The sequence below is a fragment of the Pseudomonas sp. ENNP23 genome, assembly GCF_001728945.1.
In the GTDB taxonomy this organism is placed as follows: Bacteria; Pseudomonadota; Gammaproteobacteria; order Pseudomonadales; family Pseudomonadaceae; genus Metapseudomonas; species Metapseudomonas otitidis.
The window spans coordinates 56,539-107,608 of sequence record NZ_LYSP01000010.1 but is presented as its reverse complement, the minus strand read 5'-3'; the positions used below and the strand labels follow the sequence as shown (position 1 = coordinate 107,608).

Sequence of the window (51,070 nt, the reverse complement as noted above, 5' to 3'; positions counted from 1 at the left end):
CATCAGACGCCGGGCGATGCCCAGTTCGGCCTTGAAGATGGCGCCCATCAGGGCAGTGTTGCCGCGCTGGTCCTGCAGGCAGGGGTTGGCGCCGGCGGCCAGCAGGGTGTCCACGGCCTCGGTGTGGCCGTGGTAGGCGGCGAGGATCAGGGCGCTGTAGCCCTTGGCGTCCTGGGTGTCGAGGTCGTAGCCGGCCTCGATGAAGGTGGTGAGCATGTCGGTGCGGCCGTTGCGCGCGGCCTCGAAGAAGTAGTCGGCCAATTGGGCCTTGATGGCGGCCTCGTCCGGTTGCGCGGCGACCGCCAGGCTGCTGGCCAGCAGCAGGGTGCAGAGTAGGGTTTTCATCGGGCTATGTCCCAGTACCGTGTTGGGAAGGCAAGTTGGTTATCGAGTTCTGCTGATGTCTCCTGTTTCGCCTTGCCAGGCGAGTTTCTTTTTTCAATCGCCAAAAAAGAAACCAAAAAGGCTCGCCCCTGCATCCGGGTCCCGCTTCGCGGGACTCCCCTCGCTCCATCGTTGCTTCGGGGGGCGGCGCGATGGGCCATCCATGGCCTGGCGCGCCTCTCGCGGCATCCATGCCGCTCGCTCCCCTGCACAACGACTGCACTCGGCCTCCTGAAGGGGCAGCTTCCCTGCCTCAGCTTCACGACCAGGCGTGAGCCCGGTGTGCGCTCAAGGCCTGCCCGCTCTTCCATCAAAGGAAGAGGTTGGCTGAACGACCTTGGAGCGTTGCAATACAAGGAAGAAGTACGGCAGTTCATCGCGGACTCCAGGGGCCGGCCCGCATGAAGCGGGCCGGCGGTTGGGTCAGTCGGAGAGTTTCGCGGCCAGGGCTTTCACCTTGGCCAGGTCGCCACCGGCCACCTGGGTGACGCGGGTGCCGTAGTCAGCATCGGCCTTGTAGAGGAAGGACAGCATGATGTGCTTGCTCTCGCTGTCGGTGCCGGCCAGGGACTGGCCGAAGCTGTTCACCAGGTCCTGCTTCTCCTTGCGGCTGTAGGAGCGGTACAGGTCACCGGCCTGCTTGAAGTTCTGCTCGCGCTGGATGCGGCGCTGCTGGGTGGTGCCTTGCAGCGGGGTTTCCACGTAGCGGGCGGCAGTCGTCTCTTCACGCGGCTCCAGGCGGCTCGGCTGGTAGTTCACGCCGCTCAGGCTGTGGCCGGCGTTCATCGCGCCGTCCTGGTTGCCGTTGTTGACTGGGACCTTCGGGCGGTTGACCGGCAGCGACAGGCCGTTGGCGCCGACGCGGTAGAGCTGGGTGTCGGCGTATGCGAACACGCGGCCCTGCAGCAGGCGGTCTTCGGAGGGCTCGATGCCGGGCACCAGGTTGGACGGTGCCATGGCCACCTGCTCGGTCTCCTGGAAGAAGTTGTCGACGTTGCGGTTCAGCACCATCTGGCCGACCTTGCGCTCCGGCACGTCAGGCCAGACCTTGGTGGCGTCCAGCGGGTCGAACTCGAAGCGCGCCAGGTCCTCGGGCTTGAGCACCTGCACGTAGAGGTCCCACTTCGGGTAGTCGCCCTTGGCGATGGCGTTCACCAGGTCGTTGGTCATGTGGCTGTAGTCCTTGCCCTGGACGGCTTCCACTTCCTTCGGGTCGAGGTTGCGGATGCCCTGCAGGCTCTTCCAGTGGAACTTCACGTAGCTGACCTCGCCCTTGGCGTTGACCAGCTTGTAGGCGTGCACGCCGTTGCCGTCCATGAAGCGGTAGCCGGCCGGGGTGCCCTCGTTGGAGTAGAGCAGGGTCAGGGTGCGGATGGCCTCGGGGTGGTGGGAGAAGAAGTCGAAGCGGCGCGAGTCATCGTCCAGGTTGGTGCGCGGGTCCGGCTTGAAGGCGTGGACCATGTCCGGGAACTTGATGGCGTCGCGGATGAAGAAGGTGGGGAAGTTGTTGCCCACCAGGTCCCAGTTGCCGTCGGCGGTGTAGAACTTGGTGGCGAAGCCGCGCGGGTCACGCAGGGTTTCCGGCGAGTGGTTGCCATGTACCACCGAGGAGAAGCGCACGAACACCGGGGTGCGCTCGCCGTTGCGGAACAGCTTGGCGACGGTCAGGTCGGCGAGGTCCGCCGTGGCGGTGAACTCACCGTGGGCGCCGGTGCCACGGGCATGCACCACGCGCTCGGGGATGCGTTCGCGGTCGAAGCGCTGCAGTTTCTGGATCAGTTGCACGTCCTGCAGCAGCACGGAGCCGTTGGGGCCGGCTGTCTGAGAATTCTGGTTGTCACCCACGGGGGCGCCGTTGTCGCGGGTCAGCGGGGCGCCCACGGCCATGGAAAGATTGAACAGGCATGCCGCCGCCAGCAGGCCGGGGGCGGTGCGTTGAAATCTGGACATTTGCGTCTCCTGATGTCTCTGGTTCGGGTGTTGCGGTCTGAACCATAGGGAGCGCGGAAGGGTTTGGATAATAGGATTTCGTCAGCCTGGCGATTAGGAAATATCAAGGGTCCTACGCGCGCCGCCTCCCTAGAGTTTCCGGGTACAAGTCGCAACCCGGATTCACAGGAGGCCGCCATGGCGGCCCGCACACAGGAAGACCGATGACCCTGACCGAATTGCGTTACGCCGTTGCCCTGGCGCAGGAACAACACTTCGGCCGCGCCGCCGAGCGCTGCCACGTCAGCCAGCCCACCCTCTCGGTGGGCATGAAGCGACTGGAGGACTATCTGGGCGTGCTGCTCTTCGAGCGCAGCAAGGGCGCCGTCTACCTCACGCCCATCGGCGAGAGCATCATCGAGCAGGCGCAGAAGGTGCTGGCCGAAGCCAACGCGGTGCTGGAGATGGCCCACGCCGGACGCAACCAGTTGTCCTCGCCGCTGCGGGTCGGCGCCATCTACACCATCGGGCCCTATCTGTTCCCGCACCTGATCCCCCAGTTGCACACCGTGGCGCCGCAGATGCCGTTGTACATCGAGGAGAACTTCACCCACGTGCTGCGCGAGCGGCTGCGTGAGGGCGAGCTGGACGCCATCATCGTCGCCTTGCCATTCACCGAGCCCGACGTGCTGACCAAGGTGCTCTACGACGAAGCCTTGTGCGTGCTGCTGCCCGCCGACCACCCCCTGGCGGCGGAGCAGCGCCTGTCGGCGGATGCGCTGGAGGATGCCGAACTGCTGATCCTCGGCGAGGGGCATTGCTTCCGCGAGCGCGTGCTGGAGGTGTGCCCGGCCACCCAGCGAGCAAGCGTGGAATCCAGCTCCCTGGAAACCATCCGCCACATGGTCGCCTCCGGCCTCGGCGTCTCCGTGCTGCCGCACTCGGCGGTCTCCGGCCACCACTATTCGCCGGGCAGCGTGGCCATCCGCCATTTCAGCGCGCCGGTGCCGTTCCGCCAGGTGGCCATCGCCTGGCGCGCGAGCTTCCCGCGTCCCCGTGCGATCGACGTGCTGGCCGACTCGGTCAGGCTCTGCTCGGTTTCCCGTGGGCCGAACGGGGAGGTTTGAGAGGCACTAGGGCCGCCACCTCTCCATGGCCGCGTGGCAGTCTTCCACCAGCGCCGGCATGTGCTTCGAACTCGTGCCAGTCCAGCAGTGCCAGGGCCTCCTGCGCCGCTGTGCGCAGCGGCGCCCATTGCGGGTGCTCGAAGTGGTTGCCTTCCAGGTTGACGTAGGCCTCGTGGATCAGGGCCTCGCAGGCGGCCATCAGCGCCTGCAGGTGCTCATGCGCCCGGGGCAGAAGGTGCGGCGGGACGCCGTTGACGCAGGCGTGGAGGTACTCGAGGTGATAGGGCCCGAGGTTGCAGTCGGCGCAGCAGCCGATGTTCGCCTGCTGCCAATCGGCGTCCCGGGCGAGGAACTGCAGCACCGGCCCCAGTTCGTCCAGCAGGATGAGCCGGCGATATTACTCCTCGCCGTACCCGCGCCAGATCAGTAGCGCGAGGCTTTCCGCTGGCGCGTCATGGTGGTCAGTCATGGACTGCTCCGGCATGCCACCAGGCGGGGCGCCCATCCTCGAAGGCGTCATGGGGCGGCCTCAACGGTTCCACGCGTCATGACCCTGTACCGCCAGGGGGCGCGACCGCCCTTGTGATACGCCTTCTTGTAGCTGACCAGGCCTTCGAATTCGGCCCCCTTGCCTGCCCAGAAGTCCTTCCACCAGATACGGATCGATGCCTGTGTCTCATCGATGAGTTCCCACTCGCCCATGTTGGGGGCGAAGAACAGGACATGGTTCATGTCGATCCTGTCGAGAGCGAAGGCATCGAAGGTTTCGCCGGAGTTCACGTCGCTGCGCGCTATCCATTTGGCGAAGCATTCCTAGGGCTGGTTGGTGTGGCTGTTTACGCCCGGCACCACGAGACGCAGGCACTTTTCGTGCGGTCGCTGCGGGTCGAGCTCGATGAACTCGGCGCTGGATGGCCATGCCACGGGCAACCTGGCTATCCGGCCTTTCGCCCCGCCGGCGCCGTTCCGCCAGGTGGCCATCGCCTGGCGCGCGAGCTTCTCTCGCTCGCGCGCCATCGATGTGCTGGCCGATTCGGTGCGGCTGTGCTCGGTGCGGCATGCCTAGGCCGGGCTCACCAGCCGCAGGCCGCCTCGAAGCTGTCGGCGCGGGCCATGGCCCACATGCGCGCATAGAAGTCGGCTTCGAGGTCGTCCCGCAGCAGGTCGCCCGGTTTGAGAAAGACGTGGAGCTGCGAGAACAGGCGGATTTCACGGTCGGACACGCGCCGCACCAGGTGGCGCGGTTCGAGCTGGGAGGGGTGCTCCAGGCCGGCGGCGGCGAGCATCTCGGCCAGGGCCTTGAGGGTGTTGCGGTGGAAGTTGAACACCCGCTCGGCCTTGTCCGGCACCACCAGGGCGCGCTGGCGCAGTGGGTCCTGGGTGGCCACGCCGGTGGGGCATTTGTTGGTGTGGCAGCTCTGGCTCTGGATGCAGCCGATGGCGAACATGAAGCCCCGTGCGGAGTTGGCCCAGTCGGCGCCGATGGCCAGCACGCTGGCGATGTCGAAGGCGCTGACGATCTTGCCGCTGGCGCCCAGGCGGATCTTGTCCCGCAGGTTCAGCCCCACCAGCACGTTGTGCACGAACAGCAGCCCTTCGCGCAGCGGCACGCCGATGTGGTCGGTGAATTCCAGGGGCGCTGCGCCAGTGCCGCCTTCAGTGCCGTCGACGACGATGAAGTCGGGCAGGATGCCGGTCTCCAGCATGGCCTTGGCGATGCCCATGAACTCCCAGGGGTGGCCGATGCACAGCTTGAAGCCCACCGGCTTGCCACCGGAGAGCTCTCGCAGGCGTTCGATGAACTGCAGCATCTCGATGGGGGTGGAGAAGGCGCTGTGGCGGGACGGGGAGATGCAGTCCTCGCCCATGGGCACGCCGCGGGTGAGGGCGATTTCCTCAGTGACCTTGTGCTTGGGCAGGATGCCGCCGTGGCCGGGCTTGGCACCCTGGCTGAGCTTGATTTCGATCATCCGCACCTGCGGGCTGGCGGCCTGGGCGGCGAAGCGCTCCGGGTCGAACTGGCCGGTGGCGGTGCGGCAGCCGAAGTAGCCACTGCCCAGTTCCCACACCAGTTCGCCGCCGTGCTCGCGGTGATAGGGGCTGATGCTGCCCTCGCCGGTGTCGTGGTAGAAGTTGCCGCGCCGGGCACCCTGGTTGAGCGCGCGGATGGCGTTGGCACTGAGGGAGCCGAAGCTCATGGCGGAGATGTTGAACACCGAGGCGGAGTAGGGGTGCTTGCACTGCGGGCCGCCGATCACCACGCGGAAACTGGACGGGTCGCTCAGCGGCGCCGGGCGCATGGAGTGGCCGATGAATTCGAAACCGGCCTGGTACACGTCGATCAGCGTGCCGAAGGGCTTGTCGGCGCCCTCGTTCTTGGCGCGGGCGTAGACCAGCGAGCGCTGGGCGCGGGAGAAGGGCAGTTGTTCGCTGTCACCCTCCAGCAGGTACTGGCGAATCTCCGGGCGGATGCCTTCCACCAGGTAGCGGATGTTGCCCAGGATCGGGTAGTTGCGCCGCACGGCGTGGCGGTCCTGCAGCAGGTCGACGATGCCCAGCAGGCTGAGCAGGGCGGTGAGCAGGGTCAGCGGCCACAGCCACTCGTGCTGGATGAAGGGCAGGGTGACCAGGGTGAAGAGCACGCAGAAGGCGAAGAACGCATAGCGGCTGAGAAGCGACAGGTTCATGCGGGTTCCTTGTGGGGGGAGTGCGCGGCACAGCTTAGCGGAACGCAGCGGCACCGGGTCCGCAGTCGCTCAGGGAAGCGGATGGGATCGGGCTTCGAGTGGCCGCCACCGGGTTTCATGTTCGCCTTGCTCGGCTGTGCCAGGCCCGTGCGCGGCCTGGCCTTTCAGCAGCGGGCCACCGGCGACTGGCCGCACGGCTCGGTGGGCATCCGTTGGGTTCGCCTGGACTCAGGAATGGGGCAGGGACGGGGGCATGCTGAGCCTGGTTTCAGGGTGGGGTTGCCGGTTTTGCGCCGCCCCGGGCAAGCCCCCTGCGTTTTTTGCATGGGCCTCGGAGTAAACTGCGCGCCTCTTCAAGGCCGGGGTGATGCGGTGAACTGGGACATCTTCTGCAGCGTGGTGGACAACTACGGCGACATCGGCGTGACCTGGCGCCTGGCCCGCCAACTGGTGGCCGAGCACGGGGCGGCGGTGCGCCTGTGGGTCGACGAGCCGGCAGCCTTCCAGCGCCTGCATCCGGCGGCTGATCCCCTGGTTGACCGGCAGGTCTGTGCCGGGGTGGAGGTGTGCCGCTGGTACCGTGAATGGCCCGAGGTAGAGCCGGCCGATGGGGTGATCGAGGCCTTCGCCTGCGAACTGCCGGCGGCCTACGTGGCGGCCATGCAGGCCCGTGAGCGGCCGCCGCTGTGGTTGAACCTGGAGTACCTGAGCGCCGAGGACTGGGTCGGCGGCTGCCACGGGCTGCCGTCGCTGCAGGCCAATGGTCTGAGCAAGTTCTTCTTCTTCCCCGGGTTCCGTGCCGACACCGGCGGCCTGCTGCGCGAGGCCGGCCTGCTGGTGCGGCGCGAGGCCTGGCAGGCGGACCGGGTGGCCCAAGACGCCTTCCTGGCTTCCCTGGGCGTGGTGCGCGAAGCCGGTGCGCGGCTGGTCTCGCTGTTCGCCTACGAGAACCCGGCGCTGGCGAGCTGGCTGCAGGCCCTGGCAGAGGATGCCCGGCCGACCTGCCTGCTGGTGCCGGAGGGGCGCATCCTCGGTGACTTGGCGGCCTGGGCGGGACAGGACGGGCTGGTGGCGGGGGATCGGCTGCAGCGCGGCAACCTGTCGCTGGTGGTGCTGCCCTTCGTGCCCCAGGACGACTATGACCGCCTGCTGTGGTGCTGCGACTTCAACGCCGTGCGCGGCGAGGATTCCTTCGTGCGGGCGCAATGGGCGGGGCGTCCGCTGCTGTGGCACATCTACCAGCAGGCCGAGGACGCCCACCTGGAGAAGCTGGAAGCCTTCCTGGCGCTGTATGGCGAGGGGTTGTCGAGCGAGGCGGCGCAGGCATTGCGTGGTAGCTGGCTGGCCTGGAACCGGGGAGGCGACATGGGCGAGGCATGGCGTGCGCTGGTCCGCCACGAGGCCGAGCTGCAGGTCTGGGCCCAGCGCTGGTGCGGTCTGCAGGGCTCGCGGCAGGACCTGGCCGCGGGGATGGTGCATTTTTATACAAATTGGATATGATACGCGGCCTGTTTTTAGTCACCCATCCAAATCGGATATTCGTATGAAAACCGCTCAAGAGTTCCGCGCCGGCCAAGTCGCCAACATCAATGGCGCTCCCTGGGTCATCCAAAAGGCCGAATTCAACAAGTCCGGCCGCAACAGCGCCGTCGTCAAGATGAAGCTGAAGAACCTGCTGACCGGCGCCGGTACCGAGACCGTGTTCAAGGCCGACGACAAGCTGGAGCCGATCATCCTTGAACGCAAGGAAGTGACCTACTCCTACTTCGCCGACCCGCTGTACGTGTTCATGGACACCGAGTTCAACCAGTACGAGATCGAGAAAGCCGATCTGGAAGGCGTCATGACCTTCATCGAAGACGGCATGACCGACGTTTGCGAAGCCGTTTTCTACAACGACCGCGTGATCTCCGTTGAACTGCCGACCACCATCGTTCGCCAGATCGCCTACACCGAGCCGTCCGTCCGTGGCGACACCTCCGGCAAGGTGATGAAGACTGCCCGCCTGCACAACGGTGCTGAGCTGCAGGTTTCCGCCTTCTGCGAAATCGGTGATTCCATCGAGATCGATACCCGCACCGGCGAGTACAAGTCCCGCGTCAAGGCCTGAGCCTGAACCGCGAGTGACAGAAAAGCCCGGCATTGCCGGGCTTTTTCGTTTCTGCTGTTTCGCTCAGAGCGCCTTCTGCAGGTTCTGGCGCAGGGCGACGAGTTCCTCCTTCAGCGTGCCGAGGTCGCCCAGGGTCATCTCGCTGGCAGCGAGGATGCAGCCGGGGATGCGCTGTGCTTCCCGATGCAGGGCGCGGCCCTTGTCGGTCAGGCGCAGCTCGACCACGCGCTCGTCGGCGCTGCTGCGGGTGCGGGTGATCAGGCCTTCGGCCTCCAGGCGCTTGAGTAGCGGGGTGAGGGAGCCGGGGTCGGTGAGCAAGCGGGCGCTGATCTCGCCGACGGTGATGCCATCGCCCTCCCAGAGCACCAGCATGGCCAGGTACTGCGGGTAGGTGAGGCCCAGCTCCTGCAGCAGGGGCTTGTAGACCTTGGTCATCAGCAGCGAGGTGGAATACAGGGCGAAACACAGTTGGTTATCCAGCTTGAGGGCTTCGCAGGGCTCGACGGGTTCGCTCATGGCCACCTCCGGGTTTGGCAAGGGCGCAATTTAGCGCACAAGCCTTTCGCGGGCAAAACAGGGCACGGGCTGTTTGCAGCCTGGCAGGAAGCGGCCACACTTGGCGTTTTCCCTCGTGCGCCAAGGAGTGCGACATGACCGACCCGCAGAACAACCCCTACCAGGCGCCCCAGGCTCCGCTCACCCAGGAAACCGTCGGCGGCCTGCCGCTGGCGCCCCGTGGCACCCGCCTGGGCGCTGCGATCATCGACAGCCTCATCCTGATCCTCGTTTGCCTGCCCCTGGGCTTCGTCTTCGGGGTCTATGACGGCATCACCTCGGGCGTGCAGCCCGGTTTCGGGCAGCAGGCCGTGGGCGCCGTGCTGGGGATCGCTGCCTTCCTTGCGGTCAACGGGGTGTTCCTCAGTCGCTACGGCCAGACCGTGGGCAAGCGCCTGCTGAAGATCGCCATCGTCGACCAGGACGGCCACAAGCCGGACTGGGTCCCGATGTACCTCAAGCGCTACCTGCTCTGGGGGCTGATCGCCTACATCCCGCTGCTCGGTGGGTTGGTGTTGCTGGTGAACTACCTGTTCATCTTCCGTAGCGACCGCCGCTGCCTGCACGACCTGACCGCCGGCACCCGCGTGGTCCAGTTGGCGGCCTGAGTCAGCCGCGACCGAGGCCGCCCCGCAGGGCCAGGTCCCAGGGCGGTTCCGGGCCGAAACGGTTCTTGAGGAACTCCAGCAACAGCCGGCTCCGCGAGCTGGCTTCCCCTTCCAGTCGCAACGCGTAGATGCCGCTGGGCTCCGGTGGCGGCAGACCCTCGTCGCAGAACAGCGGCACCAGTTCGCCGCGTACCAGGTAGTCGCTGATCAGCCAGGTGGGCAGGTGGGCCACACCGAGCCCGGCCACGGCGGCGAACAGCAGGGTTTCGGCATTGTTGGCGGTCATCCGCATGCGTTTGGGGCGGACGATCTGCAACCGCCCGTCCAGCTCGAAACGCCAGGCGTAGGGCGGTGCCAGGGCGTCCCAGTCGAGGCCTTCGTGCTCCTCCAGTTCACGGACGTTGCGCGGCACGCCGCGCCGCTTCAGGTACTCCGGGCTGGCGCAGAGGATGCGCACCATGGGCGCCAGTGGGGTGGCCACCAGCCGGGTGTCGGCCAGTGGGCCGATGCGCAATATCAGGTCGACCTCCCCCAGGTGTGTGCCGTGCATGTCGACGAAGCTGTCGATCAGGCGCAGTTGCACGTCAAGCCCGGGGTAGGTGACCAGGAACTCGGCGATGGCCGGGGCCAGGTGGCGGCGGCCGAACGGGGCGGGGGCGTCGATGCGGATCAGCCCTTCCGGGGCACTGCTCAGGGACACGGCCTCGGCCCGGGCCAGGCGCAGCTCGGCGAGGATGCGCTTTGCCCGTTCGGCAAAGGCCAGGCCCGCGGGCGTGGCGCGCACCGCGTGGGTGCTGCGGATGAACAGGGTGCTGCCGAGGGCCTTCTCCAGCCCGTCGATGCGGCGGGCCACGGCCGAGGGTGTCAGGGGGTGGCGGCGCGAGGCGGCGGAGAAGCTGCCGGCGTCGAGTACATCGAGGAACAGCGCGAGCTGTTCGGTGAGGGCGTCGGGGTACATGGGGTTGCCTGTGCGAATTGCGCAAAGCCATTGTGCGCTGCTGTGCGTTTCCCCACCAGCCAGGGCTGCGTAGCATGCGCGCCAATTCGGATGGGAGGCTCCATGGATCTGTTGTCGATCGCGATGTATGTGGCGCTGGGTGCCTGCCTGGGCACGGTGGGCGGTGTGTTCGGCATCGGCGGCGGGCTGATCGCCATCCCCGCGCTGGGGGTGCTGTTCGGCCTGGACCAGCAACTGGCCCAGGGCACGGCGCTGGTGATGGTGGTGCCCAACGTGCTGCTGGCGCTGTGGCGCTACCACCAGCGCAACCGCATCGATCCGCGCCATGCGCTGTTGCTGGCCGCCTCCAGCGTCGGCTGCGCCTGGCTGGCCTCGCTGGTGGCGGTGCGAATGGACGCCCAGAGCATGCGCCTGGCATTCGTGGTGTTCCTGCTGGCCTTGGCGGCCTACAACTTCGCCCGCATGTTCATGGCCAAGACCACGGCCAGTGCCGAGCTGCGCCATCCCTGGCCGTGGCTGGGCGTGCTGGGTGGTGCGGCGGGCGCCATGGGCGGGATGTTCGCGGTGGGCGGGGCGGTGATCGCCACGCCGGTGCTCACCAGCGTGTTCGGCACCACTCAGGTGGTTGCCCAGGGCCTGTCGCTGACCCTGGCGGCGCCCAGCACCGCCGTGACCCTGCTCACCTACGGCCTCAATCACCACGTCGACTGGGCCATGGGCGTGCCCCTGGCCTTCGGCGGCCTGCTCAGCATCAGTTGGGGCGTGCGTCTGGCCCATGCCCTGCCCGAGCGGGTGTTGCGCACGGCGTTCTGCGTGTTCCTGCTGGTGTGTGCCGTGTTGCTGGCGATCGAGTGATCGGGCCTACAGGCGGAACCCCTCGATGATGTGTTCGGCCAGCGTATCGGTCACCGGCGAGGTGCTGCGTGGATTGCGCACCAGCACGATGCTGCAGCTGGGCAGCAGGGGCAGGCCTTCTGCCTCGCCGAGGATGCGCATGTCGGCGGTGATCAGGCTCTGCAGTTGGGCCGTGACCGCCAGGCCGGCACTGACAACGGCCATGATCGCCGACAGGCTGGGGCTGGTGTAGGCCACGCGGTAGGTCCGGCCCAGAGTGTCCAGGGCATTGCAGGCCCAGGCCCGGCAGAAGCAATCGGTGTTGAACATCGCCAGCGGCATCTGCGCCTGCTCGTGGGGGCTGTGGCCGACGGCCTCGGCCCAGACGAAGCGCTCCTGGCGCAACAGCTCGCCGATCTCGGTGCCCGGCGCGCGGGTGAGAATGGTCAAGTCCAGGTCCTGGCGCTGCATGAGCTGCGAGGACGAGTCGCAATGCACCTCCACCTGCACCAGCGGGTAGGCCTGGGCGAAGCGCGAGAGGATGCCGGGCAGGAAGCGCATCACGTAGTCATCCGGCGTGCCGATGCGCACGGCACCGACCATGTGCGGCTCGCGCAGGGTGGTCATCACCTCGCCATGCAGCTTGAGGATGCGTCGCGCATAGCTGAGCAGGATCTGCCCCTCGGCCGTCAGCCGCACATTGCGCCCCTCCCGTTCGAACACCGTGCGTTCCAGCACGTCTTCCTCCAGCCGCTTCATCTGCATGCTCACTGCCGACTGGGTGCGGTTGACGGCTTCCGCCGCGCGGGTGAAGCCGCCGTGGTCGGCAATGGCGACAAAGGTGCGCAGCAGTTCCGTGTCGATGGCGGGGTAGCTCATTCATCAATTCCCAAGATGTGATGCATAAGAAACATTCGTTGGATTGATGTTAGCCGCCACCGGAAACTGCCGCCAACCCACAAGGAGGGCCACGCGATGAAAAGTCCAACCCAGCATGTCGCCATTGTGCAGCCGTACTCACTGCGCCTGTCGGTGGCGGGGCGCACGCTGCTGGCTCGCCTCCAGCGCTGGTTCCGGCTGTACCGGCAACGCCGCGACCTGGCCCAGGCCAGCGACGCGATGCTCAAGGACCTGGGCCTGTCCCGCGCCGATGTCATGCGCGAATCCGAACGGCCTTTCTGGGATGATCCCCTGGCCAAGTAACCCACCGACGCAAACGACCATCGAACAAGGAAGCCCCATGCACATAGAAGTCAGGATCGTCAACGCCTTCACCGATGGCGCGGTGGGCGGCAACCCGGCTGGCGTGGTGCTGGACGCCGACGCGCTCAGCACCGCTCAGAAACAGGCCATCGCGGCCCGTGTCGGCCTGTCCGAGACGGCCTTCGTCTCCGCCTCCGAGGTGGCACCGTTCAAGCTGGAGTTCTTCACCCCCAACCGCCAGGTGGCCCATTGCGGCCACGCCACGGTGGCCACCTTCTCGCTGCTGCGGGAGCTGGGACGGGTCGCTCCCGGCACCTCGGCGAAGGAGACCATCGACGGCCGGCGCTCGGTGTTCGTGGAGCGCGAGCAGGTCTTCATGGAGCAGGCCGCGCCGCGTTACCAACTGCTGGATGACGGCCAGCGTGCGCAGTTGCTGCAGGCCCTGGGCCTCGTGCCGGCGCAGTTGGCCGATGGCCTGCCGGTGGAGCGGGTGAGCACCGGGCTGGGCTTCGTGATCGTGCCGCTGCGCAGCGAAGCCGATGTGGCCGGCATTCGCATCGACACGCCCGCCCTGGAGCAGCTCAGTGAAGCGCTGGACCTGGTAGGTGTGTACGCCTTCTCACAGCAGACCCGCCAGCCGGACCGGCACGCCGGAGCGCGGATGTTCGCGCCGCGCTACGGCATTGCCGAGGAGTCGGCCACCGGCATGGCGGCTGGGCCGCTGGCCTGCTACCTGCACGATCGCGTCGGGCTGAAGCAGCCGGTGCTGCGCATCGAGCAGGGCCACCTGATGCAGCCACCGGCGCCGAGCCTGATCACCGTGGAGTTCGATCTGGAGCGCGACGCCATCCTGCGGCTGATGGCCGGTGGCGCTGCCCAGGTCATGCAGACCCTGACCCTGGACCTGTGAGGGCCCGCCCATGACGCATCACCTGGCACAACTGAACATCGCCCGCATGAAGGCCCCGCTGGACTCGCCGGTGATGGCGGACTTCGTCGCCAACCTGGCCCGCATCAACGGCCTCGCGGAGGCTTCTCCCGGCTACCTCTGGCGGCTGCAGGACGAGTCGGGCGATGCCACTGCGCTGCGTCCGTTCGGCGATGACGTAGTGGTGAACCTCTCGCTCTGGCGGGACCTGGATTCGCTGAAGACCTTCACCTACCAGGGCGCCCACACCGAGATGCTCAAGCGCCGGGGCGAGTGGTTCGACCGCCTCGGCGAGGCCCACCAGGTGCTCTGGTGGGTGCCGGCGGGTCAGCGGCCGGACGTGCACGAAGCCGCCCGGCGCCTGGCCCGGCTGCGGGAGGAGGGCGCAGGGCCGGAGGCCTTCACCTTCCGTCACGCCTACCCGGTGCCGGTTGCTGCGAGCCCCGTGGCATGAGTGGAGCAACGCTGGTGCTGAGCGCCGGTGAGGCCCGGCGCCTGGTACTTGCGGCCCAGGGGTTCACCCGGGCGCCCCGTGGCGCAGTGCGGCCCCCGCACCTGGCGTCGCTGGCCGAGCGGCTGGGCGTGGTGCAGATCGATTCGGTGAACGCCCTGGTGCGTTCCCATTACCTGCCGTTCTTTTCCCGCCTGGGCGGCTACGACGCCGCGGCGCTGGATGCGCTGGCCTGGAGCAGCGGGCGTCAGCGGCGCTTCTTCGAATACTGGGGGCACGAGGCGTCGCTGTTGCCGCTGTCCTTCTACCCGCTGATGCGCTGGCGCATGGCGCGCTCGGCCGCCGGGCAGGGCATCTACGCCATGCTGGCGCGTTTCGGCCGCGAGCGGCAGGACGTGATCCAGCGGGTGCTGCAAGCCATCCGCACGGACGGCGCAAGCGGGGCCGGTGCACTCAGCACCCGCACCGAGCGGGCCGGCCCCTGGTGGGACTGGAGCGATGAGAAGAACGCGCTGGAATGGCTGTTCGCCGCTGGCGAGGTGACGGTGGCCGGCCGGCGTGGCTTCGAGCGCCTGTATGACCTGCCGGAGCGGGTGATTCCCGCGCAGTGGTTGAACACCCCGGAGCCGACGCCCGATGCGGCGATGCGCGCGCTGCTGCTGCACGCCGCACGCGCCCTGGGCGTGGCGACGGAGAAGGACCTGCGCGACTACTTCCGCCTGGAGGTGGCCGATGCCCGGCGAGCCCTGGCGGAGCTGGTGGAGGCTGGCGAGCTGCTGCCGACCCAGGTGCGTGGCTGGACACAGCCGGCCTACTGCGCCGGTGAGCCGATCATCCCCCGGCGGGTTCGCGCAGCGGCGTTGCTGTCGCCCTTCGATTCGCTGATCTGGGAGCGCAGCCGCACCGATCGGCTGTTCGGCTTCCACTACCGGCTGGAGCTCTACACCCCGGCCGATCGCCGCCGCTATGGCTACTACGTGCTGCCGTTCCTGCTGGGGGATCGCCTGGTGGCGCGGGTCGACCTGCGTGCTGATCGGCAGGGCGGCAGCCTGAAGGTGCTGGCGGTGCATGAGGAGGCCGGCGGCCTGCCGGAGCCGGCCCTGGCCGAGCTGGGCCGCTGCCTGGTGGAGATGGCGAGCTGGTTGGGGTTGGACAGGGTGGACCTGGCCTGCGTGAGGGCGGTTTCGCAAGACTTGGGGCGCTGGCTGCAGGCATAGCGGGGGCCGCGTAGCGACCCCCGCCAGGTCTCAGCGGACTTTGAGCACCAGCTTGCCGAAGTTGCCGCCGACGAACAGCTTGGACAGGGTCTCGGGGAAGGTTTCCAGGCCTTCCACCACGTCTTCCTTGCTCTTCAGTTGGCCGCTGGCCATCCAGCCGCCCATCTCGCGGGCGGCATCGGCGAACTTCGCCGCGTGATCCATCACCACGAAGCCTTCCATGCGGGCGCGGTTGACCAGCAGCGACAGGTAGTTGGCCGGGCCCTTCACCGCTTCCTTGTTGTTGTACTGGCTGATGGCGCCGCAGATGACGATGCGGGCCTTGGGTGCGAGGCGGGTCAGCACGGCGTCGAGGATGTCGCCGCCAACGTTGTCGAAGTACAGGTCCACGCCCTTGGGGCACTCGCGCTTGAGTGCTTCGGCGACGTTCTCGGCCTTGTAGTCGATGGCGGCGTCGAAGCCCAGCTCGTCCACCAGGAAGCGGCACTTGTCGGCGCCACCGGCAATGCCGACCACGCGGCAGCCCTTGATACGGGCGATCTGCCCGGCCACGCTGCCCACCGCGCCGGCAGCGCCAGAGAGCACCACGGTCTCGCCGGCCTTGGGCGCGCCGACCTCCAGCAGGGCGAAGTAGGCGGTCATGCCGGTCATACCCAGGGCGGAGAGGTACAGCGGCAGCGGCGCCTTGCTCGGGTCGACCTTGTAGAAGCCGCGCGGCTCGCCGAGGAAGTAGTCCTGCACACCCAGGGCGCCGTTGACGTGGTCGCCCACGGCGAAGTCCGGGTGGTTGGAGGCGATCACCTTGCCCACGCCGAGGGCGCGCATCACCTCGCCGATGCCCACCGGGGGGATGTAGGACCTAGCGTCGTTCATCCAGCCACGCATGGCCGGGTCGAGGGACAGGTAGAGGTTTTCCACCAGCACCTGACCGGGTCCGGGTTCGCCAACGGCCGTCTCGACGAAGTTGAACGTGTCGCGGGTGGCGGGCCCGACGGGGCGCTTGGCGAGCAGGAACTGGCGGTTGATCAGGGACATGGCAGGGGACTCCGAATGGGTGAGACCCACCGGTTTAGTCGGGCAGGCCGGCCAGGGCAAGGTTCGTTGTTGCGAGGAATGCCACGGCATGAATCCGGATGATCCATGGGGGTGGCCTTGATCATCCGTCTGGATGCTGCTCTCTACAGCGGCCTGATGATGCTGACGCCGTTCCGGTCCGACTGGCTAGACTCCCAGCGATTTCCACAGCATCCGAGGTTGCATCGATGAGCACGAGATTCTCCGGCCAGGTCGCCCTGGTCACCGGCGCCGGCAATGGCATTGGCCGCGCTACTGCACAGGCCTTTGCCGCTGAAGGCATCAAGGTGGTGGTGTCCGACGTGGATGTGGTCGGCGGCGAGACCACCGTGCAACTGATCCGCGAGGCGGGTGGCAAGGCCACCTTCATCCGTTGCGACGTGACCCGCGATGCCGAGGTGAAGGCGCTGGTGGAAGGCACGGTCGCGGCCTACGGTCGCCTCGACTACGCGTTCAACAACGCCGGCATCGAGATCGAGAAGGGCAGGCTGGCCGACGGCAACGAGGACGAGTTCGACGCGATCATGGGCGTCAACGTCAAGGGCGTGTGGCTGTGCATGAAGCACCAGATCCCGCAGATGCTGGCCCAGGGCGGCGGTGCCATCGTCAACACCGCTTCGGTGGCGGGCATTGGCGCGGCACCGAAGATGAGCATCTACGCCGCCTCCAAGCACGCGGTCATCGGTCTGACCAAGTCGGCCGCCGTGGAGTACGCGAAGAAGAAGGTGCGGGTGAACGCGGTATGCCCGGCGGTGATCGACACCGACATGTTCCGTCGCGCCTACGAGGCGGACCCGAAGAAGGGCGAATACGCCGCCGCCATGCACCCGGTAGGGCGCATCGGCAAGGTGGAGGAGATCGCCGGTGCGGTGCTCTACCTGTGCAGTGATGTGGCGGGCTTCACCACCGGGCATTCGCTGGTGGTGGACGGTGGCGCGACGGTGGTCTGAGCCATCGCGCGGTCACACGAAAAAGGCGCCCTTGGGCGCCTTTTTCATTTTGGGGCAGGTCAGTCCCGCCCGGTCCTGACGTTGAGTATCAGCAGGGTCAGCACACCGGCCACCAGGCCCCAGAAGGCCGAGCCGATGGACAGCAGCGTCATGCCGGAGGCGGTGACCATGAAGGTCACCAGTGCGGCCTCGCGCTCCCTGGGCTCCTGCATGGCCACGGTGAGGCCGTTGCTGATGGAGCCGAACAGCGCCAGGGCCGCCACCGAGAGCACCAGTTCCTTGGGGAAGGCGGCGAACAGGGCGGCCAGGGTGGCCGCGAAGGTGCCGGCGATGCCGTAGAAGACCCCGCACCACATGGCGGCGGTGTAGCGCTTGCTGCGGTCCTCATGGGCGTGGGGGCCGGTGCAGATGGCGGCGCTGATGGCGGCCAGGTTGATGCCGTGGGAGCCGAAGGGCGCCAGCAGCAGCGAGGCGAAGCCGGTGGCCGAGACCAGGGGCGAGGCCGGCACCTGGTAGCCGTCGGCACGCAGCACGGCGATGCCGGGAATGTTCTGCGAGGCCATCGCCACGATGAACAGCGGCAGGCCGATGCTGATGATGGCGGTGAAGGAGAAGGTCGGGGTGGTCCACACCGGTTGCGCCAGGTGGAAATGGAAGCCGCTGAAGTCCAGCAGGCCCAGGGCACCGGCGGTGACGCAGCCCACCAGCAGCGCGGCGAGCACCGCATAGCGCGGCTGCAGGCGCTTGAACAGCAGGTAGCTGAAGAACATCGCCAGGACCAGGGCGGTGCGGTGCTGGGCGGCGATGAAGATCTCGCTGCCGATCTTGAACAGGATGCCGGCAAGCAGGGCGGCGGCGAGGGAGCCCGGCAGGCGCCGCATCAGCCGCTCGAAGCCGCCGGTGAGCCCCACCAGGGTCAGCAGGATGGCGCAGACGACGAAGGCGCCGATGGCGTCGGAGTAGGGCACCCCGGGCAGGCTGGTGATCAGCAGCGCTGCGCCCGGGGTGGACCAGGCCACGGTGATCGGCGTGCGGTAGCGCAGCGAGAGGCTGATGCTGCAGATGGCCATGCCGATGGACAGGGCCCAGATCCAGGAGGCGATCTGCCCGCTGGAGAGGCCGGCGGCCTGGCCGGCCTGGAACATCAGCACCAGGGAGCTGGTGTAGCCGGTGAGCATCGCGATGAAGCCGGCCACCACCGCCGACGGCGAGGAGTCGGCCAGTGGGCGCAGACGGGGCAGGGCGGTGCCGGAGTCTGACATCAGTGCGTTCCCTTGAAGTCGACGAGGATGGGGTAGAGCGAGGCCACCAGCAGGACGGCCATGCCGATATTGAACGCCCGCAGCACCCGTGGCGAGGACAGCCAGTGGCGCAGCAGGCTGCCGGCGACGGTCCAGAGGCCGACGCTGGGGCAGTTGATCAGGGCGAACAGGACGGCGATCAGCAGGGCGTTGGTGACGAAGTTCTCCTGCGGGGTGTAGGTGGTGATGGCGCCGATCGCCATGACCCAGGCCTTGGGGTTGACCCACTGGAAGGCCGCCGCCTGGAGGAAGGTGAAGGGGCGCGCCTCGCCCTTGGCGTCGTCGGGGGCGCCGGAGCCGGCGATTTTCCAGGCCAGGTAGATCAGATAGGCTGCGCCGCCATAACGCAGCAGGCTGTACAGCAGGGGAACCTGCTCGAAGACCTGATGCAGCCCCAGGCCCACCGCGGCGACCATCACCATGAAGCCGATGCTGATGCCGAGCATGTGCGGCAGGCTGCGGCGGATGCCGAAATTGACCCCTGAGGCGAGCAGCATCATGTTGTTGGGGCCTGGGGTGATGGAGGTGACGAGGGCAAACAGCGCAAAGGCGAGCAGCAGTTCCAGGCTCATGGCAGGTCTCTCTTCTTGGAGGGGAAAGCCTACGGCGTGACGCGTCGCCGCGCCCCGTACAGCGATGCGCGCAAAAAGCGATACAGTCGCGTGACGTCGCCTGTGTGCACCCGCTACTGTGCCGGTCAGTTGAATCAGGAGCCCAGTGATGGACGAGAACCCCTACGCACCACCCCAGGTCGAACTGCTCCAGCCGGAGGCGCCGCGCCCGTTGCCGGAGTGGAGTGCCGGCCAGCTCAGGCTGTTGGGCTGGCTGTCCCTGGTCGGCTTCCTGGGCAACCTGATGCTGTTGTTGGGCGCGGTGTCGATCGGTTGGTTCGGCGTCGAGCTGCCGGTGGCCTTTACCGACTGGTCGGGCCTTTCCCTGGTGCTGCTGGGCAGTTATGTGTCCCTGCGCTTCAAGGCCTTTGCCGAGGCGCGTTTTGCTGCCATTGGCCTGACCTGGCCCACCTGGGTCGTGGTCGTATCCAGCGTGCTGCTGCAGGTGTGGCTCATGGCAGTGGGGGAGCGACTGGCGAGCTTCGGGTGGGAAGCGGCGCTCTACGGTGCGGGCATGGTGCTGTGCGGGGTGGGGTGTATCTGGCTCGGTGTGCGCCTGGTGAAGGTGCCGGATTCCTACCCGTCGTTCCGGGTCGTGGCCGGTTCGATCCTGGTCACGGGTGTGATGCTGGCTTCACTGCTGCTGGCCGCGTTCAGTTCGCTGCCGGCCCTGGTGTCGGTGGTGGCCACGGCGCTGGTGTTCTTCCGGGGTGCACGGGAACTGGAGGGCGGGCGCTGAGGCGCCTCAGGTGCCTTCCGACTCATCCTGGCGGGCGCCGCCCAGGGTCTGGTTGACCTTCAGCCAGCCTTCCACCGCATCGGCCCCGGCCTCGCCGAAGGCCCGCTCCAGCAGGCGGGCCTGCTCCCGGCGCAGGCTCTTCTCCAGCTTCGAGCCTTCTGCCGTCAGCCCTAGTTGGCGCTTGCGCTTGTCGTCGTCGGCGGTGCTGCTCTGCACCAGGTCCATCTCCATGAGCTGGCGCAGCGGCGTATTCAGCGCCTGCTTGCTCACGCCAAGGTAGCCGAGCATTTCCTTAACGCTCAGCCCCGGGTACTTGGCGATGAAGAACAGGATGCGGTGGTGCACCCGCGACAGCCCGCGACGGGCGAGCATCTCGTCGGGCTTGCTGGTGAAAGCCTGGTAGCCGAAGAAGAAGGCTTCCATGGCAGCGTGCTGGACGGCGGGGTTTTTAAGGTCAAGCATATTGACGTATCCATCCCGGGCATCGTAGTTTCGGTCAAGCAGTTTGACTCAATTCCCACGCCTTCGCACCCGGTGACATCCATGGCCTTCTCCGAACGCATCGCCCGCCTGAAAAGCTCCCTGATCCGTGAAATCCTCGCTGCGGCGCAGCGCCCGGAGGTGATGTCCTTCGCCGGTGGCCTGCCGGCCGAGCCGATGCTGCCGAAGGTGGAGTGGGCGGATATGCCGGCGAGCATGGGCCAGTACGGCATGAGCGAGGGCGAGCCGGCCCTGCGTGAGGCGGTGGCCGCCGAGGCGCGCGCCCTGGGTGTGCCCTGCGATGCCAGTCAGGTGCTGATCGTCAGCGGCTCCCAGCAGACCCTGGACCTGGCGTCCAAGCTGTTCATCGACCCGGGCACCGAAGTGCTGTTGGAGGCGCCGACCTACCTGGCCGCGCTGCAGGCGTTCCAACTGTTCGGAGCCGACTGTATCGCCGTGGCCCAGGAGGCCGACGGCCCCGAGCTGGCCTCCCTGCGCCAGCGCCTGGAGCAGCACAAGCCGGCCTTCGCCTACCTGATCCCGACCTTCCAGAACCCCTCGGCAGTGCGCTACAGCGAGGCCAAGCGCGACGCCGTGGCGGCGCTGCTGGACGAGTTCGGCGTGACCCTGATCGAAGACGAGCCGTACCGCGAACTGGTGTTCGATGGCGGCAGCGCCACCCCCATCGTCAGCCGCCTGAAGAAGGCCAGCTGGATCTACACCGGCACCGTCTCCAAGACCCTGCTGCCGGGCCTGCGCGTGGGCTTCCTGATCGCCAGCCCGGACCTGTTCCCCTACCTGCTGCGCCTGAAGCAGTCCGCCGACCTGCACACCAACCGCATCGGCCAATGGCAGGCCCTGCAATGGCTGGGCAGCGAGCAGTACCGGGGCCACCTGGCCGAGCTGCGTGACTTCTACCGCGTGCGCCGCGATGCCATGCAGGCGGCGCTGGAAGAACACTTCGGCGACCTGGCCACCTGGGAAGTGCCCCAGGGCGGGTTGTTCTTCTGGCTGGCCCTCAAGCAGCCGCTGGATACCCGCACCCTGCTGAAGCCGGCGCTGGACCAGAACGTCGCCTTCATGCCGGGCGAGCCGTTCTTCATCGACCCGGACAACCACCCCGGCTACCTGCGCCTGAACTTCAGTCATGTGGCGCCGGAGCGCCTGGGCGAGGGGCTGCGCCGTCTGGTCAGCGTGGTACGGGAAGCCCAGGCCGCCCAGGCCGTCTGATCGAGGAGCAGGCGATGTACAAGGTTTACGGTGATGTGATTTCCGGCAACTGCTACAAGGTCAAGCTGATCCTCGAGCTGCTCGGGCAGCCCTATCAGTGGGTGCCGGTGGACATCCTCAAGGGCGAGACCCGGAGCGAGGCCTTCCTGGCGCTCAACCCCAACGGCAAGATCCCGGTCCTGGAGCTGGAGGACGGCACCACCCTGTGGGAGTCCAACGCCATCCTCAACTTCCTGGCCGAGGGCAGCGACCTGCTGCCCACCGAGCCGCGCCTGCGCACCCAGGTGTTGCAGTGGCAGTTCTTCGAGCAGTACAGCCATGAGCCCTATGTGGCGGTGGCGCGTTTCATCAAGCGTTACCAGGGCATGCCGGCCGAGCGCGCCGAGGAGTACCAGGTGTGCCTGGTGCGCGGCTACAAGGCCCTGCGGGTGATGGAGCAGCAGCTCTCCCGCACGCCGTACCTGGTGGGGGATACCTACTCCATCGCGGACATCGCCCTGTACGCCTACACCCATGTGGCGGAAGAGGGCGGCTTCGACCTCTCCGGTGTCCCCGCCATCCAGGCCTGGATGGCACGGGTGGCGGCTCATCCGCGTCACGTCAGCATCGGTTGAGGCGGCACGTCGCCGGCATGGCGCGCAGGGCAGCCCGGGTCTAACGTCCTCCGGGTCCGTTCCGGGCCTGGAGGCATGCAGATGAAATACCGGGGAGACTGCCATTGCGGCCGTGTCGAATTCGAGGTCGAGGGCAGCCCCATCACCGAGTTGATGGCCTGCAACTGCTCGCTGTGCAGCAAGCGTGGCTACCTGCTGTGGTTCGTCCCGCGTGCCCAACTGGTGCTGGAGACGCCCGAGTCCGACCTGTCCACCTACCGCTTCAATCGCATGCAGATTGCCCATCACTTCTGCGGCACCTGCGGCTGCGCGCCGTTCGGCGAGGCTTCCGATCCCCAGGGCAACGCCATGGCGGCGGTGAACGTGCGCTGCCTGGAGGGCGTCGATCCGGATGCGCTGCAGGTGCGCAAGGTGGATGGGCGCAGCTTCTAGCGGGTCGTCTTCCGGGGCTCTAAATAAAAAAACCGGCCCTGGGCCGGTTTTTTCGTGGGCGATCCCTCAGCGGATCAGGTTGAGGAACTCGCTGCGGGTCGCGGCGTTGTTGCGGAATTCGCCGAGCATCACCGAGGTGATCATCGAGGAATTCTGCTTCTCCACGCCGCGCATCATCATGCACATGTGCTGGGCCTCGATCACCACGGCCACGCCCAGGGCGCCGGTGACCTGCTCCACCGCTTCGGCGATCTGCCGGGTGAGGTTCTCCTGGATCTGCAGGCGGCGGGCGAACATGTCGACGATGCGCGCCACCTTGGACAGGCCCAGCACCTTGCCGTTGGGCAGGTAGGCCACGTGGGCCTTGCCGATGAAGGGCAGCAGGTGGTGCTCGCACAGGGAGTACAGTTCGATGTCCTTGACCAGCACCATCTCGCTGTTGTCGGAGGTGAACAGTGCGCCGTTGATCACCTCGTCAAGGGTCTGCTCGTAGCCGCGGCAGAGGTACTGCATGGCCTTGGCAGCGCGCTTGGGGGTGTCCAGCAGGCCTTCGCGGTTCACGTCCTCACCCAGTTGGCCGAGGATCGCGGTGTAGTGGCTTGCCAGTTTGTCGGGGCTAGAGTCCATGGTGCTTCCAGAATCGAGTGGATGTAGGCGGACCATTGGCATGCCCATCGGGCCCGGTTGTTGCCGGGGCAGCCCTTACGGCTGCATCGCACGCGGTGGGGGCGGGACGCTCTGACGGCGGCTTCCGCACGGCCACCCGGCACATGGTCGCGTTTCGTTCGGCGGCGATTGTACTGCGCCTGCCCGTGCTTGCCGAACTTCTTTGGCCGTTCCACCGTCTGATGGCAGTCGGCCATCGCGGCGATAGCAATCTTCGAGTGTCCATCGCTTCAGCCCATCCTCGGGCTGCCGATACCTGTGCCGTTCTTTCTATCCTCATGCCGTTTTCGAGGTCCTTCCCGATGTTCCAGTCATCCCTCAAGCGCGAACTGGCCGAGTGCCAAGCCCAGCTCGCGCAGGCTCTGGCGCGCCGTAGCGCCGTCGAACGCTCCATGGCGGTCATCGAGTTCCTGCCGGATGGCACCATCGTGTCCGCCAACGAGAACTTCCTCTCCGCGGTCGGCTACCGCCCGGAGGAGGTGCAGGGTCGGCACCACCGCATGTTCTGCGAGCCGGCCTATGCCAACAGCACCGAGTACCGCCGCTTCTGGGAGCGTCTGGCGGCGGGCGAGTTCATCCGTGACCGTTTCCGCCGGCGTGACAAGCAGGGGCGCGAGCTATGGCTCTAGGCCAGCTACAACCCGGTGCGTGACACGGCCGGGCGGGTGATCGGGGTGTTCAAGCTGGCCACCGACATCACTGCCCAGGTGCTGCGTGAACAGCAGCAGGAGAGCCTGATCAGTGCCATTGACCGTTCCATGGCGGTGATCGAGTTCAACCTGCGGGGGGAGGTGCTCACCGCCAACGAGAATTTCCTGAGCCTGATGGGGTATCGCCTGGACGAGATCCGTGGGCGCCATCACCGGCAGTTGTGTACCCGGGAGGACGCGGCATCGCCCGAGTACACGCAGTTCTGGGAGCGCCTGAATCGCGGCGAGTTCTTCACGGGCCGTTTCAAGCGGGTCAACAAGCGCGGGGATGTGGTCTGGCTGCGCGCCACCTATAACCCGGTGTTCGACGCCAACGGCACCCTCTGCAAGGTGGTAAAGCTGGCCACGGACGTGACCGAGCAGGTGCTGCACCAGCAGGCAGAGTCCGATGCTGCGCGCCTGGCCTATGAGATATCCCTGCAGACCGACGGTGGTGCGCAGCGCGGTGCCGAGGTGGTCCGGCGCACGGTGGACGTGGTGCAGGGCATCGCTGGCGAATTGAACCGGGCGGCCAGCGGCATTTCGGCCGTGAGCCAGCAGTCCGACCAGATCAGCAGTATCGTGCAGACCATCCGTGGTATCGCCGATCAGACCAACCTGCTGGCGCTGAACGCCGCCATCGAGGCGGCACGGGCCGGCGAGCAGGGGCGCGGGTTCGCCGTGGTGGCCGAGGAGGTGCGCAACCTGGCGGCACGCACGGCTCAGGCGACGGTGGAGATCGTCGACGTTGTACGGCGCAACCATGAGCTGTCCCAGGAGGCGGTCCAGAGCATGGAAAGCAGCCGCGAGAAGGTGGAACAGGGGGTGGAACTGGCCAGTCATGCGGGCCAGGCGATCCTGGAAATCCAGGAAGGTGCCCAGCGTGTGGTGGAAGCCATCCGCCAGTTCAGTTTCACGCTGGGGCGCTGAGCCGAGGGGGCGCCCGGTGCCGGGCGGCGCTGGTCACGTCTACTCGTCGCGGCCTTCGAGCATGGTGCGGCGCAACATCACGTAGAGGGCACCGGTGCCGCCGTGGCGCGGCAGGCAGGAGGTGAAGCCGAGCACCTGGGGATGCTGGCGCAGCCAGGTGTTGACGTGGCTCTTGATCAGCGGGCGCTTGCCATCCAGGCGCGCCGCCTTGCCATGGGTGATGCGCACGCAGCGGATTTCCAGCTTGGCGGCCTCGGCGAGGAAGTCCCAGAGGGTCTCTCTGGCCTTCTCCACGGTCATGCCGTGCAGGTCGAGGCTGCCCTCGAAGGCGATCTGGCCCTGCTTGAGCTTGCGCATCTGGCCTTCCTGGACGCCGTCGCGGGCCCAGTGCAGCTCATCCTCGGCACCCACGTCGATCACGAAGAGGTCGGACAGGCCGTCCACCTTGGTGGTGGTGCCCGCCTGGGTGGCGTTCTGCCGGCGACTGACGACCTGCTGGCGGTCGGCACGCGGCTTGCCGACATCGGCGCGGTCGTGCTGGATGCGTTTGACGCCACGCATCTGCTGGCTGAACAGGGAAAAATCGTCGTCTTGCATGAGGGTCTCCACAGCGGCTGCCCAGTTTACCCGTGAGGCGGGGCGACGTCAGTGGCGTTTCTTCATCAGTCGGGGTGACAGGTCCAGGTTGCTGCGCCGGCGGAAGCGCCGCCGTGCATGGCGCCAGAGCCCAACGCCGAAGACCAGCAGCAACAGGCCGGTGACCAGCAGGGTCAGCGCGGCGCCGGTGCTGTCGTTCAGTGGGCCGAGCGCAGGCGGACGGCCGAGCAGGGTGGCCGAGCCGGCCATCGCCAGGAGGATGCCCAGGGTGGCGATCAGGGCTGCACAGCCGGCCAGCAGCCGCCAGCCCAGGTGCCGGGGCGCATGGGGGCGAAGGCGGCGGGCGTCGAATCCATCGGGTTGTTTCATCCGGTGTTCCTCGTCTTGATCGGGCGTATGACCGGAACCAGCGGGTGGGGTTCCTGCCATTCGCCCGATAGGAGAGGGCCGGCTTTGCGGTGAGGCGTTGCCTCAGGCGAGGGCGCGTGCGTTGGGTACGACGCTGGCGAAGTTATCGGCGAGGGCGATGACCTCGACGCGGTGCATCTCGTCGGCGCTGATCACGCCGCCGTCAGGGGTGGGCAGGTCACGGGTGGCGCAGGCGGCAGCGACCAGGGTGCAGCGGTAGCCGTAGTCCTTGGCGGCGCGCACGGTGGTGCTGACGCTGGAGTGGGTCATGAAGCCGCAGACGATCAGGTCCAGGTGGCCGATCTCCTGCAGGCGATCGTGCAGGTCGGTGCCGGCGAAGGCGTTGGGCAGGCGCTTCTCGACGACCACCTCGCCGGGCAGCGGGGCGGCTTCGGGCATCTGCTGACCACGCTCGCCCTGGGGGTCCAGCAGGCCACCCGGCACACCCAGGTGCTTGACGTGTACGACAGGGGTGCCGGCTGCGCGAGCGGCGGCCAGCAGGGTCGCGATCTCCTCCAGTGCCGCGTCGAGGCCGGGCAGGGCCAGGACGCCGCTGCGGTACTCCTCCTGGACGTCGATGATGACCAGCGTGGCGTTGCTCAGGGTGGTCGGCGGGTAGCCCCGGCCGCTGAGTTGGAACATGGATTTGGGAGCAGACATGCGAATCTCCGGTACGGCGTAGGCCGCTATTGTCCGCCGAGTGACGCGATAAGTGAACCATGTCGCGCAATCCTCTTGCGGGAACCCTCCCGCCGGGCGCACCATCGGAGCTCTTCGGATGGAGTCGAAGTCGCCGTGTGCAAGGAGTTGCCGCATGAATAGCCTGTCTGATCTTCCCCCCTCTTTCTGGCTGCTGTTCGCCTGCGCCGTGGCCATCGCCGTGCTGCGCGAGTTGCGTCGTGAGCGCAGGGAAGATCCCTAGGTGCGTCGCAAGCCTCGAGCGGTCGGGTGTAGAATTCGCGTCCCGTTCCTAAAGGTAGAGCGTCGTGTCCGAATCCCGCCTGCGCACCCTGCGCGACCACATCCGCTGGGCCGTTAGTCGTTTCCATGGGGAGAACCTGTTCTTCGGCCATGGCACCGATAACGCCTGGGATGAAGCCCGCCAGCTCGTCCTCGGCGCCCTGCACCTGCCCTATGAAATTGCCGACAGCTACCTGGACTGCCGCCTGGAGGATGACGAGCGCGAGCATGTCCAGGCGCTGCTGAGGCGCCGCATCCACGAGCGCGTACCGGCTGCCTACCTGCTGGGCGAGGCTTGGTTCTGCGGCCTGCCGTTCGTGGTCGACGAGCGCGTGCTGGTGCCCCGTTCGCCCATCGGCGAGCTGATCGAGCAGGGCTTCGAGCCCTGGCTGCCGCACATGCCGGCGCGCATTCTCGACCTTTGCACCGGTTCCGGCTGCATCGGCATTGCCGCCGCCCACGCCTTCCCCGAGGCGGAGGTGGTGCTGGCCGACCTGTCCTTCGATGCGCTGGAAGTGGCCAACCAGAACATCGAACGCCACGAACTGGACGACCGCGTCTACACCGTCCAGGGCGACGGCTTCGACGGCCTGCCCGGCCAGCGCTTTGACCTGATCCTGTCCAATCCGCCCTATGTCGATGCGGAAGACTTCGCCGACATGCCCGAGGAGTACCACCATGAGCCCGCCATGGGCCTGGCCTGCGGTGATGATGGGCTCGACCTGGTGCGGCGCATGTTGGCCGAGGCCGCCGACCACCTGACTGAGCAGGGCACCCTGATCGTCGAGGTGGGCAACAGCCAGGTGCATGTGGAGGTGCTGTACCCGGAAGTGGACTTCACCTGGCTGGAGTTCGCCCGGGGCGGGCATGGCGTGTTCCTGTTGAGCGCCCGCCAGTGCCGTGAGCACCAGGACCTGTTCCGCGCCCGCCTGACGGGCTGAAAGGGTCGCCCCCGGTCGCCGCGTCTCTGAAAACTGAGGCGATGCCGCATTGGCAACGCAGGTGGTTCTTGGGCATGCCCCTCAGTGGGTGGCGATCCAGATCAGCAAGCCGGCCTGGAACACGGCGAAGACCACCAGGCAGGTGATGGTGAAACGCAGGCCGCTGTCGTCGCGCTTGAGCTCGGCGACGCGGTCCTCCAGCTTGCGGACCTGGATTTCCTGCTGATGCAGGTTGTGGTCGGCCTGCTGCAGCATGTTGGCCGCGTCCAGCAGGCCGATGACCTGCACCTTCTCCTTGTTCCAGTCATCCAGCAGCTCGCTGACGCGACCGGCGCCGTAGTTGGCGTGCAGTTGCAGCGGGTCCTGGTAGGTGACTTCGAATCCCTGGGCCTTGAGCACATGGTCACGGCGCTGGCGGATGTCTTCCGAGGCGGCCAGGGTGTTCGGCAGTGCGCCCCCTTCGACCCGGTAGTGGGCCCACTGGCGTCGTGCCCAGTGGATGCCTCGGGCCAGCAGGAAGCGTCCCAGGCCGCGGTTCTGGGGCTCCAGTCGAAGGCCGTCGTCGGGGCCGAAGCGGACCTCCTTGCTGCGGTGATCGGCCCAGACCTCCAGGCGGTTCTGCTCCTTGCGCATGAGTTGCCCTGGCAGGTTCAGGCTGAGCACCAGCAGGCTGTGGTCGGGGCTGTGCCGCTCCACCTCGCCCAGCTCGATGAAGCGCAGTGGTCGGGGCCCTGTGGTGGGGTCGGCCGGCAGCGGCGCGAGCCTCAGCAGCAGGTGGTTCTCCGGCTCCAGGTCGGCCCAGGGATGCGGTGGCACCACCACGGGTGTGGGGTCCAGGGCCTCGGGGGGCGGGGTGTCGGTGTCGCTCATCGGGCTTTCCTGTTGCAGGCGCGGTGTGATCCGGTTATCGGCCGCCAGGCGGCGGGCTGGAGGGCAGGGCGGCGATGAACGCCAGCAGGTGCTGGCCGAGCTCGCGAGCCAGCGGCAGCTCGGCGGCATTATAGGAGGCCAACTGCTCCTGGATACCGGCCGGTGTGATGCGCAGGATGTGGTTCATGCCGCCGATGATTGCCAGTTCTGCGTCGGGCTTCGCCGCCTTCAGGGCCTCGGCATCGGCAACGCCGACCTGGATGTCGTGGCTGCCCTGCAGGATCAGTGCGGGGATCTTCACTGCTGCGAAAGCCTCAACCGGGTCGTGGGCCAGTAGCGAGATCAGGTAGGGCTGCACGCTGGGTCGGAACAGCACCATCAGTGGTGGCGGAACCTCGTCCATGGTCTGGCCGTTGCGCAGGGCCGTGAGGATCGCGGCGCTCCGTGCCAGGAGCGGAGGCGGCAGGCGTTGGCGCAGTTGTTCCATCAGCAACTGGTCGAAGGGCCGGCCGCTGCCGGCGATCACCACCAGGGCGGCGGCCCCGGTGCGTGGCGCGGCCAGACTGGCGATCAGCGCGCCTTCGCTGTGGCCGATCAGGATCAGCCTGGAAAACCGGGGGTCGGCTCTGAGCTGGCGTGCCCAGGTGACGGTATCGTCCACGTAGCCGTCCAGGCTCAGTTGGCGTTCGTCCGGGCCGGCGTCGTGGCTGGCGGCAATGCCGCGCTTGTCGAAGCGCAGGCTGGCGATGCCGTTTCGCGCCAGCAGCTCGGCGAGCTTCTTAAGGCTGTCGTTACGCCCGCCCATGGGGTTGTTGCCGTTGCGGTCGGTGGGGCCGGAACCGGCCACCAGTAACGCGACGGGGGGCGGCTCCTTGCCGCCTGGCAGCAGCAGGGTGCCGTGGAGCACGCCGGTACCGGTGTCCAGGTCCAGGGGGCGCTGCAGCACGGTATGGGCGGCGAAGCCGGTGGCGGGTGGGAGAAGGCTGCAGAGCAGCGGGGCGAGCAGGGTGTACAGCAGTCGGGGCATGGGGGAATCCGTGTGGGCGTGCCAGGCTTGGATGCCGGCACCGGCGCAAGGTTCGTGGATGAACTGGCCGGGCGCCGCAGGTATACTCCTCGGCCTTTCTTCGAGGCCCATTTCAGCGGAGCACTGTGCATGTCCGGCAACACCTACGGCAAGCTGTTCACCGTCACCACGGCTGGCGAAAGCCACGGCCCGGCGCTGGTCGCCATCGTCGACGGCTGCCCGCCGGGGCTGGAGCTTTCCCTGGAGGACCTGCAACGTGACCTCGACCGCCGCAAGCCGGGTACCAGCCGCCACACCACCCAGCGCCAGGAGGCCGACGAGGTGGAAATCCTCTCCGGCGTCTTCGAAGGCCGCACCACCGGCTGCTCCATCGGCCTGCTGATCCGCAACACCGACCAGAAGTCCAAGGACTACTCGGCGATCAAGGACCTGTTCCGCCCGGCCCACGCCGACTACACCTACCACCACAAGTACGGCGTCCGCGACTACCGCGGCGGCGGCCGCTCCTCGGCGCGCGAGACCGCCATGCGCGTCGCCGCCGGCGCCATCGCCAAGAAGTGGCTGGCCGGGCAGGGCATCCGCATTCGCGGCTACATGAGCCAGCTCGGCCCGATCGAGATCCCCTTCAAGACCTGGGACTCGGTGGAGCAGAACGCCTTCTTCAGCCCCGACCCGGACAAGGTGCCGGAGCTGGAGGCCTACATGGACCAGTTGCGCCGTGACCAGGATTCCGTCGGCGCCAAGATCACCGTCGTCGCCGAAGGCGTGCCGCCGGGCCTGGGCGAGCCGATCTTCGACCGCCTGGACGCGGAACTGGCCCACGCGCTGATGAGCATCAACGCGGTGAAGGGCGTGGAGATCGGCGCCGGCTTCGCGTGCGTCGCCCAGCGCGGCACCGAGCACCGCGACGAGCTGACTCCGGAAGGCTTCCTCAGCAACAACGCCGGCGGCATCCTTGGCGGCATTTCCTCGGGCCAGCCGATCGTCGCCCACCTGGCGCTCAAACCCACCTCCAGCATCACCACACCGGGCCGCTCCATCGACGTCGACGGCAACCCGGTGGACGTGATCACCAAGGGCCGCCACGACCCCTGCGTCGGCATCCGTGCCACGCCCATCGCCGAAGCCATGATGGCCATCGTGCTGATGGACCACCTGCTGCGCCATCGCGGGCAGAACGCCGATGTGCGCGTCAGCACCCCGGTGCTCGGCCAGCTGTGACCGGCGGCGCGCTGCCGTACTGGCGGCTGTCCGGCTTCTACCTGTTCTACTTCGCCCTGCTGGGTGCCACGGCGCCCTTCCTCGGGCTCTATTTCGCCCACCTGGGCTTCTCCGCCGCGCGCATCGGCGAGCTGGTGGCCATCCCCATGCTGATGCGCTGCGTGGCGCCCAACCTCTGGGGCTGGCTGGGCGACCGCAGCGGCCGGCGCCTGGCCATCGTGCGGCTGGGCGCGCTCTGCACCCTGTGCACCTTCGCGCTGATCTTCGTCGACAAGAGCTACGCCTGGCTGGCGATGATCATGGCCCTGCACGCCTTCTTCTGGCATGCGGTGCTGCCGCAGTTCGAAGTGATCACCCTCGCGCACCTCAAGGAGCAGGCGGCGCGCTACAGCCAGATCCGCCTGTGGGGCTCGATCGGCTTCATCCTCACCGTGGTCGGCCTGGGCAAGGCGTTCGAGGTGTTCAGCCTGGACGTCTACCCGGTGGCGCTGGTGGTCATCATGGCCGGCATCGTGCTCAGCAGCTGGTGGGTGCCCAATGCCACGCCGGTGGCCCGGGAGGGGGGCGCCAGCGGCGGCTTCCTCGACCAGTTGCGGCAACCCGGCGTGCTGGCGTTCTACCTGTGCGTGGGGCTGATGCAGCTTTCCCACGGCCCGTACTACACCTTCCAGACCATCTACCTGGAAAGCCTCGGCTACCCGCGCGGCTTCATCGGCCAGCTTTGGGCGCTGGGCGTGGTGGCGGAGGTCTTGATGTTCCTGGCGATGGCGCGCATCCTCTCGCGCTTCCCGGTTCGCCAGGTGCTGGCCGCGAGCTTCCTGCTCGCCGCGTTGCGCTGGCTGCTGCTGGGGCATCTCGCCGACAACCTCGCGGTGCTGCTGTTCGCCCAGGTGCTCCATGCGGCGACCTTCGGCAGCTTCCACGCGGCGGCCATCCATTTCGTGCAACGCCAGTTCGGCCCGCAGCAGCAAGGCCAGGGCCAGGCGCTCTACGCAGCCCTCGCCGGCACCGGCGGTGCGCTCGGGGCCCTGTACTCCGGTTACAGCTGGAACAGCCTGGGCGCCTCCTGGACCTTCGTCATCGCCAGCCTGGCCGCCATGGCCGCTGCCGTTATCATTGCCACTCAATTGAAAGAGGAGCGGGCATGAACCGCGAAACACTCACCCGTGAAATCATCGAGGCCGGCCGCTTCCTCTATGGCCGCGGCTGGTCGCCGGCCACCAGCAGCAACTATTCAGCGCGGCTGTCGGCCGACCAGGCGCTGCTGACCGTCTCCGGCAAGCACAAGGGCCAGCTCGGCGAGGACGACGTGCTGGCCACCGATCTCGACGGCATCAGCCTGGAGCCCGGCAAGAAGCCCTCCGCCGAGACCCTGCTGCACACCCAGCTGTACCGCTGGAAGCCCGGGATAGGCGCCGTGCTGCACACCCACTCGGTGAATGCTACCGTCCTCTCGCGGCTGACCCTGAGCGACTCGCTGGTGTTCGCCGACTATGAACTGCAGAAGGCCTTCAGCGGCGTGACCACTCACGAAAGCCCGGTGGAAGTGCCGATCTTCGACAACGATCAGGACATCGCCCGCCTGGCAGCCAAGGTCCAGCCCTGGCTGGACGCGCACCCCGAGTGCGTCGGCTACCTGATCCGTGGCCACGGCCTCTACACGTGGGGCCCACGCATGAGCGACGCGCTGCGCCAGGTCGAAGCCTTCGAGTTCCTGTTCGAGTGCGAGCTGAAGGTTCGCGCCCTGCAGGCCCGCTGACGCCACCCTCCGCCGAGGGAGCCTTGACCCAGACCGCCCGTGCGACCGGCCAGCAGAGCCGGAGCCGGCGACCAGGAGTACACCGATGAGCAGCCTTTCCGTTTACCACGAGTCCAGCCCCGACCTGCCGAACAAGGTGCTGACCCATGTCGACGACATCGCCTCCACCCTTGCGGCCGTGGGCGTGCGCTTCGAGCGCTGGCAGGCCAGCGCGCCGCTGGCCCCGGGGGCGAGCCAGGACGAGGTGATCGCCGCCTACCGCCCACAGATCGACGCGCTGATGAAGGAGCGCGGCTACGTGACGGTGGACGTGGTCAGCCTCGACCGCAGCCACCCGCAGAAGGCCGAGCTGCGTGCCAAGTTCCTCGACGAGCACCGTCACGCCGAGGACGAGGTGCGCTTCTTCGTCGCCGGGCGCGGCCTGTTCACCCTGCACATCGACGACTACGTCTACGCCGTGCGGTGCGAGAAGAACGACCTGATCTCGGTGCCGGCTGGCACCCGCCACTGGTTCGACATGGGCGAAGAGCCGCACTTCGTCGCCATCCGCCTGTTCAATAACCCCGAGGGCTGGGTTGCCCAGTTCACCGGGGACGACATCGCCAGGCGCTTTCCTCAGTTGGAGGATTGAGGTCGTAGGCGGTGCAGGGAACGTGGTGGGCTGAAGCCCACCCTACGCCCACCCGATACACCCGCCCGGTACGCCTGTCTACGTCCATCCATCCCTGCGATTGCGCCGGGTCCAGTGAATATCGAAATACCGGAGTCCGCATGCCCATCAAGGCCATCCTCACTGACATCGAAGGCACTACCAGTGCCGTGAGCTTCGTCTTCGACGTGCTGTTCCCCTATGCCGCCCGGCACCTGCCGGGCTTCGTCAGCGAGCACGCCGCCGAGCCGGCCGTGGCGGAGCAGTTGGAAGCGGTGCGTCGCGAGAGTGGCGAGCCCGAGGCCAGCGTCGAGCGCGTGGTGGCGATCCTGCTGGAATGGATTGCCGAGGACCGCAAGGCCACCCCGCTCAAGGCGCTGCAAGGCATGGTCTGGGAGCAGGGCTACCGGGCCGGGCAGCTCAAGGGTCATGTCTACCCGGATGCAGTCGAGGCGCTGCGCCGCTGGCACGCCGAGGGCTATCGGCTGTACGTCTACTCCTCGGGCTCGATCCAGGCGCAGAAGCTGATCTTCGGCTGTTCCGAGGCGGGTGACCTGAGCCTGCTGTTCTCCGGCTACTTCGACACCACCAGCGGCCCCAAGCGGGAGGCTGGGTCCTACCGCCGTATCGTCGAGGCCATCGGGCTGTCGGCAGAGGAGGTGCTGTTTCTCTCCGACGTGGTGCAGGAACTGGACGCGGCGCGCGAAGCCGGCCTCCCCACCATCGGCCTGGCCCGCGAGGGCGGCGAGCTGGCCGGGCATCCGACCGTGGCCAGCTTTGCGGTGATCGACCCGGCACACACCTGAGTCGACCCTCTCGTCAGTAGTCCAGCCACACCGCGCGGTGGTCGGAGCCTTGCCAGGGCAGGGCGCCCACCGCCTTCACCGTGCGGTCGCTGCGCAGCAGGATCAGGTCCACGCCCAGCAGCCCCGGCCACCAGGTGGGGCGCACGCGCTGGGCGGTGAGGCGCAGGCCGGCATCGGCCAGAAAGTCCTGCAGGCGCGGTGAGAACGCCGTGCTGTTGAAATCCCCCATCACCACCACTTCGCGACCTTCCAGGACGATCTGCTCGGCCAGCTGGCGCAGGCTTTCGTCCCGGGCTGCCGCCAGCTCCGGCCCCAGGGGGGGCGGCGGGTGGATGCCGTAAAGCACGGTGCCGTCATCCAGCTCGGCGCGGATGTAGGGGTAGGCGGCCAGTCCGCGCGGCTCCAACACCTGGCAGCGGCGCACCGGTTGGCGGGTGAACAGCGCCAGGCCGAACGGGCCGTCCTGGTAACGGGCGCAGGCTTCCTGGGCTTTCAGCGGCGCCAGGCGTTCGCCCCAGGCGGGAGTTGCTTCGGTGAGGAACAGGGCATCGGCCGGCAGTGCGTTGAGCCAGGCGGCCTCGGCGTCGGCGCGGGGGTTGTCCAGGCGCAGGTTGTAGGCCATCACCCGGCGCTCCTGCCCGGTGCTGCCCGGCGCGTCGTGTGGCCAGGGGGTGAGGCCCCAGCCGATCACCCCGGCGCCCGCGAGGACGAACAGCAGCGACGAGGCATTGCGCGGGTTGGCAAAGGCCCCCACCAGCATCAGGCCGGCCTGCAGTGGGGCGAAATGGCTGAACAGCTCCAGCACCCAGTGGAAGCGACCGAACTGGCCGAGCACGAGGGTGACCAGGCCAAGCCAGGCAAGCTGGTTGAGGTGGAAGCGCAGGGCCTTGAGCACGGAAACATCCTGATGACGGCAGGTGGGAGATTGTAGGGCATCCGCCGATGGACGGAACCTTGCCCGTGGTCATCTGCCAAACCCGCTGTTCACCCGGACGGCAGGGGCGCGATGCCCCCGTCACAATCCTGTGCATGGGAGGACGCCATGAGCGGAGCGGCAATTGCTTTCTACGGCGGGCTGGGCGCACTTTACCTGCGTCCCCGTGCTCGGGCTGTTCAACTGGGCCTGGAGGGGCCCGCGCAGGCGATGTCCGGGTGCCGCCTGATCCGTCTTTCCCAACAGGAGCGTTGTCATGGGTTCGCTGCTAAACAGCCTGGCCGGCCTGGTCATCCTGGCCCTGGATATCTGGGCCATCCTCAATGTCATCAAGAGCAAGGCCGAGATCGGCATGAAGGTGCTGTGGGTCCTGCTGATCGTGCTGCTGCCGGTGCTTGGCCTGATCATCTGGGCCATCGCCGGCCCCCGTGGCGAAGTGCGGTTGTGAGCCGTCGGCTACGTGCCTGGGTGGGCTCCTTGCTGGCCCTGGGCTGCCTGACGGCCCTGGCCGAGCCCCAGGATGACGCCTGGGCGGCGCTGCGCAGTGGCCAGGCCGCCCTGTTGCTGCGCAATGCAAACGCGCCGGGAGCGGGTGATCCGGCGGGCTTCCGGTTGCAGGACTGTCGGACCCAGCGCAACCTCGACGCCCAGGGCCGGCGGGAGGCCCAGCAATGGGGCCAGTTGCTGCGCCGCCACTGGATCAAGGGGCCGCGCATCTATGCCGGGCGCTGGTGCCGCACCCAGGAAACGGCTCTGGAACTGGGGCTCGGCGCGGTGGAGACCCTGGATGCGCTGGATTACTTCGATGGTGACCTGACCGCTGCGAAGCGCCTGCGTCAGCGCGTCAGCCAGCTGCCGCGTGGCATGCCGCTGGTGCTGGTGACCCACGCGGTGAGCATCGGGGCGCTGGCCGGCATCACGCCGGTTCCAGGCGAGGCGGTGATCGTGGCGATGCCGATCAGCGAGCCGCCTCGGGTGCTGGCGCGGGTGCCCGCGCCGCATTGAGTCAGATGAGTTGCAACTGGTCCTGGGCCGGCTGCAACTGGGCGCCTTCAAGACGCAGCAGGATGGCCTTGCGCTCCAGCCCGCCGGCAAAGCCGGTGAGGCTGCCGTCGCGGCCGATCACCCGGTGGCAGGGAATGATGATGGCGATGGGGTTGGCGCCATTGGCGGCGCCCACGGCGCGCACGGCCCGGGGACGGCCGATTTCCTGGGCGAGGGCGGCGTAGTGGGTAGTCTGGCCGTGGGGAATCGCCTGCAGGGCCCGCCAAACGTCCTGCTGGAAGGGCGTGCCGCGTGGCGCCAGCTTCAGTTCGAAGCGTTTGCGCTTGCCGGCGAAGTAGGCGTCCAACTGCCGGCAGGCATCGTCCAGCTCGCGTGTGGCGGGCTGCCAGGTCGGGTCCAGTTTCCAGGGCGTGGCGCTGTCCATGTGCAACATGCGCAGCCCTTCCTCGTCGCCGGCCAGCAACAGGGTTCCTATGGGGCTGGGGTGGTGGCGGAAGTACACGTCAGTTCTCCGTTGCGTAGCTGTGCCAGAGGTACACGGCGGCGTAGGCGCGCCACGGCCGCCAGCGCTCGGCGCGTTCGGCGAGCTGGCGTGGGCTGATGCCGCCGGCCCCCCAGAGGGGGGATTTGAGCAGGCCCAGGTCGGCCGTGGGGAAGGCATCCGCGTCGCCGAAGGCCCGCAGGGCAATGTACTGGGCCGTCCAGGGGCCGATGCCGGGCAGGGCGCAGAGCCGCGCCTGGAAGGCTTCGACGCCGTCCGCCAGGCTCAGTTCCAGCTCGCCCGATGCCACGGCGGCGGCCAGTCGGCGCAGGGTCTCGACCCGCTTGCCAGGCATGCCGATGCCGGGGAGGGCGTCCTCGGCGATGGCCGTCGGGGTGGGGAACAGGCGCAGGCCGTCGGGGCTTCCGGGCAGGGGCGTGCCCAGGCGTTCCACCAGGCGGCCTGCGATGGTCACGGCGGCCTTTACTGTTACCTGCTGGCCGATGATGGTGCGCACCGCCTGTTCGAACGGGTCGAAGGCGACCGGCAGGCGCAGCCCGGTGTGCCGCTCCAGGAGCGGCTTCAGCACCTCGTCCCGAGCCAAAGTGGCGGCGACGGCGAGGGGGTCGCACTCCAGGTCGAACATGCGCCGCACCCGCTGGGCGATATCCGCCTGGGCCGCTGCGGCCTCGGGCGGCAGTTCCAGCAGCAGGGCGTCGGGCGTGGGCGTGACGCGGAACCAGCTGTGCAGGCCGCCCAGGCGGATGCTGCGGGTGTAGCCGTGCTCTTCCACCCGTTCGACGCCGGGCAGGCGACGCAGGCTGAAGTGGGCGTGGAACTGGTGCCAGTGCCAGGGCGGCTGGAAGGGCAGAGCCTGGCGCAGGAGAGGGGCGGGTGTCTGCATGGCGCGACGATACCCGCTGAGGGCGTGGCCTGTCGCGGGAAAATCGGCCGTCGCTACGGTTCGACCTGAAACGGTGAGCGTCGTAGAATGCGCGCCTTTCTCCGGGCGGGCCGCTGTTCCGTCCTTCTGCAGCCACTACGGGAGACCGCTCATGAGCGATTACCAGGAAACTCTCTATGACGGCTACGGCCAGCGTTTTCGCATGGACAAGCTGCTTCATGAGGTCCGCACCGAGCACCAGCATCTGGTGATCTTCGAGAACGCGCGCATGGGTCGCGTGATGGCGCTGGACGGTGTGATCCAGACCACCGAGGCGGACGAGTTCATCTACCACGAGATGCTCACCCATGTGCCGATCCTGGCCCATGGCGCTGCCCGCCGCGTGCTGATCATCGGTGGTGGCGACGGCGGCATGCTGCGCGAGGTGCGCAAGCACAAGGCGGTCGAGAGCATCACCATGGTGGAGATCGACGGCACCGTGGTGGACATGTGCAAGGAGTTCCTGCCGAACCACTCCAAGGGCGCCTATGACGACCCGCGCCTGAACCTGGTGATCGACGACGGCATGCGCTTCGTCGCCAGCACCGAGGAGAAGTTCGACGTGATCATCTCCGACTCCACCGACCCCATCGGGCCGGGCGAGGTGCTGTTCTCCGAGAACTTCTACCAGGCCTGCCGCCGCTGCCTGAACGATGGCGGCATCCTGGTGACCCAGAACGGCACGCCCTTCATGCAACTGGCTGAAGTGCAGACCACCGCGTCGCGCATGAACGGCCTGTTCGCCGACTGGCACTTCTACCAGGCGGCGGTGCCCACCTACATCGGCGGGGCCATGACCTTCGCCTGGGGCGCGACCCAGGGCGATACCCGCAAAGTCTCCCTGGAGGTGCTGCGCCAGCGCTTCGCCGGCAGCGGCATCGTGACCCGCTACTACAACCCCGAGGTTCACCTGGGCGCCTTCGCGCTGCCGCAGTACGTGCTGCAGGCCGTGGGCAAGCCCAGCAACGACTGAGGTGCCCGGCCTCCTTTCCGGGGGCTGGCTGAATGAAAAAACCGCTGCCGGATCGCTCCGGCAGCGGTTTTTTCATGGCGGTGTGCTTCAGCCGAAGCGGTAGATGTCCATGCCCAGTGCACCGAGGGTGAAGCCGCTGTGGGTCAGGCGGAATGGGCCGCCGGCTCCGCGTGCGAAGTACAGCGGCAGCAGGTGCTCGTCGCTGGGGTGGCTGCGCACTGCATTGGGCGCCTGGGTGCGGTAGTGGTGCAGGGCGTCTTCGTCATCGCGGGCCAGGTGCTCGACCATCCAGTCGCGGAAGGCCTGGGCCCAGTCGGAGCCGTGGTCGTCCTGCGCGTGCCAGTCCAGCTCCCGCAGGTTGTGGGTGATGCTGCCGGAGCCGATCAGCAGCACGCCTTGGTCGCGCAGGGCGGCCAGGGCACGGCCGACCCGGGTCTGGAAGGCCGGACCAAGGCGACTGGGCAGGGACAGTTGCAGCACCGGGATGTCCGCTTCCGGGTACATCAGCGACAGCGGCACCCAGGCGCCATGGTCGAGGGGGCGCTGGTCATCGATGGCAGCGTCCAGGCCGGCGGCCTTCAGCAGCCCCTGGACTTCGCGCGCCAGTTCGGGTGCGCCGGGGGCGGGGTACTGGACGGCGTAGAGCGCCGGCGGGAAGCCGTAGAAGTCGTGCCAGGTCTCGGGGTGGGCGCCGCCGGTCAGGCTCAGGCCCTGGCTCTCCCAGTGCGCGGACACCACCAGGATGGCGCGCGGGCGCGGCAGCTCGGCTGCCAGGCGGGCGAGGGCGGGGCCGCTGGCGCCGGGTTCCAGTGCGAGCATCGGGGAACCGTGGGAGATGAACAGGGTGGGTAGCATCCGTGGCGTCCTCCGTTAGGATGGGCGCCATGTTCTGCGCTGGACGTATCGACTTCCAGCATAAAATTCTGCGCGTATCTATCGAATCATCAGGAGGATCAGGTGGAAGAGTCATTCTGGCAGGCACGTTGGCACAGCAATCAGATCGGGTTCCATCAGGACGAGGCGAACCCCTGGCTGCTGCGGCATTGGCACGCCCTGGCACTCCCGGCCGATGCGCAGGTGCTGGTGCCACTCTGCGGCAAGAGCCTGGACCTGCTGTGGCTCGCTGAGCAGGGCCATCGGGTGCTGGGCGTGGAGCTGGCGGAGAAGGCGGTGCTGGACTTCTTCGCTGAATGGGGCGTGGAACCGGGTGTGAGCGAGGTTGGGGCGCTGCGCCGCTTCAGTGCCGGGCGGGTGGAGATCCTTCAGGGGGACTTCTTCGCCCTGACGCCCGAGGACACCCAGGACTGTGTTGCGCTGTATGACCGCGCGGCGATCATCGCCTTGCCGCCGGCCATGCGCGAGGCTTATGTCGAACACCTCACTCGCCTGCTGGCGCCGGGCTGCCGGGGGCTGTTGGTGACCCTGGAGTACGAGCAGTCGCGGCTCGAAGGCCCACCGTTCTCGGTGCCGGAAGAGGAAGTCCGCACGCGCCTGGAAGCGGATTGGAACGTGGAGCTGCTGGAGCGGGAGAATGTGCTGGAAAACAACTGGAAGTTCGCCTCACGCGGCCTGGACGCCTTGCACGAGCCAGTATTCCGCCTGCAGCGCAGGGGCTGAGGCTCGGCGGCGCACAATGAAAAAGGGCAGCCTCAGTGGCTGCCCTTTTGGTTGGCTTCGGTCGGATCAACCGCGGCGGCGCAGGGCCTCGATGCGGTCTTCCAGGGGCGGGTGGCTCATCAGTAGGCCGGCCAGGCCGTTCTTCAGGCCACCGTTGATGCCGAAAGCGGTCAGGCTGTCAGGCATCTGCACCGGCACGCCCTGTTCGGCGCGCAGGCGCTGCAGGGCACCGATCATGGCGTTGGTGCCGGCCAGTTGGGCGCCGGCTTCGTCGGCGCGGTACTCACGTTTGCGCGAGAACCACATGACGATGATGCTGGCGAGGATGCCCAGGACCAGCTCGGCGAAGATGGTGGCGATGAAGTAGCCAATGCCGTGGCCTTCTTCGTTCTTCAGGATCACCTTGTCGACGAAGTTGCCGAAGATGCGCGCGAAGAACATCACGAAGGTGTTCACCACACCCTGGACCAGCGCCAGTGTGACCATGTCGCCGTTGGCCACGTGGCCGATCTCGTGGGCCAGCACCGCTTTCACCTCATCGGGCGAGAAGCGCTCCAGCAGGCCCTGGCTGACGGCGACGAGGGCGTCGTTGCGGTTCCAGCCGGTGGCGAAGGCGTTGGCTTCGTAGGCAGGGAAGATGCCCACCTCGGGCATCTTGATGCCGGCCTCGCGGGACAGCTCCTCGACGGTCTGCAGCAGCCACTGCTCATGGCGGGTACGGGGCTGGGTGATGATCTCGGTGCCGGTGCTCATCTTCGCCATCCACTTGGAGATGAACAGCGAGACCAGGGAGCCGGCGAAGCCGAACACGGCACAGAACACCAGCAGACTGCCGTAGTTCTGCCCGGTGAAGCGATCTACTCCCAGCAGCTTCAGCGTAATGCTGGCAATCACGAGGACTGCAAGGTTGGTGGCCAGGAACAACAGAATTCGCATCATGATTGGGACGGTCTCCTCACGGCGGGAAGCGGTTTGATATGCGGGGGTATATAAGGTTCGGGCGAGGGCGATTCAACCGAACCCTTATTTCAAACTGTGTCGCCTGCCGCGCCATCGGGGCCGCTGAACAGCAGGCGTGACAGCCGCGCGATGCGTTCGCTACTGCGGCTGGCCAGTGCTTCGCGCAGTTGGTGGGCGAGGGTGCCGTGGACCCTCCGCACACTTGGCGGCAGCGCCCCTTCGTCGCCGACCGCGTGGGGAATGCTGCGGGACAGGCGCAGGAAGCCCTTCTCCGTGAGCACGGCCTGGTCCAGCGCTTCGTAGCGGATGGTGCTCTCGTAGCGGATGTAGCCTTCTTCGGCCAGCCAGATCAGGGCGCCCAGGCAGCTCTGGTGGCGTTTGCTGGGCAGGCCGAACTCGTCCGGCTCCTCGTGGCCGATCAGGTCCTCCACGTACAGTGCGGATTTGCGCGGGAAGGCGAGGTAGAGCGTCAGCAAGCCGGCTGCGCAATCCTTGTAGAAGTCGTCGATCTGCAGGTCCATGGTCAGAGTGCTCGCGCCAGCAGCGCGTTGGGGAGCAGCGGCAGCAGGCGGCCGATCAGCGCCCAGGGCCAGCCGGGCACGTAGGCGCGGCGGGTCTGGCGCTCGATGTGCTGGGCGATCAGCCGGGCGCCGTGCTCCACGTCGATGAGGAAGGGACGCGGCCCTGCTCCCTGGTTGATGGGGGTGTCGATGTAGCCGGGCAGCAGCAGGGTGGTGCGCAGGGGGCTGCGGTACAGCTCCAGTTCGAGGGCTTCCATGTAGCTGATCAGCCCGGCCTTGCTCGCTGAATAGCCGGCGGTCGCCGGCAGGCCGCGCTTGCCAGCGACCGAGGCCACGGCCACCAGGTGGCCATGGCCCTGCTCGCGGAACAGTTGGGCGGCGGCGTCCAGGCAGGCGATGGTGCCGATCAGGTTGGTCTCCAGGGTCTGCTGGAAGCGCTCGAAACGGCCCGTGCCGACCTTGCCCGCCAGGCCGATGCCGGCGTTGGCGATGAGCCCGTCGAGCCCGCCCAGGGCGTTCTTCGCCAGGCCCACGGCGTCCTGGCAGGCGGCGTAGTCGGTGACGTCGAGGGGCAGCACGGCGATGTTCCGACCGTGGCGCGCGCGCAGCTCTTCGGCGAGTTGCTGGAGGGGTTCCTCCCGGCGTGCCGCCAGGGCCAGGTCATGTCCCCGGGCAGCCAGCTCGCGGGCCAGGGCCATGCCGATGCCGGAACTGGCGCCGGTGAGCAGGTAGCGGCGGGGCTGGCCCATGGCGGTACTCCTTTACTGGCGGTAGGTCTTGAGGAAGTTGCCGATGCGGCCGATGGCCTGCTCCAGGTCGTCGACGCGGGGCAGGGTGACCACGCGGAAGTGGTCCGGCCACGGCCAGTTGAAGGCAGTGCCCTGGACGATCAGCAGCTTCTCGGAGAGCAGCAGGTCGAGCACGAATTTCTCGTCGTTGTGGATCGGGCAGACCTTCGGATCGATGCGCGGGAAGGCATAGAGCGCGCCCATGGGCTTGACGCAGCTGACGCCGGGGATGTCGTTGAGCAGTTCCCAGGCGCGGTTGCGCTGCTCCAGCAGGCGGCCGCCGGGCAGGACCAGGTCGTTGATGCTCTGGTAGCCGCCGAGTGCGGTCTGGATGGCGTGCTGGCTCGGCACGTTGGCGCACAGGCGCATGTTGGCCAGGATGTCGAGGCCTTCGATGTAGCTCTGGGCGCGGTGCTTGGGCCCGGAGATGGCGATCCAGCCGGAGCGGAAGCCGGCCACGCGGTAGGACTTGGACAGCCCGTTGAAGGTCAGGCAGAGCACGTCCGGCGCCAGGGAGGCGGTGGAGATGTGCTGGGCCTCGTCGTAGAGAATCTTGTCGTAGATCTCGTCGGAGAAGATCACCAGGTTGTGCTGGCGGGCCAGCTCGACGATTTCCAGCAGCAGCTCGCGGGAGTACACGGCACCGGTGGGGTTGTTGGGGTTGATCAGCACCAGGGCCTTGGTGTTGGGGGTGATCTTCGCCTTCATGTCGGCGATGTCCGGGAACCAGCCGGCCTGCTCGTCGCACAGGTAGTGCACCGGCTTGCCGCCACCCAGGGCTACGGAGGCGGTCCATAGCGGGTAGTCGGGGGCGGGGATCAGCACCTCGTCGCCGTTGTTCAGCAGGGCCTGCAGGGCCATCACGATCAGCTCGGAGACGCCGTTGCCCAGGTAGATGTCCTCGATGCCGACGCCTTCCACCTGCTTCTGCTGGTAGTACTGCATGACGGCCTTGCGGGCGCTGAACAGGCCCTTGGAGTCGCTGTAGCCCTGGGCAGTGGGCAGGTTGCGGATGACGTCCTGAAGGATTTCCTCCGGGGCTTCGAAGCCGAAGGGGGCCGGGTTGCCGATGTTCAGCTTGAGGATGCGGTGGCCTTCCTCTTCCAGACGCTTGGCGTGCTTGAGCACCGGCCCGCGAATGTCGTAGCAGACGTTGGCGAGCTTGTTGGATTTGCTGAACTGCATGGTTCTGAGGGTCCCGAATGTGTTGATGTGCCGGGGGGCGGCCGCTGGGGCAATGGAAGGGGCGGATACCTTGGCAGCCGGCAGCGCCGCTGCCAGACTGGCGCCCGAAGGCACGCATGATACGTGCGGCCCGATGGCCGGAAAAGGTACGGGTCGGGCTTTTTTCCGCAACGAGGTGACCCTATGGAAAAGCTGGACAAACCCCTTGAAGCCTGGCGCGAAGAGCTGACCGACGCGCAGTTCCACGTCTGCCGCCTGGGGGGCACCGAACGGCCCTTCACCGGCGAATACAACGGCACCAAGACGCCCGGCATCTACCACTGCGCCTGCTGCGGTGCGGCGCTTTTCGATTCCGACGCCAAGTACGACTCCGGCAGCGGCTGGCCCAGCTACTTTCAGCCGGTGGACGACCAGGCCATCGCCGAGCTGGAGGACTTCAGCCACGGCATGCACCGCGTCGAGGTGCGCTGTGCCCGTTGCGAGGCCCACCTGGGGCATGTCTTCCCCGATGGACCCAGGCCGACCGGGCTGCGCTACTGCATCAATTCGGTGGCGCTGAAGCTCGTGCCTCGGGACTGAGTGCCAAGGCCCGCCGCTGGCGGGCTTTGTTTTTTCAGGTGAGTTGTGTGCAATTCAATTGAGCGCTATTTTTATCGCGGCTTTCCCTTCCTGACCTTCATCGTTTGAGGCGCGCACCATGAGCGATCGGCTTCTCGACATTTCCGTCACCACCATCAAGGGCGAACAGAAAACCCTGGCGGACTTCGGCGGCAAGGCGCTGCTGGTGGTCAACACCGCCAGCAAGTGCGGCTTCACCCCTCAATACAAGGGGTTGGAGGCGATCTGGCAGCAGTACCGCGACAAGGGCCTGGTTGTGCTGGGCTTCCCCTGCAACCAGTTCGGCAAGCAGGAGCCGGGTGACGAGGGGGCGATCTCGGAGTTCTGTGAACTGAACTTCGGCGTGACCTTCCCACTGTTCCGCAAGATCGAGGTGAACGGCGCGGGAGCCCATCCACTCTACGTGGCGCTGAAGAAGCGGGCGCCGGGCCTGCTGGGCAGCCAGGGCATCAAGTGGAACTTCACCAAGTTCCTGATCGACGGCGAGGGCCGCGAGGTCAAGCGCTTTGCGCCCACCACCAAGCCCGAGGAACTCACTGCCGAGATCGAAGCGCTGTTGAAATGAAGCCGTTTTCGTCGCCATCCGAGGCAGACCTGCTGCTGGAGAACCAGCTCTGCTTCAAGCTCTACGCCGCCTCCCGCCTGGTGATCCGGGGCTATCGGCCGTTGCTGGAGCGCCTGGGGCTGACCTACCCGCAGTACCTGGCGATGCTGGTGCTCTGGGAGTGGCAGGTGCGACCGCCCGAGCAGCCGACGGTGAAGGCCCTTGGAGAACGTCTGATGCTGGATTCCGGCACCCTGACGCCTTTGCTCAAGCGCCTGGAACAACTGGGTCATGTGCAGCGGCGCCGGGCGGCCCAGGACGAGCGCGAGGTACACCTGGCGCTTACCCCCTCGGGGCTGGCCCTGCGTGACGAGACGGCGGCGCTGCGTGCCCACCTGATCTGCGACAGCGGGCTGGATCTGGACGAGATGGTCGCGCTGCGCGCGCGACTCTCCGAATTGCTGGAACGCTTCAGCGGGTTGGCTGGGTAGCTGGCAGCCAGTTGTCCAGCAGGGTCACCAGGTCTTCCCGGCGGAACGGCTTGGCCAGGTAGTCGTCCATGCCGGCAGCGCGGCAGCGCTCGCGTTCGTCCGGCAGGGCGTTGGCCGTCAGTGCGACGATGGGCAGATCGGGCCATTGGCCGCTCTGGCGGATGCGCCGAGTGGCTTCGTAGCCGTCCATGATCGGCATGTTGCAGTCCATCAGCACCAGCTCCACCGGCTCCCTCGCCAGCACTTCCAGCGCTTCGCCGCCGTGGCTGGCCACCAGCACCTCGCAGCCGAGCTTGCTGAGCATGCCTTTGGCCACCAGTTGATTCACCGCGTTGTCTTCCACCAGCAGCACGCGCGCGGAGTGGTGCGGGCGCGGCCGTTGCTCGCTGCTGGGTTGGGCGGTGTGCTCGTGAGGGTGCAGGCTGCGATGAAGGGCCTGGTACAGGGTGGAGCGCGAGATCGGACGGGCCAACTGCTGCAACGGTGCCAGCGGCGCGGCGCGTTCGGCAGGCAGGAAGCTGCCGTAACCGGTGACCAGCAGGATCGGTGTCGACCCGGCGTCACGCAGGCGGGGCAACTGCTCCGGCGCGTCGGTGATCACCTGGTCCCACGGGCCATCATCCAGGGCGGCTTCAGGGTTGCGTCGCTCGTAATGGATGCCCCAGATCGGCAGCCAGACCTTGAGCAGGTCCGACAGGCCACTGCCTGCCGGGCAGAGGGCCAGGACGCGACCCTTGAGCGGAGGTGGCAGCATGGCGGGGGTGTCCTGGAGCAGCGGCAATTCGGCGCTGAACTGACTGCCCAGGCCTTCTTCGGAATGCACCTGGAGGCGGCCTTCCATGGCTTCGCACAGGCGGCGGGTGAGTGCCAGGCCGAGGCCGGTGCCGCCGAATTGCCGTGCGATCCCCGCGCCGCCCTGGGCGAAGGGCTGGAACAGCTTCGGCAGGGCTTCGGCAGAGATGCCGATGCCGGTGTCCCGCACGCTGATCACCACGCCCTGGTCGCCGGCCGGCGTCACCCGCAGGTCCACCCGGCCGACACGGGTGAACTTGAGGGCGTTGGAGAGCAGGTTGCTGACGATCTGCCGTACCCGCGTCGGGTCGCCCATCACCAGGGAGGGCAGGCGTGGGTCCACCTGGCAGCTCAGCTCCACGCCGGGTGCGGCGTTCTGCGAGAGCAGGCTGGCGGTGTCTTCCACCAGCACGCCGAGGTCGAATGGGATGGCCTCCAGCTCCAGTTGGCCGGCTTCGAACTTGGACAGGTCGAGGATGTCGTTGAGCAACTCCACCAGCACGCTGCCGGAGTCGTGGGCGATGGTCAGTTGCTGGCGTTGCTCGGGGCTCAGGGGGCCGTCGAGGGTGAGCGAGAGCATGCCCAGCAGGCCGTTGAGCGGCGTGCGGATCTCGTGGCTCATGTTGGCGAGGAAGGCTGCGCGAGCCTGGGCGGTTTCCAGGGCGCTGGCGCGGGCCATCTCCAGCTCGGCGTTGGACTGGCTGAGACGGCGGTTGGTGGCCTTCAGCTCGGCGGTTCGGGCCGAGACGATGTTCTCCAGTTCGGCCAGGTACTGCGTAAGGCGGTCTTCCGCGTCTCGGCGCTGGCCCATCTCGGTCATCAGGCTGGCCAGTTGGCGGTTGATCACGTCCACCAGCACGCCGATCTCGTCCTGTTCATGGCCGGGCGGGTAGGGCAGGCGGTTTTCGCCGGAGGGGCGGCTGTCCCGCTCACTGAGGCCGCGGATCAGTCCCACCAAAGGTTTGGTCAGCATGCTGTAGAACAGCACCAGCAGGATCAGCGAAAGCAGCAGGCTGCGTACGAAGCCGGACACCATGGTGAGCATCGAGCGCCGCAGGAAATGGTTGCCGAAGGCGAAGGTATCCACTTCCAGGCGCAGCAGGCCCAGGGCTTCCTCGGGGGCGTGTGCGATGAACAATGGGTCCTGGAACTCGCGGCGGGCGCCGAACAGGAAGTCGCTCAATACGCGGTAGTCGCTGCGGGCTGCCGGACGGCTGACGCTGGCGAGCACGGTGCCGCTGTTATCGATTATCTCGGCGCGGATCACTGCCGGTGAGCGCAGCAGTCCGGCTACCAGTTCCTGGGCCAGTTCCGAGTCGATGTTGTAGGTAATGCGGGCGGCGGGGTTGTGGCTGATTTCCAGCAGGGCGCGGATTTCCCGGTCCAGCGAGGCGTTCTCGCTGGTGTAGTCGATGCCGACCTGGATGACGCTGAGCAGTGTTCCGAGGATGAAGGCCACCAGCACGGTGAGACTGGCCTGCTTGAACGACAGGCGTTGGGTCAGCGGGATATCCATGGGGGGTGATTCGGCCTTGTTCCGTGGGCTTGCCAAGCATAGCCTATCCCACCTTTCGGCCATCTGGCTGTGCCTCATTACAAGGAGTTGGAACGTGGATTCCCGATTGCTCGACTTCCTCGAACGCGCCGACGCGGTGCTGGCTCGTCTGGAGCCGTTGCTGCCGGTGGAGCGCCCGGTAATCGACTGGGATCGCTGCCTGGCTGCGCGTTGGCTCCGTGACGGGCGCAGCGGCTTTCTGCAGCCGCTGGAAGTTAGTCTGGACCTGGATCTGGGCGACCTGATCGGTGTGGACCTGCAGCGGGACACCCTGGCGCGCAACACCCGTCAGTTCGTCGACGGCCTGCCGGCCAACCATGCCCTGCTGTGGGGCGCACGGGGCACGGGCAAATCCTCGCTGATCCGGGCGCTGCTTGCGGCCCATGCCGGGGAAGGGCTGCGCCTGGTGGAGATCGAGCGTGACCACCTGGCGGACCTGCCCCGCGTGGTGGAGTTGCTCGCCGGGCTGCCGCAACGCTTCGTACTGTTCTGCGACGACCTTTCGTTCGAGGCGGGCGAGGGCGACTACCGGGTACTCAAGAGCGTGCTCGATGGCTCCCTGGAACGGGCACCGGACAATGTGCTGCTCTACGCCACCTCCAACCGCCGCCACCTGGTGCCGGAGAAGCAGAGCGACAACGAGAACTGGAGGATGGTGGACGGCGAGCTCCACCCCAACGAAGCGGTGGAGGACAAGATCGCCCTGTCCGACCGCTTCGGTCTCTGGCTCTCCTTCTATCCCTTTACCCAGGAACACTTTCTGGCAGTGGTGCGCCACTGGATCAGCTCCCTGGCCGCTACCGCCGGGCTGGAGTGGGCCTGGGATGAAGCCCTGGAGAAGGAAGCCATCCGCTGGGCCCTCGGGCGCGGCAACCGTAACGGCCGTTGTGCCTATCAATTCGCCCGCCAATGGGTTGGCCGGGCGCTGCTGGAGACTGCTTGATGATCGATCTGAAAACCGCCGGTGCCGGCCTCGACGGCTACGCGCTGCTGGCGGCGCAACTGGAATCCCTGCTGGCCGACGAGCGCGACTTCATCGCCAACGCCTCGCAGTTCGCGGCGTTCCTGTTCAATGAGCTGCCCGACCTGAACTGGGCCGGCTTCTACCTCAACAAGAACGAGCAACTGGTACTCGGGCCATTCCAGGGCAAGGTGGCCTGTGTACGGATTCCCTTCGATAAGGGTGTCTGCGGGGCTGCTGCCCGTACCCGGGCGACCCAGCGTGTGGAGGATGTGCATGCCTTCCCCGGGCACATCGCCTGCGACAGCGCCTCCAATAGCGAGCTGGTGGTTCCCCTGGTGAAGAGCGGCGTGCTGATCGGGGTGCTGGACCTGGACAGTCCGAGCGTCGGGCGTTTCAGTGAGGCAGACCAGGTGGGTATCGAGAACCTGGCGTCGATCTTCCTGCGGTTGACCGACTGCTGAGGGGCGTATCCCGGCACCGTGGCGGTGCCGGGATCGCTGGAGCAGGGCTCAGGCCTTGCCGGAGAGCTTGTCGATCGTGCGCAGTTCGCCAGGCAGCACAGCCTGGACCGACTCCCGGGCACGGATGCGCTGGTAGTGGGCGGCAAGCGCCGGCCAGCGGCTGGCATCGATGGTTTCGCCACCATGCTCCATGTTGATCAACTGGCAGCACAGGGCCAGGTCCGCCATGGTCGGGCCTTCGCCGACGAAGTAGTCGGCATCGCCCAGGGTCTTCTCCAGGTAGTCGAAGTGGGGCGGCAGCTTGTCCGAGAGCGCTGCCTTTATCGCCTCCTCGTCCGACGGTTTGCCCATGGTGGGCTTGAGCACCCGGTTGCGGAATACCGTGAAGGTGGTGAGCGGGGCGAGTTCGTAATCGGCGTACTTCTCCAGCCAGCGGATGCGCGCGCTCTGTTGCGCATCGCTCCCGTACAGCGGCATCCGCTCGGGGTGCTGCTCTTCCAGGTACTGGCTGATCACGCTGGAGTCGGCAAGGGTAACGTCGCCGTCACGTAGTGCGGGAATGCGGCCCAGCGGGTTCAGCTCCCGGTACCAGGCCGGCTGGCCGAACGGAGTGATGATCTCCAGCTGGTAGTCCAGCGCCTTCTCCAGCAGGCACAGGCGAACCTTGCGCACGAAAGGGGACAGGGGCGCGCCGTACAGGGTGATGCTCATCGTTGTTGTCCTCGTCTGAGCAGGGCGGGGGGCGTATCAGTCGTAGATGTTCTTCTTCTTCCACATGTCCTCGTCGTCCAACTGGTCGAGACCGGCGGTGAGTTCGCTCGGTTCCTCCGGGGCGGGCTTCTTGTCGAGGGAGAGGGCATCGGCACGGGCCAACTGGGCTTGCAGGGCCTGCAACTGGGTCTTGTAGCGGGTCGGGTCGGGCTGCTTCTGCAGATACTGCACGCCGCGCTCGAAGGCCAGGCGGGCCTGGCGGGGCTGGCCGTCATGCAGCGCCTGGGTGCCTATGTTGGTGAAGAACTCGATGTGCAGCTGCACCAGCATGCCGCGGATGTCGTTGACCCAGCGTTTGGCATCGGCCACCGGCAGGTAGCCGTCCTTCGCCGAGCGGGTGAGCTGGCCATGCAGGGATTCCAACTGGAAGCGCACTTCCTTGGCCTGGGCTTCGTTGAGCACCTTGAGTGGCGCATTGCGGATCGGCATGCCTTCGCCCAGGTTCACCAGGCCGCGCAGCTCTTCTATCTGCACCTTCAGTTGTGCATTGCCTTTATCCAGAGGCAGGAGGCGCTCACAGAACAGCAGTTGCAGGCGGGTGAGGGTGAGCTTCAGTTCGGGTGTCATGAACTGGCCGGGCAGGGACTCGGACAGGTCGGCGCAGCGGCGCCAGCGGTCCTGGAGGTCGGCACGCTGGCGCGCCTTCTCCAGCTTGCTGTTTTCCACCATGTGATTGGCATAGCCGATGACCAGCAGCAGAACGATGCCGGCTATTACCATCAGGGTGATCAGGAGTGGGGACATCTTCTTACAGCTCCCGTGGATTGAGCGTTTCGCCGGAGTGTAGTGGCTTGGCTTGTCCCCTCATAGCTCTGCGTCATGTTTTGATCTGAAGTCTTTGATTTTGAAAAGTTTTTGATAGAGGGTTGACGACTGTCGAATGGCTCCCTAGAATGCGCGCCACTTCGACGCGATGCCCGAAAGGCAAAGCGAAAGAAGCCGGAAGAAAGCGTCAAAGCTGTTGTAAGTTCCGGGCCGCGTCCCCTTCGTCTAGTGGCCTAGGACACCGCCCTTTCACGGCGGTAACAGGGGTTCGAGTCCCCTAGGGGACGCCAATTTTTCGGTTGTATTGCGGGAATAGCTCAGTTGGTAGAGCACGACCTTGCCAAGGTCGGGGTCGCGAGTTCGAGTCTCGTTTCCCGCTCCAGTTTGTTCAGGCAGTGCTTGAAAAGCGTTGTTTGTCCCCTTCGTCTAGTGGCCTAGGACACCGCCCTTTCACGGCGGTAACAGGGGTTCGAGTCCCCTAGGGGACGCCAGTTTCACGGTTGTATGCGGGAATAGCTCAGTTGGTAGAGCACGACCTTGCCAAGGTCGGGGTCGCGAGTTCGAGTCTCGTTTCCCGCTCCAGTGTTCAAGCAGTGCTTGAAAAGCGTTGTTTGTCCCCTTCGTCTAGTGGCCTAGGACACCGCCCTTTCACGGCGGTAACAGGGGTTCGAGTCCCCTAGGGGACGCCATTTTTCGTTTGTATTGCGGGAATAGCTCAGTTGGTAGAGCACGACCTTGCCAAGGTCGGGGTCGCGAG

Annotated in this window: 60 protein-coding genes, 6 tRNA genes and 2 pseudogenes (2 of these 68 running past the window's edge); 39 read left to right on the top strand and 29 right to left on the bottom strand. The window is 67.0% G+C overall.

Translation table 11 applies throughout. The annotated features are described in order from the left end of the window. Together A9G05_RS08305 and katB are read right to left on the bottom strand one after the other, a co-directional pair. Window positions 1-345 carry the 5' portion of an ankyrin repeat domain-containing protein gene (locus tag A9G05_RS08305; RefSeq protein ID WP_069560517.1) on the bottom strand. 183 nt of this gene lie to the left of the window's left edge, so only the first 345 of its 528 coding nucleotides appear in the window; its start codon is at window positions 343-345; the stop codon falls past the left edge of the window. Between the two features lie 462 nt (window positions 346-807). Beyond that, window positions 808-2,271 carry a catalase KatB gene (gene katB, locus A9G05_RS08300; RefSeq protein WP_371850555.1) on the bottom strand — a complete coding sequence of 488 codons (1,464 nt, stop codon included), beginning with the start codon at window positions 2,269-2,271 and terminating at the stop codon, window positions 808-810. A 266-nt stretch (window positions 2,272-2,537) separates the two neighbouring features. Between katB and A9G05_RS08295 the strand changes: the two genes are divergently transcribed. Beyond that, the gene (locus A9G05_RS08295; RefSeq protein WP_069560515.1) at window positions 2,538-3,440 is read left to right on the top strand and encodes a hydrogen peroxide-inducible genes activator; all 903 of its coding nucleotides are present in this window, start codon (window positions 2,538-2,540) and stop codon (window positions 3,438-3,440) included. On the opposite strand, the gene A9G05_RS26460 is transcribed toward A9G05_RS08295, so the two are convergent. After that, window positions 3,397-3,801, bottom strand: a complete 405-nt coding sequence (locus A9G05_RS26460) for a hypothetical protein (RefSeq protein ID WP_256548316.1) — start codon at window positions 3,799-3,801, stop codon at window positions 3,397-3,399. The two genes, A9G05_RS08295 and A9G05_RS26460, sit on opposite strands and share 44 nt — an antisense overlap. Window positions 3,802-3,956: 155 nt before the next feature. After that, window positions 3,957-4,220, bottom strand: a complete 264-nt coding sequence (locus tag A9G05_RS08285) for a hypothetical protein (RefSeq protein ID WP_069560513.1) — start codon at window positions 4,218-4,220, stop codon at window positions 3,957-3,959. 121 nt (window positions 4,221-4,341) lie between these two features. On the opposite strand from A9G05_RS08285, the pseudogene A9G05_RS27085 reads away from it, so the two are divergent. After that, window positions 4,342-4,506, top strand: a pseudogene (locus A9G05_RS27085) (hydrogen peroxide-inducible genes activator); the annotation flags it as partial. Between the two features lie 7 nt (window positions 4,507-4,513). Here the strand turns inward: A9G05_RS27085 and A9G05_RS08280 are convergent. Next, window positions 4,514-6,127, bottom strand: coding sequence for an FMN-binding glutamate synthase family protein (locus tag A9G05_RS08280; protein ID WP_069560512.1), 1,614 nt, complete (start codon window positions 6,125-6,127; stop codon window positions 4,514-4,516). Between the two features lie 372 nt (window positions 6,128-6,499). Between A9G05_RS08280 and earP the strand changes: the two genes are divergently transcribed. After that, a complete protein-coding gene (gene earP, locus A9G05_RS08275; protein WP_240921116.1) occupies window positions 6,500-7,627 on the top strand; it encodes an elongation factor P maturation arginine rhamnosyltransferase EarP in 1,128 nt (375 codons plus the stop codon). A gap of 43 nt (window positions 7,628-7,670) precedes the next feature. Continuing rightward, entirely contained in the window at window positions 7,671-8,237 is a 567-nt protein-coding gene (gene efp / locus A9G05_RS08270; RefSeq protein ID WP_044399835.1) for an elongation factor P, read from the top strand. Between the two features lie 63 nt (window positions 8,238-8,300). Here the strand turns inward: efp and A9G05_RS08265 are convergent, their stop codons facing one another. Continuing rightward, entirely contained in the window at window positions 8,301-8,753 is a 453-nt protein-coding gene (locus A9G05_RS08265) for a MarR family winged helix-turn-helix transcriptional regulator (protein ID WP_069560510.1), read from the bottom strand. A 134-nt stretch (window positions 8,754-8,887) separates the two neighbouring features. Here A9G05_RS08265 and A9G05_RS08260 point away from each other — a divergent pair, with 134 nt between their 5' ends. Beyond that, window positions 8,888-9,400 (top strand): RDD family protein, encoded by a 513-nt coding sequence (locus tag A9G05_RS08260; RefSeq protein ID WP_069560509.1) that lies wholly within the window; start codon window positions 8,888-8,890, stop codon window positions 9,398-9,400. A 1-nt stretch (window position 9,401) separates the two neighbouring features. Here A9G05_RS08260 and A9G05_RS08255 read toward each other — a convergent pair whose 3' ends face one another. Further along, window positions 9,402-10,358 (bottom strand): LysR family transcriptional regulator, encoded by a 957-nt coding sequence (locus tag A9G05_RS08255; RefSeq protein WP_069560508.1) that lies wholly within the window; start codon window positions 10,356-10,358, stop codon window positions 9,402-9,404. Window positions 10,359-10,460: 102 nt separating this feature from the next. Here A9G05_RS08255 and A9G05_RS08250 point away from each other — a divergent pair, with 102 nt between their 5' ends. Continuing rightward, entirely contained in the window at window positions 10,461-11,213 is a 753-nt protein-coding gene (locus A9G05_RS08250) for a sulfite exporter TauE/SafE family protein (protein WP_069560507.1), read from the top strand. Window positions 11,214-11,219: 6 nt separating this feature from the next. On the opposite strand, the gene A9G05_RS08245 is transcribed toward A9G05_RS08250, so the two are convergent. Next, window positions 11,220-12,071, bottom strand: a complete 852-nt coding sequence (locus A9G05_RS08245) for a LysR substrate-binding domain-containing protein (RefSeq protein ID WP_069560506.1) — start codon at window positions 12,069-12,071, stop codon at window positions 11,220-11,222. 96 nt (window positions 12,072-12,167) lie between these two features. Between A9G05_RS08245 and A9G05_RS08240 the strand changes: the two genes are divergently transcribed. The 4 genes from A9G05_RS08240 to A9G05_RS08225 are packed head-to-tail and all read left to right on the top strand — an operon-like array spanning window position 12,168 to window position 14,991. Next, window positions 12,168-12,395, top strand: coding sequence for a DUF1127 domain-containing protein (locus A9G05_RS08240; protein ID WP_069560505.1), 228 nt, complete (start codon window positions 12,168-12,170; stop codon window positions 12,393-12,395). 37 nt (window positions 12,396-12,432) lie between these two features. After that, entirely contained in the window at window positions 12,433-13,305 is an 873-nt protein-coding gene (locus A9G05_RS08235; protein ID WP_069560504.1) for a PhzF family phenazine biosynthesis protein, read from the top strand. 10 nt (window positions 13,306-13,315) lie between these two features. Continuing rightward, entirely contained in the window at window positions 13,316-13,777 is a 462-nt protein-coding gene (locus tag A9G05_RS08230) for a DUF3291 domain-containing protein (protein WP_069560503.1), read from the top strand. Beyond that, on the top strand, window positions 13,774-14,991 hold the full coding sequence (locus tag A9G05_RS08225; protein WP_069560502.1) for a winged helix-turn-helix domain-containing protein: 1,218 nt from the start codon (window positions 13,774-13,776) through the stop codon (window positions 14,989-14,991). The genes A9G05_RS08230 and A9G05_RS08225 overlap by 4 nt, the downstream gene beginning before the upstream one ends. A 30-nt stretch (window positions 14,992-15,021) precedes the next feature. Here A9G05_RS08225 and A9G05_RS08220 read toward each other — a convergent pair whose 3' ends face one another. Beyond that, window positions 15,022-16,026, bottom strand: coding sequence for an NADP-dependent oxidoreductase (locus tag A9G05_RS08220; protein WP_069560501.1), 1,005 nt, complete (start codon window positions 16,024-16,026; stop codon window positions 15,022-15,024). Window positions 16,027-16,253: 227 nt separating this feature from the next. Between A9G05_RS08220 and A9G05_RS08215 the strand changes: the two genes are divergently transcribed. Beyond that, complete coding sequence (locus tag A9G05_RS08215; protein ID WP_069560500.1) at window positions 16,254-17,015, top strand: SDR family oxidoreductase; 762 nt, start codon at window positions 16,254-16,256, stop codon at window positions 17,013-17,015. A gap of 59 nt (window positions 17,016-17,074) precedes the next feature. On the opposite strand, the gene A9G05_RS08210 is transcribed toward A9G05_RS08215, so the two are convergent. Then, window positions 17,075-18,277 (bottom strand): benzoate/H(+) symporter BenE family transporter, encoded by a 1,203-nt coding sequence (locus A9G05_RS08210; RefSeq protein WP_069560499.1) that lies wholly within the window; start codon window positions 18,275-18,277, stop codon window positions 17,075-17,077. Next, entirely contained in the window at window positions 18,277-18,888 is a 612-nt protein-coding gene (locus A9G05_RS08205; protein ID WP_069560498.1) for a LysE family translocator, read from the bottom strand. Before A9G05_RS08205 ends, A9G05_RS08210 begins: the two co-directional genes overlap by 1 nt. A 148-nt stretch (window positions 18,889-19,036) precedes the next feature. Between A9G05_RS08205 and A9G05_RS08200 the strand changes: the two genes are divergently transcribed. Further along, window positions 19,037-19,666 carry a hypothetical protein gene (locus A9G05_RS08200; protein WP_083265703.1) on the top strand — a complete coding sequence of 210 codons (630 nt, stop codon included), beginning with the start codon at window positions 19,037-19,039 and terminating at the stop codon, window positions 19,664-19,666. A 6-nt stretch (window positions 19,667-19,672) separates the two neighbouring features. On the opposite strand, the gene A9G05_RS08195 is transcribed toward A9G05_RS08200, so the two are convergent. Further along, window positions 19,673-20,128: a MarR family winged helix-turn-helix transcriptional regulator gene (locus A9G05_RS08195; RefSeq protein WP_069560497.1), complete on the bottom strand. Its 456-nt coding sequence runs from the start codon at window positions 20,126-20,128 to the stop codon at window positions 19,673-19,675. Between the two features lie 81 nt (window positions 20,129-20,209). Here A9G05_RS08195 and A9G05_RS08190 point away from each other — a divergent pair, with 81 nt between their 5' ends. From A9G05_RS08190 to A9G05_RS08180, 3 genes are all read left to right on the top strand, one after another. Next, on the top strand, window positions 20,210-21,376 hold the full coding sequence (locus A9G05_RS08190; protein WP_069560496.1) for a PLP-dependent aminotransferase family protein: 1,167 nt from the start codon (window positions 20,210-20,212) through the stop codon (window positions 21,374-21,376). 14 nt (window positions 21,377-21,390) lie between these two features. Further along, complete coding sequence (locus A9G05_RS08185; protein ID WP_069560495.1) at window positions 21,391-21,990, top strand: glutathione S-transferase family protein; 600 nt, start codon at window positions 21,391-21,393, stop codon at window positions 21,988-21,990. 81 nt (window positions 21,991-22,071) lie between these two features. Next, the gene (locus tag A9G05_RS08180) at window positions 22,072-22,422 is read left to right on the top strand and encodes a GFA family protein (protein ID WP_069560494.1); all 351 of its coding nucleotides are present in this window, start codon (window positions 22,072-22,074) and stop codon (window positions 22,420-22,422) included. A 66-nt stretch (window positions 22,423-22,488) separates the two neighbouring features. Here A9G05_RS08180 and folE read toward each other — a convergent pair whose 3' ends face one another. Beyond that, on the bottom strand, window positions 22,489-23,049 hold the full coding sequence (gene folE / locus A9G05_RS08175; RefSeq protein WP_069560493.1) for a GTP cyclohydrolase I FolE: 561 nt from the start codon (window positions 23,047-23,049) through the stop codon (window positions 22,489-22,491). A gap of 341 nt (window positions 23,050-23,390) precedes the next feature. Between folE and A9G05_RS28390 the strand changes: the two genes are divergently transcribed. The 3 genes and pseudogenes from A9G05_RS28390 to A9G05_RS28380 all read left to right on the top strand — a co-directional run bounded on the left by A9G05_RS28390 (window position 23,391) and on the right by A9G05_RS28380 (window position 24,707). Continuing rightward, complete coding sequence (locus A9G05_RS28390) at window positions 23,391-23,717, top strand: PAS domain-containing protein (RefSeq protein WP_256548314.1); 327 nt, start codon at window positions 23,391-23,393, stop codon at window positions 23,715-23,717. A 15-nt stretch (window positions 23,718-23,732) separates the two neighbouring features. Next, window positions 23,733-24,164: pseudogene (locus A9G05_RS28385) on the top strand (PAS domain-containing protein); the annotation flags it as partial. Further along, window positions 24,150-24,707, top strand: coding sequence for a methyl-accepting chemotaxis protein (locus A9G05_RS28380; RefSeq protein ID WP_256548319.1), 558 nt, complete (start codon window positions 24,150-24,152; stop codon window positions 24,705-24,707). The pseudogene A9G05_RS28385 and the gene A9G05_RS28380, both read left to right, overlap by 15 nt. 39 nt (window positions 24,708-24,746) lie before the next feature. Here A9G05_RS28380 and A9G05_RS08165 read toward each other — a convergent pair whose 3' ends face one another. From A9G05_RS08165 to A9G05_RS08155, 3 genes are all read right to left on the bottom strand, one after another. Continuing rightward, entirely contained in the window at window positions 24,747-25,304 is a 558-nt protein-coding gene (locus A9G05_RS08165) for a Smr/MutS family protein (RefSeq protein WP_069560492.1), read from the bottom strand. A gap of 48 nt (window positions 25,305-25,352) precedes the next feature. Beyond that, window positions 25,353-25,673, bottom strand: coding sequence for a hypothetical protein (locus tag A9G05_RS08160; protein ID WP_069560491.1), 321 nt, complete (start codon window positions 25,671-25,673; stop codon window positions 25,353-25,355). Window positions 25,674-25,775: 102 nt separating this feature from the next. Further along, window positions 25,776-26,372 carry a cysteine hydrolase family protein gene (locus A9G05_RS08155; RefSeq protein WP_044399773.1) on the bottom strand — a complete coding sequence of 199 codons (597 nt, stop codon included), beginning with the start codon at window positions 26,370-26,372 and terminating at the stop codon, window positions 25,776-25,778. 326 nt (window positions 26,373-26,698) lie between these two features. Between A9G05_RS08155 and prmB the strand changes: the two genes are divergently transcribed. Beyond that, a complete protein-coding gene (gene prmB, locus A9G05_RS08150; RefSeq protein ID WP_069560490.1) occupies window positions 26,699-27,613 on the top strand; it encodes a 50S ribosomal protein L3 N(5)-glutamine methyltransferase in 915 nt (304 codons plus the stop codon). A gap of 81 nt (window positions 27,614-27,694) precedes the next feature. Here prmB and A9G05_RS08145 read toward each other — a convergent pair whose 3' ends face one another. Together A9G05_RS08145 and A9G05_RS08140 are read right to left on the bottom strand one after the other, a co-directional pair. Beyond that, window positions 27,695-28,483, bottom strand: a complete 789-nt coding sequence (locus A9G05_RS08145; protein WP_069560489.1) for an N-acetyltransferase — start codon at window positions 28,481-28,483, stop codon at window positions 27,695-27,697. 34 nt (window positions 28,484-28,517) lie between these two features. Next, window positions 28,518-29,510 (bottom strand): alpha/beta hydrolase, encoded by a 993-nt coding sequence (locus A9G05_RS08140; protein WP_083272518.1) that lies wholly within the window; start codon window positions 29,508-29,510, stop codon window positions 28,518-28,520. A gap of 129 nt (window positions 29,511-29,639) precedes the next feature. On the opposite strand from A9G05_RS08140, the gene aroC reads away from it, so the two are divergent. The 5 genes from aroC to mtnC all read left to right on the top strand — a co-directional run bounded on the left by aroC (window position 29,640) and on the right by mtnC (window position 33,945). Next, window positions 29,640-30,731 carry a chorismate synthase gene (gene aroC, locus A9G05_RS08135; protein ID WP_069560488.1) on the top strand — a complete coding sequence of 364 codons (1,092 nt, stop codon included), beginning with the start codon at window positions 29,640-29,642 and terminating at the stop codon, window positions 30,729-30,731. Continuing rightward, complete coding sequence (locus tag A9G05_RS08130; protein ID WP_069560487.1) at window positions 30,728-31,879, top strand: MFS transporter; 1,152 nt, start codon at window positions 30,728-30,730, stop codon at window positions 31,877-31,879. The genes aroC and A9G05_RS08130 overlap by 4 nt, the downstream gene beginning before the upstream one ends. Further along, window positions 31,876-32,490 (top strand): methylthioribulose 1-phosphate dehydratase, encoded by a 615-nt coding sequence (locus A9G05_RS08125; RefSeq protein ID WP_069560486.1) that lies wholly within the window; start codon window positions 31,876-31,878, stop codon window positions 32,488-32,490. Before A9G05_RS08130 ends, A9G05_RS08125 begins: the two co-directional genes overlap by 4 nt. A gap of 85 nt (window positions 32,491-32,575) precedes the next feature. Further along, window positions 32,576-33,121 (top strand): acireductone dioxygenase, encoded by a 546-nt coding sequence (locus A9G05_RS08120; protein WP_069560485.1) that lies wholly within the window; start codon window positions 32,576-32,578, stop codon window positions 33,119-33,121. Between the two features lie 140 nt (window positions 33,122-33,261). After that, complete coding sequence (gene mtnC / locus A9G05_RS08115; RefSeq protein ID WP_069560484.1) at window positions 33,262-33,945, top strand: acireductone synthase; 684 nt, start codon at window positions 33,262-33,264, stop codon at window positions 33,943-33,945. Window positions 33,946-33,958: 13 nt separating this feature from the next. Here mtnC and A9G05_RS08110 read toward each other — a convergent pair whose 3' ends face one another. Further along, the gene (locus A9G05_RS08110) at window positions 33,959-34,840 is read right to left on the bottom strand and encodes an endonuclease/exonuclease/phosphatase family protein (RefSeq protein WP_069560483.1); all 882 of its coding nucleotides are present in this window, start codon (window positions 34,838-34,840) and stop codon (window positions 33,959-33,961) included. A gap of 295 nt (window positions 34,841-35,135) precedes the next feature. Here A9G05_RS08110 and A9G05_RS08105 point away from each other — a divergent pair, with 295 nt between their 5' ends. Beyond that, window positions 35,136-35,327 (top strand): PLDc N-terminal domain-containing protein, encoded by a 192-nt coding sequence (locus A9G05_RS08105; RefSeq protein ID WP_069560482.1) that lies wholly within the window; start codon window positions 35,136-35,138, stop codon window positions 35,325-35,327. Further along, on the top strand, window positions 35,324-35,884 hold the full coding sequence (locus A9G05_RS08100; RefSeq protein WP_256548312.1) for a histidine phosphatase family protein: 561 nt from the start codon (window positions 35,324-35,326) through the stop codon (window positions 35,882-35,884). The genes A9G05_RS08105 and A9G05_RS08100 overlap by 4 nt, the downstream gene beginning before the upstream one ends. A gap of 1 nt (window position 35,885) precedes the next feature. Here A9G05_RS08100 and A9G05_RS08095 read toward each other — a convergent pair whose 3' ends face one another. Both A9G05_RS08095 and A9G05_RS08090 read right to left on the bottom strand, forming a co-directional pair. Continuing rightward, window positions 35,886-36,386 carry a methylated-DNA--[protein]-cysteine S-methyltransferase gene (locus A9G05_RS08095; RefSeq protein ID WP_069560481.1) on the bottom strand — a complete coding sequence of 167 codons (501 nt, stop codon included), beginning with the start codon at window positions 36,384-36,386 and terminating at the stop codon, window positions 35,886-35,888. Between the two features lies 1 nt (window position 36,387). Next, window positions 36,388-37,269 carry a DNA-3-methyladenine glycosylase gene (locus A9G05_RS08090; protein ID WP_069560480.1) on the bottom strand — a complete coding sequence of 294 codons (882 nt, stop codon included), beginning with the start codon at window positions 37,267-37,269 and terminating at the stop codon, window positions 36,388-36,390. A 151-nt stretch (window positions 37,270-37,420) separates the two neighbouring features. Here A9G05_RS08090 and speE point away from each other — a divergent pair, with 151 nt between their 5' ends. Beyond that, window positions 37,421-38,281: a polyamine aminopropyltransferase gene (gene speE, locus A9G05_RS08085; protein ID WP_069560479.1), complete on the top strand. Its 861-nt coding sequence runs from the start codon at window positions 37,421-37,423 to the stop codon at window positions 38,279-38,281. A gap of 87 nt (window positions 38,282-38,368) precedes the next feature. Here the strand turns inward: speE and A9G05_RS08080 are convergent, their stop codons facing one another. Continuing rightward, on the bottom strand, window positions 38,369-39,136 hold the full coding sequence (locus A9G05_RS08080) for a class III extradiol ring-cleavage dioxygenase (protein WP_069560478.1): 768 nt from the start codon (window positions 39,134-39,136) through the stop codon (window positions 38,369-38,371). A 102-nt stretch (window positions 39,137-39,238) separates the two neighbouring features. Here A9G05_RS08080 and A9G05_RS08075 point away from each other — a divergent pair, with 102 nt between their 5' ends. Next, complete coding sequence (locus A9G05_RS08075) at window positions 39,239-39,898, top strand: thiopurine S-methyltransferase (protein ID WP_069560477.1); 660 nt, start codon at window positions 39,239-39,241, stop codon at window positions 39,896-39,898. A gap of 66 nt (window positions 39,899-39,964) precedes the next feature. Here A9G05_RS08075 and htpX read toward each other — a convergent pair whose 3' ends face one another. The 4 genes from htpX to A9G05_RS08055 all read right to left on the bottom strand — a co-directional run bounded on the left by htpX (window position 39,965) and on the right by A9G05_RS08055 (window position 43,352). Further along, entirely contained in the window at window positions 39,965-40,837 is an 873-nt protein-coding gene (gene htpX, locus A9G05_RS08070; protein ID WP_069560476.1) for a protease HtpX, read from the bottom strand. A gap of 89 nt (window positions 40,838-40,926) precedes the next feature. After that, window positions 40,927-41,379: a hypothetical protein gene (locus tag A9G05_RS08065; RefSeq protein ID WP_069560475.1), complete on the bottom strand. Its 453-nt coding sequence runs from the start codon at window positions 41,377-41,379 to the stop codon at window positions 40,927-40,929. Between the two features lie 2 nt (window positions 41,380-41,381). Further along, window positions 41,382-42,128: an SDR family NAD(P)-dependent oxidoreductase gene (locus A9G05_RS08060; RefSeq protein ID WP_069560474.1), complete on the bottom strand. Its 747-nt coding sequence runs from the start codon at window positions 42,126-42,128 to the stop codon at window positions 41,382-41,384. 12 nt (window positions 42,129-42,140) lie between these two features. Next, window positions 42,141-43,352, bottom strand: coding sequence for a pyridoxal phosphate-dependent aminotransferase (locus A9G05_RS08055; RefSeq protein WP_069560473.1), 1,212 nt, complete (start codon window positions 43,350-43,352; stop codon window positions 42,141-42,143). 183 nt (window positions 43,353-43,535) lie between these two features. Here A9G05_RS08055 and msrB point away from each other — a divergent pair, with 183 nt between their 5' ends. The 3 genes from msrB to A9G05_RS08040 all read left to right on the top strand — a co-directional run bounded on the left by msrB (window position 43,536) and on the right by A9G05_RS08040 (window position 45,005). Continuing rightward, window positions 43,536-43,931 (top strand): peptide-methionine (R)-S-oxide reductase MsrB, encoded by a 396-nt coding sequence (gene msrB / locus A9G05_RS08050; protein ID WP_069560472.1) that lies wholly within the window; start codon window positions 43,536-43,538, stop codon window positions 43,929-43,931. Window positions 43,932-44,049: 118 nt separating this feature from the next. Continuing rightward, window positions 44,050-44,535 (top strand): glutathione peroxidase, encoded by a 486-nt coding sequence (locus A9G05_RS08045; RefSeq protein WP_069560471.1) that lies wholly within the window; start codon window positions 44,050-44,052, stop codon window positions 44,533-44,535. Continuing rightward, on the top strand, window positions 44,532-45,005 hold the full coding sequence (locus A9G05_RS08040; protein ID WP_069560470.1) for a MarR family winged helix-turn-helix transcriptional regulator: 474 nt from the start codon (window positions 44,532-44,534) through the stop codon (window positions 45,003-45,005). The genes A9G05_RS08045 and A9G05_RS08040 overlap by 4 nt, the downstream gene beginning before the upstream one ends. Here the strand turns inward: A9G05_RS08040 and A9G05_RS08035 are convergent. Next, entirely contained in the window at window positions 44,986-47,313 is a 2,328-nt protein-coding gene (locus A9G05_RS08035; protein WP_069560469.1) for an ATP-binding protein, read from the bottom strand. The genes A9G05_RS08040 and A9G05_RS08035 overlap by 20 nt on opposite strands. Window positions 47,314-47,407: 94 nt before the next feature. Here A9G05_RS08035 and A9G05_RS08030 point away from each other — a divergent pair, with 94 nt between their 5' ends. Both A9G05_RS08030 and A9G05_RS08025 read left to right on the top strand, forming a co-directional pair. Beyond that, complete coding sequence (locus A9G05_RS08030) at window positions 47,408-48,295, top strand: ATP-binding protein (RefSeq protein ID WP_069560468.1); 888 nt, start codon at window positions 47,408-47,410, stop codon at window positions 48,293-48,295. Beyond that, window positions 48,295-48,777: a GAF domain-containing protein gene (locus tag A9G05_RS08025; protein WP_069560467.1), complete on the top strand. Its 483-nt coding sequence runs from the start codon at window positions 48,295-48,297 to the stop codon at window positions 48,775-48,777. The genes A9G05_RS08030 and A9G05_RS08025 overlap by 1 nt, the downstream gene beginning before the upstream one ends. Window positions 48,778-48,825: 48 nt before the next feature. Here the strand turns inward: A9G05_RS08025 and A9G05_RS08020 are convergent, their stop codons facing one another. Both A9G05_RS08020 and A9G05_RS08015 read right to left on the bottom strand, forming a co-directional pair. Continuing rightward, window positions 48,826-49,488, bottom strand: coding sequence for a glutathione S-transferase family protein (locus A9G05_RS08020; RefSeq protein ID WP_069560466.1), 663 nt, complete (start codon window positions 49,486-49,488; stop codon window positions 48,826-48,828). Window positions 49,489-49,524: 36 nt separating this feature from the next. Next, on the bottom strand, window positions 49,525-50,292 hold the full coding sequence (locus A9G05_RS08015; RefSeq protein ID WP_069560465.1) for a hypothetical protein: 768 nt from the start codon (window positions 50,290-50,292) through the stop codon (window positions 49,525-49,527). Window positions 50,293-50,527: 235 nt separating this feature from the next. Between A9G05_RS08015 and A9G05_RS08010 the strand changes: the two genes are divergently transcribed. The 6 genes from A9G05_RS08010 to A9G05_RS07985 form a co-directional block, all read left to right on the top strand. Next, window positions 50,528-50,603 (top strand) — tRNA-Glu (locus A9G05_RS08010). Window positions 50,604-50,619: 16 nt separating this feature from the next. Further along, a tRNA-Gly gene (locus A9G05_RS08005) sits at window positions 50,620-50,695 on the top strand. A gap of 33 nt (window positions 50,696-50,728) precedes the next feature. Then, window positions 50,729-50,804, top strand: a tRNA-Glu gene (locus A9G05_RS08000). Window positions 50,805-50,819: 15 nt separating this feature from the next. Beyond that, window positions 50,820-50,895: transfer RNA gene (locus A9G05_RS07995), tRNA-Gly, on the top strand. 31 nt (window positions 50,896-50,926) lie between these two features. After that, window positions 50,927-51,002: transfer RNA gene (locus A9G05_RS07990), tRNA-Glu, on the top strand. A gap of 15 nt (window positions 51,003-51,017) precedes the next feature. Next, window positions 51,018-51,070: transfer RNA gene (locus A9G05_RS07985), tRNA-Gly, on the top strand; it runs 23 nt beyond the window's last position.

What these genes read in the sequence shown, in the direction of transcription:
- A9G05_RS08190 (WP_069560496.1), top strand. Translation starts at nt 20,210, where the DNA reads ATGGCCTTCTCCGAACGCATCGCCCGCCTGAAAAGCTCCCTGATCCGT.
- A9G05_RS08260 (WP_069560509.1), top strand. Translation starts at nt 8,888, where the DNA reads ATGACCGACCCGCAGAACAACCCCTACCAGGCGCCCCAGGCTCCGCTC.
- aroC (WP_069560488.1), top strand. Translation starts at nt 29,640, where the DNA reads ATGTCCGGCAACACCTACGGCAAGCTGTTCACCGTCACCACGGCTGGC.
- A9G05_RS08105 (WP_069560482.1), top strand. Translation starts at nt 35,136, where the DNA reads ATGGGTTCGCTGCTAAACAGCCTGGCCGGCCTGGTCATCCTGGCCCTG.
- A9G05_RS08205 (WP_069560498.1), bottom strand. Translation starts at nt 18,888, where the DNA reads ATGAGCCTGGAACTGCTGCTCGCCTTTGCGCTGTTTGCCCTCGTCACC.
- A9G05_RS08225 (WP_069560502.1), top strand. Translation starts at nt 13,774, where the DNA reads ATGAGTGGAGCAACGCTGGTGCTGAGCGCCGGTGAGGCCCGGCGCCTG.
- A9G05_RS08210 (WP_069560499.1), bottom strand. Translation starts at nt 18,277, where the DNA reads ATGTCAGACTCCGGCACCGCCCTGCCCCGTCTGCGCCCACTGGCCGAC.
- A9G05_RS08235 (WP_069560504.1), top strand. Translation starts at nt 12,433, where the DNA reads ATGCACATAGAAGTCAGGATCGTCAACGCCTTCACCGATGGCGCGGTG.
- A9G05_RS08255 (WP_069560508.1), bottom strand. Translation starts at nt 10,358, where the DNA reads ATGTACCCCGACGCCCTCACCGAACAGCTCGCGCTGTTCCTCGATGTA.
- A9G05_RS08230 (WP_069560503.1), top strand. Translation starts at nt 13,316, where the DNA reads ATGACGCATCACCTGGCACAACTGAACATCGCCCGCATGAAGGCCCCG.
- A9G05_RS08180 (WP_069560494.1), top strand. Translation starts at nt 22,072, where the DNA reads ATGAAATACCGGGGAGACTGCCATTGCGGCCGTGTCGAATTCGAGGTC.
- htpX (WP_069560476.1), bottom strand. Translation starts at nt 40,837, where the DNA reads ATGATGCGAATTCTGTTGTTCCTGGCCACCAACCTTGCAGTCCTCGTG.
- A9G05_RS08280 (WP_069560512.1), bottom strand. Translation starts at nt 6,127, where the DNA reads ATGAACCTGTCGCTTCTCAGCCGCTATGCGTTCTTCGCCTTCTGCGTG.
- A9G05_RS08040 (WP_069560470.1), top strand. Translation starts at nt 44,532, where the DNA reads ATGAAGCCGTTTTCGTCGCCATCCGAGGCAGACCTGCTGCTGGAGAAC.
- speE (WP_069560479.1), top strand. Translation starts at nt 37,421, where the DNA reads ATGAGCGATTACCAGGAAACTCTCTATGACGGCTACGGCCAGCGTTTT.
- A9G05_RS08215 (WP_069560500.1), top strand. Translation starts at nt 16,254, where the DNA reads ATGAGCACGAGATTCTCCGGCCAGGTCGCCCTGGTCACCGGCGCCGGC.
- A9G05_RS08160 (WP_069560491.1), bottom strand. Translation starts at nt 25,673, where the DNA reads ATGAAACAACCCGATGGATTCGACGCCCGCCGCCTTCGCCCCCATGCG.
- A9G05_RS08060 (WP_069560474.1), bottom strand. Translation starts at nt 42,128, where the DNA reads ATGGGCCAGCCCCGCCGCTACCTGCTCACCGGCGCCAGTTCCGGCATC.
- A9G05_RS08015 (WP_069560465.1), bottom strand. Translation starts at nt 50,292, where the DNA reads ATGTCCCCACTCCTGATCACCCTGATGGTAATAGCCGGCATCGTTCTG.
- A9G05_RS08195 (WP_069560497.1), bottom strand. Translation starts at nt 20,128, where the DNA reads ATGCTTGACCTTAAAAACCCCGCCGTCCAGCACGCTGCCATGGAAGCC.
- A9G05_RS08250 (WP_069560507.1), top strand. Translation starts at nt 10,461, where the DNA reads ATGGATCTGTTGTCGATCGCGATGTATGTGGCGCTGGGTGCCTGCCTG.
- A9G05_RS08125 (WP_069560486.1), top strand. Translation starts at nt 31,876, where the DNA reads ATGAACCGCGAAACACTCACCCGTGAAATCATCGAGGCCGGCCGCTTC.
- A9G05_RS08035 (WP_069560469.1), bottom strand. Translation starts at nt 47,313, where the DNA reads ATGGATATCCCGCTGACCCAACGCCTGTCGTTCAAGCAGGCCAGTCTC.
- A9G05_RS08220 (WP_069560501.1), bottom strand. Translation starts at nt 16,026, where the DNA reads ATGTCCCTGATCAACCGCCAGTTCCTGCTCGCCAAGCGCCCCGTCGGG.
- folE (WP_069560493.1), bottom strand. Translation starts at nt 23,049, where the DNA reads ATGGACTCTAGCCCCGACAAACTGGCAAGCCACTACACCGCGATCCTC.
- A9G05_RS08295 (WP_069560515.1), top strand. Translation starts at nt 2,538, where the DNA reads ATGACCCTGACCGAATTGCGTTACGCCGTTGCCCTGGCGCAGGAACAA.
- A9G05_RS08200 (WP_083265703.1), top strand. Translation starts at nt 19,037, where the DNA reads ATGGACGAGAACCCCTACGCACCACCCCAGGTCGAACTGCTCCAGCCG.
- A9G05_RS08065 (WP_069560475.1), bottom strand. Translation starts at nt 41,379, where the DNA reads ATGGACCTGCAGATCGACGACTTCTACAAGGATTGCGCAGCCGGCTTG.
- katB (WP_371850555.1), bottom strand. Translation starts at nt 2,271, where the DNA reads ATGGCCGTGGGCGCCCCGCTGACCCGCGACAACGGCGCCCCCGTGGGT.
- A9G05_RS08140 (WP_083272518.1), bottom strand. Translation starts at nt 29,510, where the DNA reads ATGCCCCGACTGCTGTACACCCTGCTCGCCCCGCTGCTCTGCAGCCTT.
- mtnC (WP_069560484.1), top strand. Translation starts at nt 33,262, where the DNA reads ATGCCCATCAAGGCCATCCTCACTGACATCGAAGGCACTACCAGTGCC.
- A9G05_RS08120 (WP_069560485.1), top strand. Translation starts at nt 32,576, where the DNA reads ATGAGCAGCCTTTCCGTTTACCACGAGTCCAGCCCCGACCTGCCGAAC.
- A9G05_RS08155 (WP_044399773.1), bottom strand. Translation starts at nt 26,372, where the DNA reads ATGTCTGCTCCCAAATCCATGTTCCAACTCAGCGGCCGGGGCTACCCG.
- A9G05_RS08045 (WP_069560471.1), top strand. Translation starts at nt 44,050, where the DNA reads ATGAGCGATCGGCTTCTCGACATTTCCGTCACCACCATCAAGGGCGAA.
- A9G05_RS08055 (WP_069560473.1), bottom strand. Translation starts at nt 43,352, where the DNA reads ATGCAGTTCAGCAAATCCAACAAGCTCGCCAACGTCTGCTACGACATT.
- A9G05_RS08245 (WP_069560506.1), bottom strand. Translation starts at nt 12,071, where the DNA reads ATGAGCTACCCCGCCATCGACACGGAACTGCTGCGCACCTTTGTCGCC.
- A9G05_RS08265 (WP_069560510.1), bottom strand. Translation starts at nt 8,753, where the DNA reads ATGAGCGAACCCGTCGAGCCCTGCGAAGCCCTCAAGCTGGATAACCAA.
- A9G05_RS28390 (WP_256548314.1), top strand. Translation starts at nt 23,391, where the DNA reads ATGTTCCAGTCATCCCTCAAGCGCGAACTGGCCGAGTGCCAAGCCCAG.
- msrB (WP_069560472.1), top strand. Translation starts at nt 43,536, where the DNA reads ATGGAAAAGCTGGACAAACCCCTTGAAGCCTGGCGCGAAGAGCTGACC.
- A9G05_RS08080 (WP_069560478.1), bottom strand. Translation starts at nt 39,136, where the DNA reads ATGCTACCCACCCTGTTCATCTCCCACGGTTCCCCGATGCTCGCACTG.
- A9G05_RS08025 (WP_069560467.1), top strand. Translation starts at nt 48,295, where the DNA reads ATGATCGATCTGAAAACCGCCGGTGCCGGCCTCGACGGCTACGCGCTG.
- A9G05_RS08090 (WP_069560480.1), bottom strand. Translation starts at nt 37,269, where the DNA reads ATGCAGACACCCGCCCCTCTCCTGCGCCAGGCTCTGCCCTTCCAGCCG.
- A9G05_RS08165 (WP_069560492.1), bottom strand. Translation starts at nt 25,304, where the DNA reads ATGCAAGACGACGATTTTTCCCTGTTCAGCCAGCAGATGCGTGGCGTC.
- A9G05_RS08240 (WP_069560505.1), top strand. Translation starts at nt 12,168, where the DNA reads ATGAAAAGTCCAACCCAGCATGTCGCCATTGTGCAGCCGTACTCACTG.
- A9G05_RS08020 (WP_069560466.1), bottom strand. Translation starts at nt 49,488, where the DNA reads ATGAGCATCACCCTGTACGGCGCGCCCCTGTCCCCTTTCGTGCGCAAG.
- efp (WP_044399835.1), top strand. Translation starts at nt 7,671, where the DNA reads ATGAAAACCGCTCAAGAGTTCCGCGCCGGCCAAGTCGCCAACATCAAT.
- A9G05_RS08145 (WP_069560489.1), bottom strand. Translation starts at nt 28,483, where the DNA reads ATGAGCGACACCGACACCCCGCCCCCCGAGGCCCTGGACCCCACACCC.
- A9G05_RS08185 (WP_069560495.1), top strand. Translation starts at nt 21,391, where the DNA reads ATGTACAAGGTTTACGGTGATGTGATTTCCGGCAACTGCTACAAGGTC.